This window comes from uncultured Kocuria sp. (genome assembly GCF_947500125.1).
In the GTDB taxonomy this organism is placed as follows: Bacteria; Actinomycetota; Actinomycetes; order Actinomycetales; family Micrococcaceae; genus Kocuria.
Map to the genome: position 1 here is coordinate 1 of NZ_CANMRA010000020.1, position 56,232 is coordinate 56,232.

52 protein-coding genes (1 of these 52 only partly in view) are annotated in these 56,232 nt (G+C 73.2%); 9 read left to right on the plus strand and 43 right to left on the minus strand.

Annotated features, from left to right (window positions below):
• Nucleotides 1–373: 373 nt before the first annotated feature.
• The 6 genes from tyrS to Q0817_RS13240 form a co-directional block, all read right to left on the minus strand.
• Nucleotides 374–1,684, minus strand: coding sequence for a tyrosine--tRNA ligase (tyrS, locus tag Q0817_RS13215; protein ID WP_298588867.1), 1,311 nt, complete (start codon nt 1,682–1,684; stop codon nt 374–376).
• A gap of 67 nt (nt 1,685–1,751) precedes the next feature.
• On the minus strand, nt 1,752–4,010 hold the full coding sequence (locus Q0817_RS13220) for a UvrD-helicase domain-containing protein (protein ID WP_298588870.1): 2,259 nt from the start codon (nt 4,008–4,010) through the stop codon (nt 1,752–1,754).
• Nucleotides 4,011–4,128: 118 nt separating this feature from the next.
• Entirely contained in the window at nt 4,129–4,665 is a 537-nt protein-coding gene (locus tag Q0817_RS13225) for an adenine phosphoribosyltransferase (RefSeq protein ID WP_298588873.1), read from the minus strand.
• 24 nt (nt 4,666–4,689) lie between these two features.
• Complete coding sequence (locus Q0817_RS13230) at nt 4,690–5,373, minus strand: DNA-3-methyladenine glycosylase (protein ID WP_298588876.1); 684 nt, start codon at nt 5,371–5,373, stop codon at nt 4,690–4,692.
• Complete coding sequence (gene argH / locus Q0817_RS13235; protein ID WP_298589060.1) at nt 5,370–6,818, minus strand: argininosuccinate lyase; 1,449 nt, start codon at nt 6,816–6,818, stop codon at nt 5,370–5,372. Before argH ends, Q0817_RS13230 begins: the two co-directional genes overlap by 4 nt.
• 141 nt (nt 6,819–6,959) lie before the next feature.
• A complete protein-coding gene (locus Q0817_RS13240; RefSeq protein ID WP_298588879.1) occupies nt 6,960–8,171 on the minus strand; it encodes an argininosuccinate synthase in 1,212 nt (403 codons plus the stop codon).
• Nucleotides 8,172–8,544: 373 nt separating this feature from the next.
• On the opposite strand from Q0817_RS13240, the gene Q0817_RS13245 reads away from it, so the two are divergent.
• Nucleotides 8,545–10,221 (plus strand): catalase, encoded by a 1,677-nt coding sequence (locus tag Q0817_RS13245; RefSeq protein WP_298588882.1) that lies wholly within the window; start codon nt 8,545–8,547, stop codon nt 10,219–10,221.
• Nucleotides 10,222–10,330: 109 nt separating this feature from the next.
• Here Q0817_RS13245 and Q0817_RS13250 read toward each other — a convergent pair whose 3' ends face one another.
• Nucleotides 10,331–11,851 (minus strand): long-chain fatty acid--CoA ligase, encoded by a 1,521-nt coding sequence (locus Q0817_RS13250; RefSeq protein WP_298588885.1) that lies wholly within the window; start codon nt 11,849–11,851, stop codon nt 10,331–10,333.
• A 247-nt stretch (nt 11,852–12,098) separates the two neighbouring features.
• Between Q0817_RS13250 and Q0817_RS13255 the strand changes: the two genes are divergently transcribed.
• Nucleotides 12,099–12,533 (plus strand): ankyrin repeat domain-containing protein, encoded by a 435-nt coding sequence (locus Q0817_RS13255; protein WP_298588888.1) that lies wholly within the window; start codon nt 12,099–12,101, stop codon nt 12,531–12,533.
• 33 nt (nt 12,534–12,566) lie between these two features.
• On the opposite strand, the gene Q0817_RS13260 is transcribed toward Q0817_RS13255, so the two are convergent.
• Genes Q0817_RS13260 through argC form a run of 6 tightly spaced genes read right to left on the minus strand, consistent with a single transcriptional unit; the run spans nt 12,567 to nt 18,596 of the window.
• On the minus strand, nt 12,567–13,061 hold the full coding sequence (locus Q0817_RS13260) for an arginine repressor (RefSeq protein ID WP_298588891.1): 495 nt from the start codon (nt 13,059–13,061) through the stop codon (nt 12,567–12,569).
• The gene (argF, locus tag Q0817_RS13265) at nt 13,058–14,038 is read right to left on the minus strand and encodes an ornithine carbamoyltransferase (RefSeq protein WP_298588894.1); all 981 of its coding nucleotides are present in this window, start codon (nt 14,036–14,038) and stop codon (nt 13,058–13,060) included. The genes Q0817_RS13260 and argF overlap by 4 nt, the downstream gene beginning before the upstream one ends.
• Entirely contained in the window at nt 14,035–15,363 is a 1,329-nt protein-coding gene (locus Q0817_RS13270; protein ID WP_298588897.1) for an acetylornithine transaminase, read from the minus strand. The genes argF and Q0817_RS13270 overlap by 4 nt, the downstream gene beginning before the upstream one ends.
• Nucleotides 15,360–16,289 carry an acetylglutamate kinase gene (gene argB, locus Q0817_RS13275; RefSeq protein ID WP_298588900.1) on the minus strand — a complete coding sequence of 310 codons (930 nt, stop codon included), beginning with the start codon at nt 16,287–16,289 and terminating at the stop codon, nt 15,360–15,362. Before argB ends, Q0817_RS13270 begins: the two co-directional genes overlap by 4 nt.
• Before the next feature lie 46 nt (nt 16,290–16,335).
• Entirely contained in the window at nt 16,336–17,550 is a 1,215-nt protein-coding gene (argJ, locus tag Q0817_RS13280; protein ID WP_298588902.1) for a bifunctional glutamate N-acetyltransferase/amino-acid acetyltransferase ArgJ, read from the minus strand.
• The gene (argC, locus tag Q0817_RS13285) at nt 17,547–18,596 is read right to left on the minus strand and encodes an N-acetyl-gamma-glutamyl-phosphate reductase (protein WP_298588905.1); all 1,050 of its coding nucleotides are present in this window, start codon (nt 18,594–18,596) and stop codon (nt 17,547–17,549) included. The genes argJ and argC overlap by 4 nt, the downstream gene beginning before the upstream one ends.
• 333 nt (nt 18,597–18,929) lie before the next feature.
• On the opposite strand from argC, the gene Q0817_RS13290 reads away from it, so the two are divergent.
• Together Q0817_RS13290 and Q0817_RS13295 are read left to right on the plus strand one after the other, a co-directional pair.
• Nucleotides 18,930–19,898: a quinone oxidoreductase gene (locus tag Q0817_RS13290; protein WP_298588908.1), complete on the plus strand. Its 969-nt coding sequence runs from the start codon at nt 18,930–18,932 to the stop codon at nt 19,896–19,898.
• A complete protein-coding gene (locus tag Q0817_RS13295; RefSeq protein WP_298588911.1) occupies nt 19,895–21,262 on the plus strand; it encodes a M1 family metallopeptidase in 1,368 nt (455 codons plus the stop codon). Before Q0817_RS13290 ends, Q0817_RS13295 begins: the two co-directional genes overlap by 4 nt.
• Nucleotides 21,263–21,400: 138 nt before the next feature.
• Here the strand turns inward: Q0817_RS13295 and Q0817_RS13300 are convergent, their stop codons facing one another.
• From Q0817_RS13300 to pheS, 3 genes are all read right to left on the minus strand, one after another.
• Nucleotides 21,401–22,027, minus strand: coding sequence for a hypothetical protein (locus Q0817_RS13300; RefSeq protein WP_298588914.1), 627 nt, complete (start codon nt 22,025–22,027; stop codon nt 21,401–21,403).
• A gap of 216 nt (nt 22,028–22,243) precedes the next feature.
• Nucleotides 22,244–24,796, minus strand: a complete 2,553-nt coding sequence (pheT, locus tag Q0817_RS13305; RefSeq protein WP_298588917.1) for a phenylalanine--tRNA ligase subunit beta — start codon at nt 24,794–24,796, stop codon at nt 22,244–22,246.
• A 3-nt stretch (nt 24,797–24,799) separates the two neighbouring features.
• Nucleotides 24,800–25,870, minus strand: coding sequence for a phenylalanine--tRNA ligase subunit alpha (gene pheS, locus Q0817_RS13310; RefSeq protein ID WP_298588920.1), 1,071 nt, complete (start codon nt 25,868–25,870; stop codon nt 24,800–24,802).
• 355 nt (nt 25,871–26,225) lie between these two features.
• Here pheS and Q0817_RS13315 point away from each other — a divergent pair, with 355 nt between their 5' ends.
• Nucleotides 26,226–26,648, plus strand: coding sequence for a DUF4157 domain-containing protein (locus Q0817_RS13315; protein ID WP_298588923.1), 423 nt, complete (start codon nt 26,226–26,228; stop codon nt 26,646–26,648).
• 260 nt (nt 26,649–26,908) lie between these two features.
• Complete coding sequence (locus tag Q0817_RS13320) at nt 26,909–27,823, plus strand: type IV toxin-antitoxin system AbiEi family antitoxin domain-containing protein (RefSeq protein ID WP_298588926.1); 915 nt, start codon at nt 26,909–26,911, stop codon at nt 27,821–27,823.
• 115 nt (nt 27,824–27,938) lie between these two features.
• Here Q0817_RS13320 and Q0817_RS13325 read toward each other — a convergent pair whose 3' ends face one another.
• The 6 genes from Q0817_RS13325 to Q0817_RS13350 all read right to left on the minus strand — a co-directional run bounded on the left by Q0817_RS13325 (nt 27,939) and on the right by Q0817_RS13350 (nt 31,756).
• Complete coding sequence (locus Q0817_RS13325) at nt 27,939–28,400, minus strand: (deoxy)nucleoside triphosphate pyrophosphohydrolase (protein WP_298588929.1); 462 nt, start codon at nt 28,398–28,400, stop codon at nt 27,939–27,941.
• A gap of 4 nt (nt 28,401–28,404) precedes the next feature.
• Nucleotides 28,405–29,319, minus strand: a complete 915-nt coding sequence (locus Q0817_RS13330; protein WP_298588932.1) for an RNA methyltransferase — start codon at nt 29,317–29,319, stop codon at nt 28,405–28,407.
• 14 nt (nt 29,320–29,333) lie between these two features.
• The gene (rplT, locus tag Q0817_RS13335) at nt 29,334–29,723 is read right to left on the minus strand and encodes a 50S ribosomal protein L20 (protein WP_298588935.1); all 390 of its coding nucleotides are present in this window, start codon (nt 29,721–29,723) and stop codon (nt 29,334–29,336) included.
• A 94-nt stretch (nt 29,724–29,817) separates the two neighbouring features.
• Nucleotides 29,818–30,012, minus strand: coding sequence for a 50S ribosomal protein L35 (gene rpmI, locus Q0817_RS13340; protein ID WP_017832891.1), 195 nt, complete (start codon nt 30,010–30,012; stop codon nt 29,818–29,820).
• 156 nt (nt 30,013–30,168) lie between these two features.
• Nucleotides 30,169–31,122 (minus strand): translation initiation factor IF-3, encoded by a 954-nt coding sequence (gene infC, locus Q0817_RS13345; protein WP_298589063.1) that lies wholly within the window; start codon nt 31,120–31,122, stop codon nt 30,169–30,171.
• Nucleotides 31,123–31,459: 337 nt separating this feature from the next.
• On the minus strand, nt 31,460–31,756 hold the full coding sequence (locus tag Q0817_RS13350) for a DUF503 domain-containing protein (protein WP_298588943.1): 297 nt from the start codon (nt 31,754–31,756) through the stop codon (nt 31,460–31,462).
• Between the two features lie 105 nt (nt 31,757–31,861).
• Here Q0817_RS13350 and Q0817_RS13355 point away from each other — a divergent pair, with 105 nt between their 5' ends.
• The gene (locus tag Q0817_RS13355) at nt 31,862–32,272 is read left to right on the plus strand and encodes a DUF1844 domain-containing protein (protein ID WP_298588945.1); all 411 of its coding nucleotides are present in this window, start codon (nt 31,862–31,864) and stop codon (nt 32,270–32,272) included.
• Nucleotides 32,273–32,317: 45 nt separating this feature from the next.
• On the opposite strand, the gene Q0817_RS13360 is transcribed toward Q0817_RS13355, so the two are convergent.
• The 7 genes from Q0817_RS13360 to Q0817_RS13390 all read right to left on the minus strand — a co-directional run bounded on the left by Q0817_RS13360 (nt 32,318) and on the right by Q0817_RS13390 (nt 37,318).
• Entirely contained in the window at nt 32,318–33,172 is an 855-nt protein-coding gene (locus tag Q0817_RS13360; protein WP_298588947.1) for an SseB family protein, read from the minus strand.
• Nucleotides 33,169–33,921, minus strand: coding sequence for a bifunctional 1-(5-phosphoribosyl)-5-((5-phosphoribosylamino)methylideneamino)imidazole-4-carboxamide isomerase/phosphoribosylanthranilate isomerase PriA (priA, locus tag Q0817_RS13365; RefSeq protein WP_298588950.1), 753 nt, complete (start codon nt 33,919–33,921; stop codon nt 33,169–33,171). The genes Q0817_RS13360 and priA overlap by 4 nt, the downstream gene beginning before the upstream one ends.
• Nucleotides 33,922–33,976: 55 nt before the next feature.
• Nucleotides 33,977–34,138 carry a hypothetical protein gene (locus tag Q0817_RS13370; protein WP_298588953.1) on the minus strand — a complete coding sequence of 54 codons (162 nt, stop codon included), beginning with the start codon at nt 34,136–34,138 and terminating at the stop codon, nt 33,977–33,979.
• On the minus strand, nt 34,135–34,902 hold the full coding sequence (gene hisH / locus Q0817_RS13375; protein WP_298588956.1) for an imidazole glycerol phosphate synthase subunit HisH: 768 nt from the start codon (nt 34,900–34,902) through the stop codon (nt 34,135–34,137). The genes Q0817_RS13370 and hisH overlap by 4 nt, the downstream gene beginning before the upstream one ends.
• Nucleotides 34,899–35,528, minus strand: a complete 630-nt coding sequence (gene hisB, locus Q0817_RS13380) for an imidazoleglycerol-phosphate dehydratase HisB (RefSeq protein ID WP_298588959.1) — start codon at nt 35,526–35,528, stop codon at nt 34,899–34,901. The genes hisH and hisB overlap by 4 nt, the downstream gene beginning before the upstream one ends.
• A gap of 141 nt (nt 35,529–35,669) precedes the next feature.
• Nucleotides 35,670–36,773: a histidinol-phosphate transaminase gene (locus Q0817_RS13385; protein ID WP_298588962.1), complete on the minus strand. Its 1,104-nt coding sequence runs from the start codon at nt 36,771–36,773 to the stop codon at nt 35,670–35,672.
• Between the two features lie 122 nt (nt 36,774–36,895).
• A complete protein-coding gene (locus tag Q0817_RS13390) occupies nt 36,896–37,318 on the minus strand; it encodes a LysM peptidoglycan-binding domain-containing protein (RefSeq protein ID WP_298588965.1) in 423 nt (140 codons plus the stop codon).
• Between the two features lie 346 nt (nt 37,319–37,664).
• Here Q0817_RS13390 and lexA point away from each other — a divergent pair, with 346 nt between their 5' ends.
• Nucleotides 37,665–38,444: a transcriptional repressor LexA gene (gene lexA / locus Q0817_RS13395; RefSeq protein WP_298588968.1), complete on the plus strand. Its 780-nt coding sequence runs from the start codon at nt 37,665–37,667 to the stop codon at nt 38,442–38,444.
• Between the two features lie 106 nt (nt 38,445–38,550).
• On the opposite strand, the gene Q0817_RS13400 is transcribed toward lexA, so the two are convergent.
• Both Q0817_RS13400 and hflX read right to left on the minus strand, forming a co-directional pair.
• Nucleotides 38,551–40,629 (minus strand): ATP-dependent DNA helicase, encoded by a 2,079-nt coding sequence (locus Q0817_RS13400; protein WP_298588971.1) that lies wholly within the window; start codon nt 40,627–40,629, stop codon nt 38,551–38,553.
• 4 nt (nt 40,630–40,633) lie between these two features.
• Entirely contained in the window at nt 40,634–42,262 is a 1,629-nt protein-coding gene (gene hflX / locus Q0817_RS13405; RefSeq protein ID WP_298588974.1) for a GTPase HflX, read from the minus strand.
• Between the two features lie 142 nt (nt 42,263–42,404).
• On the opposite strand from hflX, the gene Q0817_RS13410 reads away from it, so the two are divergent.
• A complete protein-coding gene (locus tag Q0817_RS13410; RefSeq protein WP_298588977.1) occupies nt 42,405–43,067 on the plus strand; it encodes a class I SAM-dependent methyltransferase in 663 nt (220 codons plus the stop codon).
• A gap of 100 nt (nt 43,068–43,167) precedes the next feature.
• On the opposite strand, the gene dapF is transcribed toward Q0817_RS13410, so the two are convergent.
• The 12 genes from dapF to dapA all read right to left on the minus strand — a co-directional run.
• On the minus strand, nt 43,168–44,157 hold the full coding sequence (dapF, locus tag Q0817_RS13415) for a diaminopimelate epimerase (protein ID WP_298588982.1): 990 nt from the start codon (nt 44,155–44,157) through the stop codon (nt 43,168–43,170).
• Between the two features lie 50 nt (nt 44,158–44,207).
• Nucleotides 44,208–45,128: a tRNA (adenosine(37)-N6)-dimethylallyltransferase MiaA gene (miaA, locus tag Q0817_RS13420; RefSeq protein WP_298588985.1), complete on the minus strand. Its 921-nt coding sequence runs from the start codon at nt 45,126–45,128 to the stop codon at nt 44,208–44,210.
• Nucleotides 45,125–46,654: a tRNA (N6-isopentenyl adenosine(37)-C2)-methylthiotransferase MiaB gene (gene miaB / locus Q0817_RS13425; RefSeq protein ID WP_298589066.1), complete on the minus strand. Its 1,530-nt coding sequence runs from the start codon at nt 46,652–46,654 to the stop codon at nt 45,125–45,127. The genes miaA and miaB overlap by 4 nt, the downstream gene beginning before the upstream one ends.
• A 29-nt stretch (nt 46,655–46,683) precedes the next feature.
• A complete protein-coding gene (locus tag Q0817_RS13430) occupies nt 46,684–47,316 on the minus strand; it encodes a regulatory protein RecX (protein ID WP_298588988.1) in 633 nt (210 codons plus the stop codon).
• Nucleotides 47,317–47,324: 8 nt separating this feature from the next.
• The gene (gene recA, locus Q0817_RS13435) at nt 47,325–48,437 is read right to left on the minus strand and encodes a recombinase RecA (protein ID WP_298588991.1); all 1,113 of its coding nucleotides are present in this window, start codon (nt 48,435–48,437) and stop codon (nt 47,325–47,327) included.
• A gap of 235 nt (nt 48,438–48,672) precedes the next feature.
• The gene (locus Q0817_RS13440) at nt 48,673–48,894 is read right to left on the minus strand and encodes a DUF3046 domain-containing protein (RefSeq protein ID WP_298588994.1); all 222 of its coding nucleotides are present in this window, start codon (nt 48,892–48,894) and stop codon (nt 48,673–48,675) included.
• Between the two features lie 169 nt (nt 48,895–49,063).
• Nucleotides 49,064–49,495: a helix-turn-helix domain-containing protein gene (locus tag Q0817_RS13445; protein WP_017832912.1), complete on the minus strand. Its 432-nt coding sequence runs from the start codon at nt 49,493–49,495 to the stop codon at nt 49,064–49,066.
• Nucleotides 49,496–49,658: 163 nt separating this feature from the next.
• Nucleotides 49,659–50,153, minus strand: coding sequence for a CinA family protein (locus tag Q0817_RS13450; RefSeq protein ID WP_298588999.1), 495 nt, complete (start codon nt 50,151–50,153; stop codon nt 49,659–49,661).
• On the minus strand, nt 50,150–50,755 hold the full coding sequence (pgsA, locus tag Q0817_RS13455; protein ID WP_298589003.1) for a CDP-diacylglycerol--glycerol-3-phosphate 3-phosphatidyltransferase: 606 nt from the start codon (nt 50,753–50,755) through the stop codon (nt 50,150–50,152). The genes Q0817_RS13450 and pgsA overlap by 4 nt, the downstream gene beginning before the upstream one ends.
• Before the next feature lie 38 nt (nt 50,756–50,793).
• A complete protein-coding gene (locus Q0817_RS13460; RefSeq protein WP_298589005.1) occupies nt 50,794–53,784 on the minus strand; it encodes a DNA translocase FtsK in 2,991 nt (996 codons plus the stop codon).
• Nucleotides 53,785–53,850: 66 nt separating this feature from the next.
• Nucleotides 53,851–55,542 (minus strand): ribonuclease J, encoded by a 1,692-nt coding sequence (locus Q0817_RS13465; protein ID WP_298589008.1) that lies wholly within the window; start codon nt 55,540–55,542, stop codon nt 53,851–53,853.
• 13 nt (nt 55,543–55,555) lie between these two features.
• Nucleotides 55,556–56,232 carry the 3' portion of a 4-hydroxy-tetrahydrodipicolinate synthase gene (gene dapA, locus Q0817_RS13470; RefSeq protein ID WP_298589069.1) on the minus strand. Its footprint extends 223 nt past the window's final position, so the window shows 677 of its 900 coding nt (coding positions 224–900); its start codon lies beyond the right edge, outside the window; the stop codon is at nt 55,556–55,558.

Consider the following 56,232-nt stretch of genomic DNA (forward strand, 5'->3'; position numbering starts at 1 on the left):
ACAAACATGGCACACTATTGAGTTCTCAAACAACAGACCAGCAACCAGGCCGAACACCCGGAAACCGTGTTGGAATTTTCGGTGCCCTCCGCGTCGGAACTTCGTTCCCCGCCTCAAGCAGCTCGACCATCCTACGCAGTCCGTTCTCGGCGTGTCAACTTGCGTTGTTCCGGGTTCGGACCGACCTGAACGGTCGCTCCCGCATGAACTAGGCAGTACCCGTTGGTCCTGCTGCTCTTTGCGGTGTTGCCGTCCGCCGGCCTCTCGGCCCTGCCTGACGACTCGATGAACACTACACCCCCGCCCAGGGGCCTGCAAGCTCGGCTCCCGGACGGGGGTGGCGGGTGGATCGGCGCGCGGACCAACCCTCAGATCAGGCCTCCACGGTGACGGCCGCGAGGTGTTTCTTGCCGCGGCGCAGCAGCGCCCACCGGCCGTGCAGGAGCTGGTCGGGGCCGAGCTCGGCGTCCTCGCCGACGACCTTCTCGTTGTTGACGTAGGCGCCGCCCTCCTTGAGGGTCCGGCGGGCGGCGGACTTCGACTCGGACAGCCCGGTGGCCACGAGGAGGTCGGCGACCTGGAGCGGGCCCGCGGCCACGCTGGCGCCGGGCAGCTCGCGGGCCACCGAGCCCAGGGTCTCGGCGTCGAGCTCCGCGAGCTCGCCCCGCCCGAAGACCGCGGCCGAGGCCGCGATCGCCTTCTCGGTCGCCTCCACCCCGTGCACCAGCGAGTTGACCTCCCAGGCCAGGACCTTCTGGGCCTGCCTCTTGTAGGGCTCCTCCTCGACGGCGCGGGCCAGCTCCTCGATCTCGGCACGGGTGAGGAAGGTGAAGACCTTGAGCCGGTCGACCACGTCCGCGTCGGCCGTGTTGAGCCAGAACTGGTAGAAGGCGTACGGCGAGGTCAGCTCCGGGTCCAGCCACACGGCGTTGCCCTCGGACTTGCCGAACTTCGTGCCGTCCGAGTTGGTGATCAGCGGGGTGCCCACGGCGTGCACGGCCGCGCCCTCGACCTTGCGGATCAGATCGGTCCCGGAGGTGAGGTTCCCCCACTGGTCGGAGCCACCGGTCTGCAGGGTGCAGCCGTGGTCGCGGTAGAGGTTCAGGTAGTCCAGTCCCTGCAGGATCTGGTAGCTGAACTCGGTGTAGGAGATGCCCTCCTCCGAGTGCAGCCGCTTGGCCACGATGTCCTTCTTGATCATCGTGCCGACGCGGAAGTGCTTGCCGATGTCGCGCAGGAAGTCGATGGCGGAGAGCTGCGAGGTCCAGTCCAGGTTGTTGACCATCACGGCCCGGTTCTCGCCCTCGAAGGAGAGGAACCGCTCGACCTGGGCCCGGAGCAGCTCCACCCACTGCGCGACGGTCTCCCGGGAGTTCAGGATGCGCTCGGAGCTCTGGCGGGGGTCCCCGATGAGACCGGTGGACCCGCCCACGAGCCCGATCGGGTGGTGGCCGGCGAGCTGGAGCCGTCGCATGAGCAGCAGCTGCACCAGGTGCCCGAGGTGCAGGGACGCCGCGGTGGGGTCGAACCCGCAGTAATAGGTGACCTTCTCCTCGGCGAGCGACCTCTCGAGCGCCGCCTCGTCGGTCGAGACGTGCACGAGCCCGCGCCACTGCAGCTCCTGCCACACGTTGGCGAAGGACGGATCGTTGTGCTGGAGGTCCAGGTCTATTGCGTTCGACACGGCTTCCAAGGTACCAGGACGCGGAGGGGGATCCCCTCCGCGTCCCGGTGGCTCCGGTGGCCGGGGCTCAGAACCGGTCGAGACCGGCCGGCAGCGGGCGGGCCGCGACGACGCGCAGCCGCTGGGTGGGGCGGGTCATGGCCACGTAGAGGTTGCCCACTCCGCCGCCCACCTCCTCGACGAGGGCCTGCGGTTCGACGACCACCACCGAGTCGAACTCGAGTCCCTTGGCGTCCCACGCGGAGAGCACCACGATCTGCCGGTCCAGCCGGCGCACCCCGGCGCCCACGAGACCGGGCAGGGCTCCGGCGAGCGCGGTGCCGATCTCCTGCACGCGGTCCTCGGGCACGATCACGGCCACGAGACCGCCGTTGACGAGCTCGAGCTCGGTGCGCACCTGGTCGAGCACGCCCTCGGCGACGTCCGCGGCCTCGACCCGCTGCACGATCGGTGCCTCGCCCTCGCGGACGGCCCGCGGGGCCGAGATGTCCAGGCCGGCGGCCCGGGCGACGTCCACCGCGGCCTCGGCGATCTCGGCGGGGGTGCGGTAGTTGACCGTGAGCTCGTCGAGGACGAACCGCTCCCCCACGAAGGGCTCGAGGGCGTCCTGCCAGCTGCGGGCCGCGGTGGCCGAGCCCGCCTGGGCGATGTCGCCGACCACGGTGAACGACTTCATGGGGCACCGGCGCATGAGCACGCGCCACTGCATGGGCGAGAGCTCCTGGGCCTCGTCGACGACCACGTGGCCGTAGGCCCACGTGCGGTCCGCGGTCGCGGCCTCGGCCGCGGTCATCCGGTGCTGGGTCACCGCGTTGAAGTCCGTGAGCTGGGCCGCGGTCACGATGCCGTCCGCGCCGACGTCCTCGAGGCTCTGGTGCATGTTCGCCAGCGCGTGCTCGGCGTTGTCCGTGGCCTTGCGGTGCTCCCGCTCCGTCTCGGCCCGCCGGCGCACCCCGGCCTCGTCGAGGTCGCCCAGCAGCTCGGCGGCCTCGTCCAGCAGCGGCACGTCCGCCACGGTGAAGGGGGCATCGGCCGGGCGCAGCAGGGCGTCGATCTGCGCGGCGTCCAGGTGCGGGGCGGCGGACTCGAGGTAGTGCCGCTTGCTGAACAGCTGGCCCACGAGGGTCTGGGGGGACATCGGCATCCACGCGAGGTTGAGCGCGATCCGCACGTCCCGGGACTGCCGGATGTCCTCCGCGAGGTAGGAGCGGTCCATGACGTTGCCGCTGGTGGTGTTGAGGTGCTCGCCGAGCTGCTCGGTGAGCTCGCGCAGGGCGATCTTCACGAAGGTGTTGCGCGCCTCGTTGTGCGGCTTGCCGGTGGCGCGGGCCTTGTCCCGGGCACGCTTGACCGTGCGCGGGGTGAGCGTCACGCGGTGGGAGTCGACGCGCAGGACCTGGTCCTGGGCCGGGACCTTCTGCCGGTCCCGCACGGCGCGTGCGATGACGTCGGCCATGTCGAGGCCCGCCTTGAGCCGGGCGGTGCCCGGATCGCGCTCGGGGACGGCGGCCACGCCCGGGAACAGCTCGGACAGGGACGACATCACGACGCCGGTCTCCCCGAGCGCCGGCAGCACCCGTTCGATGTACCACATGAACGACGACGACGGGCCGACGATCAGCACCCCGGCCTTGCGCAGCCGCTCCCGGTGCTCGTAGAGCAGGTACGCCGCCCGGTGCAGCGCCACGGCGGTCTTGCCGGTGCCGGGCCCGCCCTGCACCACGCGGACGCCGGGCAGCGGGGCGCGGATGATCTTGTCCTGCTCGGCCTGGATCGTCGCGACGATGTCCGACATCCGCCCGGTGCGCTTCTGGTTCAGCGCCGCGAGCAGGGCGCCCTCCCCGTGGAGCACGCCCTCGTCCTCGAGCATGTCCGGGTCGAGGACGTCGTCCTCGAGCGCGGCGACGTCGCGGCCCTCGAGGATCAGGTGGCGGCGCCGCCGGATGCCCATGGGGTTCTGCGCGGTCGCCTGGTAGAAGGCGGCCGCCTCGCGGGCGCGCCAGTCCACCATGAGCCGCTGGTGGTCCGCGGTGGCCAGACCGATGCGCCCGACGTACCGGCGGTCGCCGTCCTGGCCGTCCAGGCGGCCGAAGACCAGCCGGTGGTCCACGGCCTCGAGCTGAGCGAGACGGTCCTCGTAGTGGGACGCGAACGCGTCCCGCTCGGCGCGGTTCTGGTGGTTGCCGAACGACTCGCTGCGCCGCACGGCCGCGAGCTCGGCGGTCTTCTCGGCCCGCAGCTCGTCGAGCCGGTCGTAGAGCATCGCGACGTACGCGCGTTCGACAGCAAGTTGCTCGGCCGCCATCGTGGCGACGGTCTCTGCCATGGGTGGACACCTCGTTCCGGATCGAACAGACCATCGATTCTACCGGTCCGCGGGCGTTCGCACGGCGACCAGGCCGTGCGGTGCGTAACAGGCGTTCCTCCCGTGGCGGCGTCCCTGGTCAGACCCGGTACAGTGCCCGGACACGGTGTCCGCCGAGCTGGCTGCGCCCCCGCAGGTCGGTGAGCTCCATGATCAGCCCGAACCCGGCGACGTGCAGCCCGGCCCGGTGCAGCAGCTGGGCCGTGGCCCCGAGGGTGCCGCCGGTCGCGAGGATGTCGTCGAGCACGAGCACGCGGGCGCCGCGCGGGACGTCGTCGGTGTGGATCTCCAGCACCGCCGAGCCGTACTCCAGGACGTACTCCTCGCGGAAGGTCTCCCGGGGCAGCTTCCCGGCCTTGCGCACCGGGATGAGGCCCACGCCCGTCGCATAGGCCACGGCCCCGGCCATGAGGAAGCCGCGGGCCTCGATGCCGGCCACGTAGTCGAACTGGCCCCTGAAGGCGTCGGCCAGGGCGTCGACGGTCCGCCGGAAGCCGGGACCGTCCGCGAACAGGGGCGTCAGGTCGCGGAAGAGGATCCCCGGCTCCGGGTAGTCGGGGATCTTCACGCACAGGCGCTCGATCATCTGCTCAACGGATTCAGTCACGTGGCTCATGCTATCCGCCCGGGCCCCGCGGACTCAGCGGCGTCGGCGCGGGACCGCCGGACGGTACGGCGAGACGGAGGACTCTCCGAGGAGCCACCACCGCCAGGGGAACTCGGGGGTCCCACCGGCTCCGGACACCCCGGTGCGCGGCCCGCTGCCCACGGGGGCGCCGCTCTCCGGGCGGGCCGGCCGCAGGAAGAAGCCCGGTGCCGCGGTGTCCTCCGCCGCGGCGAGGGGCGCGCCGTCGTGGCTCAGGTCGATCCCCAGGGCCTTGGCGAGGTTGCCCGGTCCCCGGGCCAGTGCGGCGTCGGGCACGGGACGCGCCCGGCCCGCCGCGCGGCGGGCGCGGGCCAGGGCCGCGCCCTCGACGACCTCACCGGCCCGGATCAGGCACCCGCCGGCGGTGCCCTCGGGCCGGCACACCAGGTTCACCGCGTGGTGCATCCCGTACGTGAAGTACACGTAGACGTGGCCCGGCGGACCGAACATCGAGGCGTTGCGAGCGGTCCGCCCGCGCCACGTGTGCGCCCCGGGGTCCGGCAGGTCGGAGCCGTCCGGACCGCCGTAGGCCTCGACCTCCGTGATCCGCAGGACCACGGCGCCCTCGCCGTTCCGGTGGCCGAACAGACCGCCGAGCAGCCGCGGCGCCACCTCGGGGGCCGGCCGGGACAGCAGCTCGAGCAGCGCCGCCCCGGTGAGCGGGCCGTCCTGGCTCATCCGGCGACGATCGGGGCCCGCCGCGAGAAGGCCGCCGCCTCGGCGACCTGGCGCTCGAGCTCGCCGATCTGCGCGGCCACGGCCGAGGGCGCCGTCCCGCCCTGGGCGCTGCGGGAGGCCAGCGAGCCCTCGACGGTGAGCACCTCGCGCACCCCCGGGGTGAGCCGGGCGGAGACGGCGGCGAAGTCCTCGTCGGTGAGGTCCCACAGCTCGATGCCGCGCTGCTCGCAGACCCGCACCGCGTCCCCGGCGATCTCGTGGGCGTCCCGGAAGGGCACGCCCTGGCGCACGAGCCACTCGGCGACGTCCGTGGCGAGCGCGAAGCCCTGCGGGGCGAGCTCGGCCATGCGCTCCGTGTTGAAGTCGAGGGTGGCGATCATCCCGGCCACGGCGGGCAGCAGGACCTCGAGCTGGTCGATCGCGTCGAAGACGGGCTCCTTGTCCTCCTGGAGGTCCCGGTTGTACGCCAGGGGCAGGCCCTTGAGCGTGGCCAGCAGCCCGGTGAGATCACCGATGAGCCGGCCCGCCTTGCCGCGGGCGAGCTCGGCGATGTCCGGGTTCTTCTTCTGCGGCATGATCGAGGAGCCGGTGGAGAAGGCGTCGTCGAGGGTGACGAAGGAGAACTCCTTGGTGGCCCACGTGGTGATCTCCTCGGAGATCCGGGACATGTCCACGGCGATCATCGCGGTCACCCAGGAGAACTCGGCGTAGACGTCCCGGGCGGCGGTGCCGTCGATGGAGTTGTGCACGGCGGAGTCGAAGCCCAGCTCGGTGGCCACGGCGCGCGGGTCCAGACCGAGGGAGGACCCGGCGAGCGCGCCGGAGCCGTAGGGCGAGACCGCGGCGCGGGCGTCCCAGTCGACGAGGCGCTGGACGTCGCGCAGCATCGCCCACGCGTGGGCGAGCAGGTGGTGGGACAGCAGCACGGGCTGGGCGTGCTGGAGGTGGGTGCGCCCGGGCATCGGGGCCTCCGGGTGGGCCTTCGCCTGGTCCAGGAGGGCCTGCACGACGTCGAGCACGTTGCGGGCGATGATCGCGGCGTGGTCGCGCAGGTACATCCGTCCCAGGGTGGCGATCTGGTCGTTGCGGGAGCGGCCGGCGCGCAGCTTGCCGCCGAGCTCGGGCCCCGCCCGCTCGATGAGGCCCTTCTCGAGGGAGCCGTGGACGTCCTCGTCCGAGGGGGCGGGCGCGTAGGCCCCGGAGCGGACGTCGGCCTCGAGCCGGTCGAGGGCCTCGAGCATGCCCTCGAGCTCGTCACCGGTCAGCAGCCCCGCGGTGTGCAGGACGCGGGCGTGGGCGCGGGAGCCCGCGATGTCGTAGGGGGCCAGCCGCCAGTCGAAGTCCGTCGACTTGCTGAGCGCCGCGAGGGCGTCGGCCGGCCCTCCGGCGAAGCGCCCGCCCCAGAGCGCGCCCTCGTTGGTCCCGTGCTTGTCCTGCTCCGCCATCTTGTCCTGCTCCGCCATGTCTCTCCTCGTTCCGTCCTGGCCGGGCCCGGTGCTCCGGCGTGCGCGGAGGGCCCCACCGCCACGATGGGGCCCTCCGCCGTCGTGCCCGTTCCTGCTGGGACGAGCCTACGTGGTCCCGCTCTACCTGCCCTCGGCCGCGAGGCGCTGCTCGCGCGACGCCGCGACCTTCGAGGACATGCCGAACAGCTCGATGAAGCCGCGCGCCTGGGACTGGTCGAACGCGTCGCCCTCGTCGTAGGTGGCGAGGTTGAAGTCGTACAGGGAGGTGTTCGAGCGGCGGCCGGTGACCGTGGCCTGCCCGGCGTGCAGGGTCATCCGGATGTCGCCGTCCACGTACTTCTGGGTGTCCTGGATGAACGCGTCGAGGGACTGCTTGAGCGGGGAGAACCACTGGCCGTCGTAGACGAGCTCGGTCCAGCGCTGGGTGGCCATCCGCTTGAAGCGGGCCTGCTCGCGCTCGACCGTCACGTTCTCCAGCTCCCGGTGCGCGGCGATCAGGGCCATGGCGCCGGGGGCCTCGTAGACCTCGCGGGACTTGATGCCCACGAGCCGGTCCTCGACGATGTCGATCCGGCCCACGCCCTGGGCGCCGGCGCGGCGGTTCATCTCCTGGATCGCCTGCAGCGGGGTGACCGGCTGGCCGTCGAGGGCCACGGGGATGCCGCCCTTGAAGCTGATCACGACCTCGTCGGCCGGCGGGGGGAACGTGGGGTCGTCCGTGTAGTCGTAGACGTCCTTGGTGGGGGCGTTCCAGATGTCCTCGAGGAACCCGGTCTCCACGGCGCGGCCCCACACGTTCTGGTCGATCGAGAAGGGGTTCTTCTTGGTCGTGGCGATGGGCAGGTGGTGCTTCTCGGCGTAGTTGATGGCCTTGTCGCGGGTCAGGGCGAGGTCGCGGACCGGGGCGATGCACTTGAGCTCCGGGCCGAGGGTCTGGATGCCGACCTCGAAGCGGACCTGGTCGTTGCCCTTGCCGGTGCAGCCGTGGGCCACGGTGGAGGCGCCGAAGCGCTTGGCGGCGGCCACGAGGTGCTTGACGATCACCGGGCGGGACAGCGCGGAGACCACGGGGTACGCGTCCATGTACAGGGCGTTCGCCTGCAGGGCCGGCATGCAGTACTCGGCCGCGAACTCGTCGCGGGCATCGGCCACGTAGGCCTCGACGGCGCCGCAGTCGAGGGCACGCCGGCGGATGGTCTCCAGGTCCTCCCCGCCCTGCCCGACGTCGACGGCCACGGCGATGACCTCGGCCCCTGTCGCCTCGCCGATCCAGCCGATGGCCACGGAGGTGTCGAGGCCTCCGGAGTAGGCCAGCACAACGCGCTCGGTCACGGTGTTCTCCTTCGTCGGTGGTCCGGGCGCCACGACGTGGCCCCGCCTTCTGTGCATGACTATACACGCCAACTTGTATTTATGCATCATGCCCCGACCGCCCGCCGCGAGCCCTCCGGCGTCCCCCGGACGCGACCTTGACGGCCCCGGGGCCCGGTGGTCGACCGGGACCGCCCGCCGGGGTGGTCGACCCCGCCCCCGCCTGGACCGGCGCGGCGCGCCACTCCGCAATTATGAGTCGCTAGCAATAGCCTGGTGCATCCGACATACTGGACGAGAGGTGTCGTCCTCACCGATGAGCACACCCGGGCAGGCAGGAGCGCTCGCGCCCCGGCCCTCCCGGACACCCGGTCCCTACCCCGAGAGGAACCCCATGACGAACGTTCCCGACCAGACCCTGACCACGCGCCAGGGCCACCCCGTCCGTGACAACCAGAACACCCGCACCGTCGGCTCGCGCGGGCCCGCGACCCTCGAGAACTACGCGTTCCTCGAGAAGATGAGCCACTTCGACCGCGAGCGCATCCCCGAGCGCGTGGTCCACGCCCGCGGCACCACGGCCTTCGGCTACTTCGAGTCCTACGGCACGTACGGCGACGAGCCCATCGCGAAGTTCACCCGCGCGAAGGTGTTCGCCGAGGCCGGCAAGCGCACCGACGTGGCCGTGCGGTTCTCCACCGTGGCCGGCGGCCGGGACTCCTCCGAGGTGGCCCGCGACCCGCGCGGCTTCGCCGTGAAGATGTACACGGAGGAGGGCAACTGGGACCTCGTCGGCAACAACCTCGGCGTGTTCTTCATCCGCGACGCCATCAAGTTCCCCGACTTCATCCACTCCCAGAAGCCGGACCCCGTGAACTTCGAGGCCTCGGTGGCCAACCGCGCCTTCGACTTCTTCAGCCAGTCGCCCGAGGCGATGCACATGATCACGATCCTGTTCTCCCCGCGCGGGATCCCGGCGGACTACCGCCACCAGCAGGGCTTCGGCGTGAACACCTACAAGTGGGTCAACGCCGCCGGGGAGTCCCTCCTGGTGAAGTACCACTGGATCCCGAAGCAGGGCGTGAAGTCCCTGACCTCGGCCGACGCCGCGAACATCCAGGCGCAGACCCTCGGCTCCCACACCAAGGACCTCTACGACGCGATCGAGGCCGGCGACCACCCCGAGTGGGAGCTGCAGGTCCAGGTGATGGAGGACCACGACCACCCGGAGCTGGACTTCGACCCGCTGGACGACACCAAGGTCTGGCCGGAGGAGATCTTCCCGCCCAAGCCGGTCGGCCGGATGGTCCTCAACCGCAACGCGGAGAACTTCTTCGCCGAGAACGAGCAGATCGCCTTCGGCACCGGCGTGCTCGTGGACGGCCTGGACTTCTCCGACGACAAGATGCTCGTGGGGCGCACCTTCTCCTACTCGGACACCCAGCGCTACCGGGTGGGCCCGAACTACCTGCAGCTTCCCGTCAACGCTCCGAAGGCCCCCGTGGCCACCAACCAGCGCGACGGCCAGATGGCCTACGGCGTGGACCACGCCCCGGGGCAGAACCCGCACGTCAACTACGAGCCGACCATCACCGGCGGTGTCCAGGAGACCCCGAAGGGCGAGGACTACCACGCCGAGGTCGGCCCGGAGATCAACGGCCGCGTGACCCGCGCCCGGATCGAGCGGACCAACGACTACCAGCAGGCCGGCGAGCGCTTCCAGCTCCAGGAGGAGTGGGAGAAGGAGGAGCTCATCGCCAACCTGGTCGACGCGCTGTCCCAGTGCGACCGCCCGATCCAGGAGCGCATGGTCTGGCACTTCTACATGGTCGAGGACGAGATGGGCCGCCGCGTGGGCGACGGCATCGGCGTCTCCCTCGAGGACGTCAAGGACCTGGGCCCGCTGCCCACCCAGCGACTGTCCGAGGAGGAGCAGCGGCGCGTGGCGAACCTCGGCGACAACGGCCCGCGCGACGTGGCGGGTCTGACCATGACCCACTGCGTGCCGAACGAGCGCGTCGTCGTCGAGCGGGAGCCCCAGGAGCAGAGCCCCGCGATGATGTCCAGCTGACCCGGTGCACGGAGGCGCCCCGCCCGGGGCGCCTCGCCGGGGTCCTGGTGGACCCGTGACGTGAAGGGCTCGGCCGCTGTCCAGCGGCCGGGCCCTTCCGCGTGCGTGCTCAGCCGCGGCGCCCGGCGCCCTCGAGGTCGAGGGAGCGCTTGAGGATCTTGCCGGTCGGGCCCTTCGGCAGCTCGTCGACCACCTTGTAGTAGCGCGGGTGCTTGTACTTGGCCACGCGCTCGCGGACGAAGGCGTCCAGCTCGTCGACCTTCGCGTCCAGCTCCTCCTCGGGCACGTCGCGGAAGGCGACGACGGCGGCGACCTCCTCCCCCATCGCCTCGTCGGGGACCCCGATCACCGCGGCCTCGGCGATGCCGGGGAACTGGTAGATCACTTCCTCGACCTCGCGCGGGTAGACGTTGTAGCCGCCGCGCAGGACCATGTCCTTCTTGCGGTCCACGATGTAGTAGAAGCCGTCCTCGTCCACCCGGGCGAGATCCCCCGTGGAGAACCAGCCGTCGCGGATCGCGGCCTCGGTGGCCTCGGGGTTGCGCCAGTAGCCGGCCATCACGTACTCCCCGGCCACCACGAGCTCACCGATCTCCCCGACGGGGACCTCCTCGCCGAGGTCGTCCACGACCTTCAGCTGCGCCCCTCGCACCACGGTCCCGATCGACCCCGGCTTGCGCCCGTGCTCCCGCTGGTTGAAGCACACCACCGGGGAGGTCTCGGACAGTCCGTACCCCTCGTAGATGGGCGCCCCGAACACCTTCTCGAAGCGCTCCAGGACCTCGACCGGCAGCGGGGACCCGCCGGAGACCCCGGCCCGCAGGTGCGGCACCTCGACCGGCCCCTCGCCCGCCGCGTGGAGCAGCGCCACGTACATGCTCGGCACCCCGGCGAAGACCGTGACCTCGTCCCGCACCAGGATCTCCAGCGCCTTCGCCGGATCGAAGCGCGGCAGCAGCGTGACGGCGGCGCCGGCCCGGACGACGCCGTTGAGCGCCACGGTCTGGCCGAACACGTGGAAGAACGGCAGGGCCCCGAACATGACGTCCCCGGGCTGCAGGTCGAAGAGGCTCGCGGACAGCTCCGCGTTGGTCCGCAGGTTGTGGTGCGTCAGGACGGCGCCCTTGGGCCGGCCCGTGGTCCCGGAGGTGTAGAGCAGGACGGCGGGCTGGTCGTCCTCGCGGTCGGCGACCCCGGGCCGCGGGGGCACGTCCCCGAGCGCCTGCAGCGTCCCGGCGGCCGAGACCTCGACCACCGGGACGTCCCGGTCCAGGTCGCCGACCGCGGCCCGGGTGGCCTCGGCCATGGCCTCCCAGACCAACACGAGGGACACCTCGGCGTCCTCGAAGTGGTACGCCAGCTCCCGGGGGCTGAGGAGGGGGTTGAGGGGCACGACCACGCCGCCCGTGCGCAGGATCCCGTAGTAGGCGATCGGCATGTGCGGGACGTTGGGCAGGATCATGGCCACCCGGTCCCCCGGCCCGATGCCCCTGGCGGCCAGCATCGACGCGACCCGCGCGGACAGGTCGTCGAGGGCCCCGTAGGTCAGGACCCGGTCGTCGAGGAGCACGGCCCGGGAGTCCGGGGAGGCCGCGGCCGTATCGGTCAGCAGGGTGGCGAGATTCGTCATGGAGGAACTCCGGATCCCCGGTGCGCGGGCACCGGCGCGAGGAACGGGCGGGAGGTGAGCTGTGTCACACGAGCGTGCCAGTCGGTTACTGCAACGTCAAGACCCGGGTATCTCCGGGCAGGCGCGTGTCGCGGGCCCCGCCTTCGATAAACTGGCCGGCAGGAACCCCGCTCGACCGACAGCTTCCACCGACCGCTTCCACCGACCGCTTCCACCGACCGCTTCCACCGACCGCGAAGGACCACCCGTGACCCAGACCCCCCAGCAGCCCCAGGACCAGGCAGCGCCCCAGCTGACCGAGGAGGAGATGGCCTACGTGCTCTCCCTGTTCGAGATGGCCAGGACGGGCGACACCGAGAACCTCCTGCCGGCCGTGCGCGCGGGCGTCCCGGTCAACCTCACCAACAGCAAGGGCGACACCCTGCTGATCCTCGCGGCCTACCACCAGCGCGAGGAGACCGTCACGGCGCTGCTCCAGGCCGGGGCGGACCCCGACCGGGTCAACGACAACGGCCAGACGGCGTTGATGAGCGCCGTCTTCCGCGGCAACGAGCCGATCGTCCGCGCGCTGCTCGAGGCCGGGGCCTCCCAGACGGCGGGCGCCCACTCCGCCCTGGACTTCGCCCGGGTCTTCGAGCGCACGGACCTCGTCCCCGTCCTGGAGGAGCACGCGGCCCGCTGAGCGCGCGGCCGGCACGAGGCGGCGGCGGGACCTCTACTCGGCGAGCTCCAGGAAGCGACGGGCCACGGCGGGCCCGCCGTCGGCCTCCCGGCACACGACCATGATCGTGTCGTCGCCGGCGATCGTGCCGAGCACGGCCGGGAGCACGGAGGTGTCGATGGCGGACGCGAAGTACTGGGCGGCCCCCGGCGGGGTGCGCAGCACCACGAGGTTCGCGCTCGCCTCGGCGGTGACCAGCAGCTCGCGGCACAGGCTGGCCAGGCGCGCGTCGAGCACCTCCTGGGTGATCCCCGAGGCGGGTGAGCGGTCGGCCCCGGCCTGCGGGACGGCGTAGACGAGGGTGCCGGAGCCGTCGCGGACCCGGACGGCCCCGAGCTCCACGAGGTCGCGGGAGAGCGTGGCCTGGGTGACCTGCACGCCGTCCTCGGCCAGCCGGGCGGCCAGCTCGGCCTGCGAGTGGATCGCCCCGCCGGTCACCAGGGCCACGATCCGGGCCTGCCGCGCGGTCTTGGTGGCGGGGATGCTCATGCCGGGACGGCAGGGGCGTCGGCGGCGTCCAGGTCGTACCGTCCGGAGCGGGCCATGAGCCACACCAGGAGCGCCTTCTGGGCGTGCAGCCGGTTCTCCGCCTCGTCCCACACGACGGACTGCGGGCCGTCGATGACCTCGGCCGCGACCTCGGAGCCGCGGAACGCGGGCAGGCAGTGCAGGAACAGCGCCCCGGGCGCCGCCCGGCCCATCGCCGCGGCGTCCACGGAGTACTTCCGGAAGACCTGCGCCCGGGCCTCGGTCTCCGCCTCCTGCCCCATGGACACCCAGGTGTCGGTGCAGACCACGTCCGCCCCGGCGAGCGCCTCGGCCGGGTCCGTGGTCACGCCCACGGACCCTCCGGTCTGGCCGGCGCGCTCCTCCGCGGCCCGCACGACCGCCGGGTCCGGGTGGTGGGTCTGCGGGCCGGCGACGCGCACGTGCATGCCGGCGGTGGCCCCGCCCAGCAGGTAGGAGTGGGCCATGTTGTTGGCGGCGTCCCCGAGATAGGCGAAGGTCAGCCCGGCGAGGCGCCCCCGGTGCTCCCGGATCGTGAGCAGGTCCGCGAGGATCTGGCACGGGTGGTAGGCGTCGGAGAGCCCGTTGACGACGGGCACGGCCGAGGCCGCGGCCATCTCCTCCAGGCCGGACTGGGCGTAGGTGCGCCACACGATCGTGGAGACCATGCGGGAGAAGACGCGGGCGGTGTCCGCCACGCTCTCCTTGCCCAGCTGGGACTCCCCCGGGTTGATCATCAGGGGATTGCCGCCGAGGTCGGCGATCCCGGCGGAGAAGGAGACCCGGGTGCGGGTCGAGGTCTTGTCGAAGATCACGGCCACGGTCTGCGGTCCGGCGTAGGGCCGGTGGGCCCAGCGGTCGGTCTTGAGGCGGGCGGCGAGCTCGAGCACCTCCTCCTGCTCCTGCTGGGAGAGGTCGGTGTCGACGAGGAAGTGGCGGGGGGTCATGGACGGGTTCATGCTTCTTTCGGCGGGGTGTCGGGCGCGGTCGCGGCGGGGGCCGTGACGGCGGCGGTGGCGGTGTGCAGGATCTCGGGGAGCGCGTCGAGGAACGTGTGCGCCTGCTCCTGGGTCAGGATCAGGGGCGGTGCCAGGCGCAGGGTGCCGGGGCCGGTCGCGTTGACGATGAACCCGGCGTCCCGGGCGGCCTCGACCACGGCGGGACCGAACGGGGCGGTGGCCCCTGCGGGGACCTCGAGGTCGGCGCCGATCAGCAGGCCGTGCTGGCGCACGTCCCCGATCCCGGGGACCGCCCGCAGGCCCTCGCCGAGCACGGCGCCCACGGTGCGGGCGTGCTCGAGCAGGCCGTCCTCCTCGATCACCGTCACGGTCGCGAGGCCCGCGGCGGTGGCCGGCGGGTTGCCGCCGAACGTGGTGCCGTGCTGGCCGGCGCCGAGCAGCGCGGAGACCTCGGCGCCGACGGTCAGCATCGCGCCGATCGGGAAGCCGCCGCCGAGCCCCTTGGCCAGGGTGATCGCGTCCGGCAGGTCGCTGCCGGTGAGCTCGGCGGAGGAGGCGAACCAGCGGCCGGTGCGGCCCATCCCGGTCTGCACCTCGTCCACGACGAGCAGCGCGCCGTGCCGGCGGGTGAGCTCCCGCGCCCGCCGGAGGTAGCCCTCGGGCAGCTCGCGCACGCCGGCCTCGCCCTGGACGGGCTCCACGATCAGCGCGGCGACGGTCCCGTCGAGGTGCTCCTCGAGGGCCTCGACGGTCGCGGGGATGTGCCGCACCCCGCCGGGCAGGGGCTCGAAGGGCGCCCGGTAAGCCTCCTTCGCGGTCAGGGCGAGCGCGCCCATGGTGCGGCCGTGGAAGGCGGACTCGAGGGCGAGGACGGTGCCGCGGGGCCGGCCGTCCGGGCCGGGGTGCTCGTGGCCGTGGCGGCGGGCGAGCTTGAACGCGGCCTCGTTGGCCTCCGCCCCGGAGTTCGCGAAGAAGACGTGGGAGCCCGCGGGCGCGCCGGCCAGGGATAGCAGCTTCCCGGCGAGGGCGATCTGCTGCGGGGAGGTGAAGAAGTTGGAGACGTGGCCGAGGGTGGCGAGCTGGCGGGAGACGATCTCCACCCAGCGCGGGTGGGCGTGGCCGAGGGCGTTGACGGCGATGCCGGCGAGCAGGTCGAGGTAGTCCCGGCCGTCGGCGTCGGTGACCACGGCGCCCTTGCCGTGGGTGAGCACGAGCGACGGGCTGCCGAAGACGCCGAGCAGCGAGTCGGCGTACTCGCCGAGCAGGGCGGTCTGGGCGGAGTACCGGGAAGCGGTGTGCTGGGCGGTGGCGTGCTGGGCGGTCATGACGATGCTCCGTGGTCGGGGACGAGCTGGGTTCCGATGCCCGTGTCGGTGAAGATCTCGAGCAGGCAGGTGTGCGGGCTGCGCCCGTCGACGATGGACGCCCGGCGGGCCCCGCCCTCCACGGCCCGCAGGGCCGCCTCCATCTTGGGGATCATCCCGGCCTGCAGGCTCGGGAGCATCGCGCGCAGCTCGGAGGCGGAGAGGGACGCGATGAGCGAGTCCTTGTCGGGCCAGTCCGCGTAGAGGCCCTCGACGTCGGTGAGGGCCACGAACTTCTCGGCGCGCAGGGCCACGGCCACCGCGGCGGCGGCGGTGTCGGCGTTGACGTTGAGGATCTCCCCCGTGGGGCGGCCCTGCGCGTCGACCTCCGGCGCCACGGAGGAGATGACGGGGATCCGTCCGGCGTCGAGGAGCTGGGTGACGGGCTCGGGGTTGACGCCGACGACCTCGCCCACGTGGCCGAGGTCCACCTCCTCGCCGTCCACGACGGTGCCCCGGCGCACGGCGCGGAACAGTTCGGCGTCCTCCCCCGAGAGCCCGACGGCGTACGGGCCGGTGTCGTTGAGCAAGGAGACGAGCTCCCGCTGGACCTGCCCGGTCAGCACCATGCGGATGGCGTCCACGGCCTCCCGCGACGTGACCCGCAGCCCGCCGCGGAACTCGGACTCGATGCCGAGCCGCTCCAGCATCCGGTTGATCTGGGGTCCGCCGCCGTGCACCACGACCGGCTTGATCCCGACGTGGCGCAGGAACACCATGTCCTCCGCGAAGGCCTGCCGCAGCGGCTCGGACACCATGGCGTTGCCGCCGTACTTGAAGACCATCACGGACCCGGCGTAGCGCTGGATCCAGGGCAGGGCCTCCATCAGGACGGCTGCCTTCAGCTGGGCGGTCTCGTAGCGGGTCGGGTCACTGGGGTCGGTCATGGTTCTCCTGCGCCGTCGGTCGGTGCTGTCCTGGTGGGCGGGCTGGTCAGCTGGAGTAGGCGCTGTTCTCCTCGACGTAGTCGTGGGTGAGGTCGTTGGTCCAGACGGTGGCGTCGGCGTCCCCGGCCTTGAGGTCGACCAGGACGGTCACCCTGCGCTCGGCCGCCAGGTCCACGTCCTCGCGCGCGTCCCCGATCATGCCGTTGCGGCAGACCATGACGCCGTTGATGGCGACGTCGAGCTGGTCGGGGTCGAACGCGGCGTCGGTGGTGCCGACGGCGGACAGGACGCGGCCCCAGTTGGGGTCGTTGCCGAAGATCGCGGCCTTGAAGAGGTTGGAGCGGGCCACCGAGCGGCTCACGTCCTCCGCCTGCTTCTCGGTCGCGGCGTTGACCGTGGTGATCTCGATGTCGTGGGACGCGCCCTCGGCGTCCGTGATCAGCTGCTGGGCCAGCGAGTGGCACACCGCCGTCACGGCCTGGCTGAACTCGAACTCGTCCGGGGTGATCCCGGAGGCGCCCGAGCCGAGCAGGACCACGGTGTCGTTGGTCGACATGCAGCCGTCGGAGTCGGTGCGGTTGAACGTAACCTTCACCGCGTCCTCGAGGGCCCACTGCAGGGCGTCCGAGGAGAGCTCGGCGTCGGTCGTGAGCACCACGAGCATCGTGGCCAGACCGGGGGCGAGCATGCCCGCGCCCTTGGCCATGCCGCCGACCGTCCACCCGTCGCGGACGTAGGCGGCCTGCTTCGAGACGGAGTCGGTGGTCATGATGGCCCGGGCCGCGGCGGCCCCGGCGGCGTCGTCGTCCCCGAGCGCCTCCACGACCCCGGGGAGGCCGCGCTCCATGACGTCCATGGGCAGCTGGATGCCGATGAGCCCGGTGGAGCACACCACGACGTCGCCCGCGCCGATGCCGAGCGCCTCGCCGACGAGCTCCGCGGTCCGGTGGGAGGCCTGGAACCCCTGCGGTCCGGTGCAGGCGTTGGCCCCGCCGGAGTTGAGGACCACGGCGGCGGCCTTGCCGTCCGCGGTCGCGGCCTTGGACCACTGGATGGGCGCGGCGGCGATCCGGTTGGTCGTGTACACGGCTCCCACGTGGTGCTGGGGCCCGTCGTTGACGACGAGGGCGAGGTCCGGTCCGCCGGAGTCCTTGAAGCCCGCCTCGGTGCCGGCCGCACGGAAGCCCTGGGCGGCGGCCACGCCGCGGGTGGTGTCGACCGGCAGGGTGCCGGCGGGCTGCTGGGAGGGGTACGTTCTCACGGTGCGACTCCTTGGAGATTCAGGCCGGTGTCCTCCGGCAGGCCGAGGGCGAGGTTCATGGACTGGACGGCACCGCCCGCGGTGCCCTTGACGAGGTTGTCGATGACGCAGGTGACGATGACGCGGCCCGCCCGGGCGTCGTGGGCGAGCTGGAGCTGGGCGTGGTTGGAGCCGGCCACCGACTTCGTCGCGGGCCACCGGCCCTCGGGCAGGACGGTGACGAACGGCTCGGCCGCGTACGCGGACTCCCAGGCCTCCCGCAGCTGCGCGGCGTCCACGCCCTCCGCGACCCGCGCGGTGGCGGTCGTGAGGATGCCCCGCGGCATGGGGGCCAGCGTCGGGGTGAAGGAGATCCGCACCTGGCGCCCCGCGGCCTTGGAGAGGCCCTGCTCGATCTCGGGGGTGTGCCGGTGGGCGCCGCCCACCCCGTACGGGCTCATCGAGCCCATGACCTCCGAGCCCAGCAGGTGGGCCTTGACGGCCTTGCCGGCGCCGGACGTGCCCGACGCCGCGACGATGACGACGTCCTCGGGCTCCAGGAGACCGGCCGCGAATCCGGGGCCCAGGGCGAGCAGCGCGCTCGTCGGGTAGCACCCCGGCACCGCGATGCGCGTGACGCCGCGGAGGTGCTCGCGCTGACGGGTGCCCTCGGTGTCCACGACGAGCTCGGGCAGCCCGTACGGCCACGTCCCGGCGTGCGGGGAGCCGTAGAACTGGTCCCACTCCTCGGCGGAGTCGAGCCGGTGGTCGGCGCCGGCGTCGATCACCACGGTCTCCGGCGGCAGCTGCGCGGCGAGCGCGGCCGAGGCGCCGTGCGGCAGGGCGAGGAAGACGACGTCGTGGCCGGCCAGGTTCTCCACCGTGGTGTCGACGAGCACCCGGTCGGCGAGGGAATGCAGGTGCGGCTGCAGCTCCCCCAGCCGCTGGCCCGCGTTGGAATGGGCCCCCACGGCCCCGATCTCGATCTGCGGGTGACCGGCGAGGATCCTCAGGACCTCGCCACCGGCGTAGCCGGAAGCCCCCGAAACTGCTGCGCTGAACGTCATAAGGCCCACTCTAGCTCAAAGTTATGCATGGTCTTCAATAATTATGCACGCTACGGGACGAGGGCGGACGAGGCGGAGGAGCGGGTGCGCCCTCGTCGGGGCGCGTCGGGACCCCCTCGTCGCGCCGGCCACGGCCGTTGTCACATCCCCCCGGAACGGCTCTGCCCCTGAATCTACGCTTCCCGTGTGCAAATCTCGATGATTACGGGGGCATCCCCGTGCCCCCACTTGTGCTCACGCTACCCCTCGGAGACCCCCGCAGGGAGAGCGCGGCCGGGCTCGCCGCCTACCATGGCAGGAGTTCCCGTCCGCGATCCCCAGGAGGTACCCGTCATGATCCGTTCCGTCATGGTCGAGCGAGCCGGAGGCCCCGAGGTCCTGACCCTCGGCGAGCGCCCGGACCTCGAACCGGGCCCGCGCCAGCTGCTCGTCGAGACCCGTGCGGCAGGGGTGAACTTCATCGAGGTCTACCAGCGCGAAGGCGTCTACCCCGTGGAGCACCCCTTCACGCCGGGCTCGGAGGGCATGGGCGTGGTCACGGGCGTGGGCTCCGAGGTGCAGCACTTCGCCCCGGGCGACCGGATCACCACGTCGCAGGCCTCGCGCACCTACGCCGACGCCTTCGTGGTGGACGCCGACAAGGCCCTGCGCGTGCCGGACGGCGTCTCCGACGAGGTCGCCGCGGCCGTCCCCCTGCAGGGCCTCACCGCGCACTACCTGGTCCGCTCGACGTATCCGGTCCAGGAGGGCGACGTCGCCGTGGTCACCGCGGGCGCGGGCGGGGTCGGAGGCCTCGCCGTGCAGCTGCTGAAGTCGCTCGGGGCCACGGTCATCGCGCTGGTGGGCTCCCAGGCCAAGGCGGAGACCGCGCGCTCGCTGGGCGCCGACTTCGCGCTGGTGGGCTACGAGGGCTTCGCCGAGCACGTCCGCGAGGTCACCGGCGGCCGCGGCGCCGACGTCGTCTACGACTCCGTGGGCAAGGACACCTTCGACGAGTCCCTCCGGGCGCTGCGCACGCGCGGGATGCTGGTGCTCTTCGGCGGCTCCTCCGGCCAGGTCCCCCCGTTCGACCCGCAGCGGCTCGCCCAGCACGGGTCCCTGTACATCACCCGGCCCACGCTCAACGACTACCTGCTCGATCCGCAGGAGCGGGCCTGGCGCGCGGGCGAACTGTTCGACGCGGTGCTCGACGGGTCGCTGACCATCCGGGTCGCCGAGACGTTCCCGCTCGACCGGGCACGGCAGGCGCACGAGCTGCTCCAGTCCCGCGCCGCCCAGGGCAAGCTGCTGCTGGTCCCGTGAGCACCGCACAGAGGCACCGCTTCCTCGGCGCGGACGGCGCGCGGGACCCGTACACCCCGTTCGTCGGGTGCTGCGCGGCCACCGTGGAGCACTACGACCTGGACCTCGACTACGACGTCGAGGACAACGGCCTCGAGGCGAAGGCGACCCTGACCTGCCGGGCCCTGCAGGACACGGACCGGATCGAGCTGGACCTCACCGAGCTCGCCGTGACCGACGTCCGCTTCGGCACCGGCGGGCTCGGCGGGCTGCTCGGCGGCCGCAGGGTCCGCGCGGACCACCGCGGCAGCCGCCTCGCGCTGACCCTGCCGCGCACGGTCCCCGCCGGGGAGTCCTTCACGCTCACCGTGGCCTACGAGGGCTACCCCGAGTCCCTGGACGGGCCGTGGGGTGAGATCGGCTGGGCCGAGCTCGACGACGGCGTGCTCGTCGCAGGTCAGCCCACCGGGTCCTCCACCTGGTTCCCGTGCGTCGACCACCCCTCCCACAAGGCCACCTACCGGGTCGCCGTGCACGCCGACGCCGACTACGAGGTGGTGGTCCACGGCGAGCTGGAGTCCGTGGTGGAGCGCGACGGCGAACGCCACTGGGTGTACACCTCCCGGGTGCCGCTGCCGCCCTACCTGGCGACCGTGCAGATCGGTCCGTACGAGCGGCACGAGCTCACGGGCTCCCGCGTCCCCCAGTACCTGGTGTGCTCCAGGAAGCGGCGCAAGAAGGCGGAGAAGACCTTCGCGGAGCAGGGGCGGATGATCGAGGTGTTCAGCGACTGGTTCGGTCCCTACCCCTTCCCGAGCTACACCGTGGTGGTCGTCGACGAGTCGCTCGAGGACCCGTTCGAGTGCTACGCGTGCTCGGTGTTCGGCAAGAACCAGCTCGGCACGGACTGGGAGGAGCAGCGGCTCGTGGCGCACGAGCTCGCCCACCAGTGGTTCGGCAACAGCCTGGTCCTGTCCACGTGGCAGGACATCTGGCTCAACGAGGGGTTCGCGTCCTACTCGGAGTGGATCTGGTCCGAGGCCTCAGGCGGCAGGCCGGCCCGCTGGCACGCGGAGAAGGCGCACCGGACGCTGTCCAAGATGCGCCAGGACCTCGTCATCGGGGACCCGGGGCAGGTCCGGCTCTTCGACGACGTGGTGTACGTCCGCGGCGCCCTCACCGTCCACGCGATCCGGGAGACCGTGGGCGAGGAGGCCTTCCGCGCCCTGCTGCGCGGCTGGGCCACCGCCAACCGGGACGGGTGGGTGAGCACGGAGGGCTTCCGGGAGCACCTGCGCGGCTTCGTGCCCCAGCACCGGTGGGCGGAGGTCGACGCCCTGCTCGACACGTGGCTGCTCAGGCGGGAGCTGCCCGTCCTGCCCTGAGCCGCGCCGGGACTCCGTAACCCGGGATCCGGGATCCGGGGTCCCGGGCCCCGCTCCGGCGGCCCCCGACGCGAATGGGCCCCCGCCCGGCGCTGTGCGTCCGGCGGGGGCCCGTTGCGCGGTGCGGTCCGCGCGGCGTCAGCGCTGCCGGCGGTAGAGCCGGCGGGCGAACCAGACGCCGCCCGCGGCCGCACCGAGCCCGGCGAGCAGCAGCAGGGCGGCCTGCGCCCGCTGCCACGCGATGGTCCCCGCGGTGATGCCGTCCCCGAACTCGCCGGCCTCGGCCGTCTCGACCACCTGCAGCGTGCCGTCCTGCACGGCGAGCAGGGCGTCGGCCTCCTGGTGGAAGTCGTCCTCGGTGGAGCCCGTCTGCGTGCCGCGGAAGACGATCTCCTCACCCGCCTCCGGGACGCGCGGGTCGGCGAGGCCGGAGTCGAAGGGCTGCTCGGTGACCGCCTCGTCCGCGGGCAGCACTCCGCGGTAGATGGGGTTCCAGGTCTTGGTCCGCAGGTCGTTGGTGAGGTCCTGGTACTGCCCGGAGATCACCCACGAGCGGTCCGCGTAGCCGGCCAGCTTCCGGGAGTCGTCCCAGGCGAGCGCCGCGCTCACCGCCAGGACCAGTCCCAGCAGGAGCCCGAGCAGCCCCACGGCCGTCGGCTTCCAGGCGATCGACCGGCGGGGACGCCCGTCCTGTTCGTCCTGGTCGTCCTGGTCCTCGTCGAAGGCGAAGAACGTGTCCTGGCGGTCGGTGGTCTCCTCGGTCATGGTGAGCTCCTGGAACGGGGTCGGGGAAGGGGGCCAGATCGCGGTGCCGGGGTCGCGGCCGGGGACCCGGTGCCACAGTACCGAAGTTCACGCCGTCCGCCCTGGCGTTCGCAAGTGTTACCGAGAGGGCCGGGGCGAGAGCGCCGGGACGACGGACAGCCCGCTCCCGGCGTGGGGGCGGGCCGTCCGGGGCGGGGTCGTCCAGGGCGCGGTCGTTCAGCCGCGGAGCACGGCGCCGTGGCGCTCGGCGGCCACGGCGACGGCCGCCTCGCGGGCGGCGGAGGCCTCCTCCGCGGTCAGGGTGCGGTCCGGGGCCCGGAAGCGCAGCGCGAAGGCGACGGACTTCCGGCCCTCCTCGATGCCGGGGCCCCGGTAGACGTCGAAGACGCGGACGTCCTCGAGCAGCTCCCCGGCGCCATCCTCGAGCGCGGCGCGCAGCTCGGCGGCCGGGACGGAGGCGTCGACCACGAGCGCCACGTCCTGGGTGGCGGCCGGATACCCGGAGATCGGGCGTGCCTGCACGACCTCGACCTCCGCGTCGACGAGCGAGCTGAGGTTCAGCTCCATCGCCACGGTCCGCTCGGGCAGGTCCTGCGCGGCCACCAGCTGGGGGTGCAGCTCGCCGGCGTAGCCCAGCGGGGTGCCGTCGTCGGTGGCGAGCACGGCGGTGCGGCCCGGGTGGAACGCCTGGTGGGTGCCCTGGCGGACGGTCAGCTCGATCCCCAGCACCTCGGCGGCCAGCCGGGCGGCGTCGAGGGCGTCCTGCCAGTCGAACGCCCGCGGGGCGGTCCACGGGCCCTCGGCCGCGTCCCGGCCGGCCAGGACCGCGGCGAGGTGGCGAGGCTGGGCGGGAATGCCGGCCTCGATCTCGTCGAGCACCGCCCGGCCCGGGTGCGCTCCCAGCGGGGGGATGCCCGCGCTGCCGAGCTGCTCGCCGGGGCGGAAGACCCGACCGACCTCGTAGAGCGCCAGGTCCCGGAAGCCCCGGGAGGTGTTGCGCCGCAGCACCTCCAGCAGGCCCGGCAGCAGGGACACGCGCAGCATCCCCTGGGCCTCGCTGATGGGGTTGGCCAGCTTGACCGACGGCACGGGCACCCCGGGCTCCGGGGCGCCCCACAGCTCGTTGTCCGCCTGCGAGACGAACGGGTAGGCGAGCACCTCGGTCAGCCCGGCGGCCGCGAGCGCGTCGGCGACCCGCTTGCGGGCCTGCTGCTCGGCGGTCAGGCCGCGGCCGGGGGGCGCTACCGGCAGCCGCGAGGGGATGGTGTCGTAGCCGACGAGGCGGGCGATCTCCTCGACCAGGTCCTCCTTGGCGACCAGGTCCGGGCGCCACGACGGGGGCACGACGCGCCACCCGTCGTCGGTGGCCTCGACCTGCGCACCGAGCTCGGTGAGGGTCGAGACGACCTGCTCCGCCGTGTACTCCACGCCCGTGCGGCGCCCCGGGTGGTCCCAGGGCAGCTCGATGGGCGCGGGGACGGTGGTGTCGTCCACGTCGGTGACCTCGGGGCCGGCCGTGCCGCCGGCCAGCTCCACGAGCAGCTCGACGGCGCGCTGGGCCGCCACCGGGGCGACCTGCGGGTCCACGCCGCGCTCGAAGCGCTTGGACGCCTCCGAGGGCAGCCGGTGCCGGCGGGTGGTGCGGGCGATCGAGACCTCGTCGAAGCGGGCCGCCTCCACGAGCACGTCGACGGTGCCGTCCGAGACCTCGGTGGCGGCGCCGCCCATGACCCCGGCCAGGCCGATCGGCCCGGAGCCGTCCGTGATCAGCAGGTCCTCGGGGTCCAGGGCGCGCTGCTTGCCGTCGAGGGTGGTCAGCGTCTCGCCCGGCGCCGCCCGGCGGACCCCGATGCCCCCGGTCAGCCTGCCGAGGTCGTAGAAGTGCAGCGGCTGGCCCAGTTCCAGCATCACGTAGTTGGAGATGTCCACCGGCAGGGAGATCGAGCGGATCCCGGCCAGGCGCAGCCGCGCCGACATCCACGGGGGCGTGGGGGCGGTCGCGTCGATGCCGGTCACCGTGCGCGCGACGAAGCGGGTGCACCCGGGGTTGCCGTGGATCGGGGCGTCGTCGTCGACGGCCACGGGGAAGCCGTCTCCGGTGGCCGCGGGCACCCGGGCGGCCACGGTCCCGGCCGGGTCCGTGAAGGGCTCGTGCACGGCGTGGCAGTACTCGCGGGCCACGCCGCGGATCGAGAACGCGTAGCCGCGGTCCGGGGTCACGTTGATCTCGGCGGCCTCGTCGTGGAGTCCGAGCAGCTCCAGGGCGTCCGCGCCGAGCTCCGGGTCCAGGCCGAGGGTCGAGAGCACCAGGATCCCGTCGTGGTCCTCGCCGATGCCGAGCTCGCGCACGGAGGCGATCATCCCGGCGGACGTGTGGCCGTAGGTCCTGCGCGCCGAGATCCTGAAGTCCCCGGGCAGGACGGCGCCGGGCAGGGTCACCACGACCTTGTCCCCGACCTCGAAGTTGTGGGCCCCGCAGATCACGCCCTGCACGCCGGAGGGGTCGATGCCCTTGCCGGTCAGGATCTGCTCCTGGCCCTCGGGGACCACGCGGACGGTGCACCAGTTGACGGTCTTGCCGTTGGAGTGGGTCTCCGGCTCCTTGGACAGCACCTGGCCCACCACGACCGGGCCCTTCAGGTGGTCCGTGGGGCGGTGGACGTCCTCCTCCTCCAGGCCCACCGTCACCAGGGTGGCCAGGACGTCCTCGGCGGTGGCGTCCGCCGGGACGGGGGCGTGCTCGCGCAGCCATGACAAAGGAACTCGCATGTTCTAGATCTCCATCCCGAAGTGCTCGCTGAAGCGGACGTCGCCCTCGACCATGTCGCGCATGTCGGGGACGTTGTTGCGGAACATCAGGGTCCGCTCGATGCCCATGCCGAACGCGAAGCCCGAGTACACCTCGGGGTCGATGCCGGCCGCGCGCAGCACGTTCGGGTGGACCATGCCGCAGCCGCCCCACTCGATCCACTGCGGCCCGCCCTTGGCGTTCGGGTGCCACACGTCCAGCTCGGCGGACGGCTCGGTGAAGGGGAAGTAGTTGGGCCGCAGCCGGATCTTCGCCTCGGGGCCGAACATCTGCCGGGCGAAGTGCTCGAGCGTGCCCTTGAGGTCGGCCATCGACAGCCCCTGGTCCACGGCCAGGCCCTCGACCTGGTGGAAGACCGGGGTGTGCGTGGCGTCGAGCTCGTCGGTGCGGTAGGTGCGCCCCGGGACGACGACGTAGACCGGCAGCTCGCGGTTCAGCAGCGTGCGCATCTGCACCGGCGAGGTGTGCGTGCGCAGCACGAGGTGCGCCTCGGGCGGGTCCACGAAGAACGTGTCCTGCAGCTCCCGGGCGGGGTGGTCCGGCTTGAAGTTGAGGGAGTCGAAGTTGTACCACTCGGACTCGACCTCGGGGCCGTCGGCGACCTCCCAGCCCATCGCCACGAACGTCTCGCCGACGCGCTCCATGAGGTTGGTCAGCGGGTGCCGGCCGCCCAGGCGCCGGCGCCGGCCGGCGGCGGTGACGTCCACGGCCTCCTCTACGAGGATCCGGGCCTCTCGCTCCTCCTCGAGCACCCTGGTGCGGGCGGCGATCGCCTGGTTGACACGGCCGCGGGCCTGGCCGACCAGCTTGCCGGCGGCGGCCTTCTGCGACTTGTCCAGGGAGCCGATCTGCCGGTTGGCCAGCGCCAGGGGCGAGCGCTCCCCCGCGTGGGCGAGCCGCACCTCCTTGAGCTCGTCCAGATCGTGGGCGTTCTCGACGGCGCTCAGGGCCGCCTCGACAGCCGCGGCGACCGCGGCCTCGTCGGTCGGGTCGACCGCGCCGCTCGGGGCGGTCTCGGGTGGCAGTTCAGACATCAGCTGGCGACTTCTTCGGCTCGGGGACGGATGCGCCCGGGCACGCTGTCACGTGTTTCGTGTGACAGCGACCACGGGAAAGCCCGGATCGGCACGGATCGCGGGCGGATCCCAGTCTATGGCACGCGCCTCAGGGGCCACCCACCGATCCCCCGCCACGGCACGGCACCCACGACCTGTCCGCACCTGGTCGGACCGGAGCACCGCGCCGCGCTCCTCACCGTGGACCTCACCGTGGACCTCACCGCGGACCTCACCGCGGACCTCACCGTGACCCAGGTGGGTCTCCCTGGTGATCGCCGGCGTGCTGCTCCTCCGCCTGGGCGGGCGCACGCAGCGGACCTACGCTGGTGCCATGACGCCCGAACTGAGCCGCGCGGCACGCCTGCGGCAGGTGTGGAACATGACGAACCTGTCGACGCCGCTGGGGCTGCTGGTCGCCGCGGCCACGCGCACCCGGGTGGTCCGCGGACCCGAGGGGCTGCTCCTGGGCTTCGGCTACCGGCCCCGGCTGCCGAAGGCCGGGGCGTTCACCGTGGGCAACGTGGTCCTGTTCCGCGCCGGGATCGAGGACGTCGCGGCCCGCCCCCGTCTCCTCGCCCACGAGTCGCGCCACGCGAGCCAGTGGGCGAAGTGCCTGGGCCTGCCGTTCCTGCCGGCCTATCTGGTCGCCGCGGGGTGGTCGATGCTGCGCTGCGGGCACCCGGCGCTGCACAACCCGTTCGAGGTGCGGGCAGGTCTCGCCGACGGCGGCTACCACCCGCCCGGCCACCGCTGACACCCACCCCCTCTTCGCCGAACTCACCACTTCTGCCCGAGACGGGGAGACTTCTGCAGGCTGCTCGGGGCGAACCGGTAAGTTCGGCGGCGGGAGCGGCGGCGGGAGCGGCGGCGGGAGCGGCGGCGGGAGCGGCGGCGGGAGCGGCGGCGGGAGCGAGGAGATCATCCGCACTGCAGAGGAGAGGGCTCCGCGGCCGCCGCTCCACAGGGCAGGCCCTGGCCGTGCCCGGGCGCGACGACTCGGCGCAGGATTCCTGGATGACCGAATTCCCGCCCCGGCTGCTGACCCTGGCCGATCTGGAGACCATGGGTGTCTCCTCCACCGGCGCCCAGCGCCTCGTCCGGTCGGGCACGCTGCACCGGGTGGCCCACGGCGTCTACGCCGGCTCCCCCTGGTGGCACGCCCTCGGCGACCGGGAGCGGACCGTGCAGAGGCACCTCGCCGTGACCCGCACCGCGGCGGCTCCGCCGGTGTTCTGCCAGGACTCCGCGGCACTGCTCCACGGCTGGCGTCTGCTGCGGGACCCCCCGACCCCGCAGGTGCTCCACGCCCCCGGGTCCGGCACCCGCAGCACCGACCGGGCGGCCCACCCCCACAGCGGCCGGCTGCCCGACGAGGACATCGCCGAGCGGAACGGGGTGCTGCTCACCACTCCGGAGAGAACCGCGCTGGACTGCGCCCGGTTCCTCCCACTGGGTTCCGCCGTGGTCGTGCTGGACCAGGCCCTGGCCGCGGGCGTGGAACCGGCAGCACTCGCGGCGCGGTTGGCCCGGCTGCCCGGGCACCGGGGCGTGCGGCGAGCCCGGACAGCACTGGACCTCGCGGATCCGCTCTCGGAGTCCCCAGGGGAGTCGCTCACCCGGATCGTGCTGCTGCAGTCCGCGCTGCCACCGTTCGTCTCGCAGCTGACCGTCCGGACCGGCAGGGGCGGATACCGGGCGGACTTCGCCTGGCCCGAGGCCCGGGTGCTCCTCGAGTTCGACGGCCGAGTCAAGTACTTCCTGGACACGCCGACCGGTGAGGTGCTCTACGCGGAGCGGCAGCGGGAGCTCGCCCTGGTCGAGGCCGGCTGGACGGTGCTGCGCACCGACTGGGAGACGGTCACACGGAGGCCCGAACAGCTCGTCGCCCGGCTCCACCGCGTCCTCCGCGGCCGCGCTCCCCGACGCTGAACGTGCTGACGCCGAACATCACCGACTCCGAACTCACCGGATCAACCCCGGAAGCCAGCGGAAATGCGGCGGTCTCGGGTCGGAGCGGTGAGTTCAGCGTAAAAGGGCCGCGGGGTCAGGGGGCGAGGTGGTCGAGGTGGTCCAACAGGGCGTGCACGATCGGCAGGTCGGCGGGGATCCAGGGGAGCTCGAGCGCGGCGGCCGGGTCGGCGAGCGGGAGCCACCGCACGGCCAGGTGGTCCTCCCCCACCACGGGCCGCGGATCGGCGCCGGCGGCCACGGCCGTCCAGACCCGCATCGCGGCGGTGTCCTTGAGCGGCCAGCCCTGCGCGTGCGGTCCGCGCACCTCCGCGAGAAGCCGGACCTGCACGCCGAGCTCCTCGGCGCACTCCCGCACCAGGGCCTGCTCGCAGCTCTCGTCCGGCTCCTGCTTGCCGCCCGGGAACTCCCACAGGCCCCGGAGCGCCGCGGGGTAGGCCCGCTGCGCGGCGAGGAAGGCCGTGGGGCGCTCGGCGTCGTCGAGGAGGGCGGCACCGACCACCTGGGTGCGGTACGCGGCGGGCAGCGGCGCGGGCATCGGCTCAGCGCCCGTCGCCGGCACCGGGGCGCCGCTGGGCGCGGGCCGAGGCGTAGAGGCACACGGTGGCGGCGGTGCCCACGTTGAGGGACTCCGCCCGGCCGTGCACCGGCACGGCGACGCGGTGGTCGGCCAGCGCCTTCTCCTCCTCCGAGAGGCCCCGGGCCTCGTTGCCGAACAGCCACACGGTGGGCCGGGCCAGGTCGTAGCCGGCGTCGACGCCGGCGGCACCGGCGGCGCGGGCGGCGGAGGCGTCCTGGAGCCGGTCGAGGTCGACGTCTCCGTGGCCGTCGGCGGCCAGCACGCCGCAGCCGGCGGCGCGGGCGGCACCGAGCAGCGCGGGCAGGTCGGCGCCGACGACCACGGGCAGGTGGAAGAGGGACCCGGCGGTCGATCGCACGGTCTTGGGGTTGTAGACGTCCACGCTGCCGGCGGTGAGCACCACTGCGTCCGCCCCCGCGGCGTCCGCGGCGCGGAGCACGGTGCCGGCGTTGCCGGGGTCCTGCACCCGGGCCAGCACGGCCACGAGCCGGGGCCGGGCGGCGAGCACGGTCCCGAGGTCCGCGTCGAGGGGACGGCACACGACGACGACGCCCTGCGGGGTCACCGCGTCGCTCATGGCCGCGAGGACCTCACGCGTCACGAGGCGGACGAACACGGAGCGGTCCTCGGCCACGCGCTCGAGCAGGGCCGTGATGTCCGGGTGGCGGCCCAGGGCGTCCTCAGTGACGTAGACGGCGTCCACGCACGGGGACTCACGGTGCCGGACGAGGGCCTCGCGGGCGTTCTGCGGGCCCTCGGCGAGGAACAGCCCCCGCTTGGAACGCGCGGAGCGCCCGGCCAGTCCCGCGACGTCCTTGACCCGATCGGCTCGGGGGTTGGACATCGGCTGGGCGGCCAGGCGCTCCGTGAGGTTCACTGCTCCGACTGGGCTCAGGCGGCGGCTTCGCGCGGCGCGGAGGTGTCCTCCGGCAGTGCGTTCTTGGCGATCTCGACCAGACCGGCGAACGCCTTCTCGTCGTTGACGGCCAGCTCGGCGAGCATCCGGCGGTCGACCTCCACCTCGGCGGCCTTGAGGCCCTGGATGAAGCGGTTGTAGGTCAGGCCGTTGGCGCGGGCCGCGGCGTTGATGCGCTGGATCCACAGCCGACGGAAGTCGCCCTTGCGCTTCCGGCGGTCGTTGTAGCTGTAGACGAACGAGTGGGTGACCTGCTCCTTCGCCTTGCGGTACAGGCGCGAGCGCTGGCCGCGGTAACCGGAGGCCTGCTCGAGGATGACCCGGCGCTTCTTGTGGGCGTTGACCGCCCGCTTCACACGTGCCACGTGTGTACTCCTTCACTTCGGTCCCGGCCGCTCGGCCGGGAGGTCAAATCTGTGCGGGGCGGGGAGGCGTGCTCCCCAACGGATGCGGTGGAGGCTACTTGCCCAGCATCTTCTTGATGACCTTGGCGTCGCCGGGGGCCACGATCTGGTCGGAGGCCAGGCGACGGGTCAGCCGGGAGGACTTGTGCTCCAGGTAGTGGCGGCGGTTGGCCTGCTGGCGCTTCACCTTGCCGGTACCGGTGAGCTTGAAGCGCTTCTTCGCCCCGCTGTGGGTCTTCATCTTCGGCATGTGGGCCGCTCTCCTTGCGTTTCTTCCGGTGGTGGCCACCGGAGGGCGCGGCGACGTCCGCCGCACCTCCACGGTGCCCCTGGGCGCAGCCGGTCCCGGCTGCGCCCACGGGGCGCTGTCAGTTCTGCTCCGCTCGCGCGGAAGTTCGTGCTCCGCTCAGGCCTGCGGCCCGGGCTTGGCGCCCGGCTTGGGTCCGGGCCGGGGTGCCTTCGGCGCCGGCGGCTTCGGAGCGGCCTTCGGTGCCGGGGTCTCGGCGGCCTTCGGTGCCGGGGCCTCAGCGACCTCAGGCTCCGGGGCCTCGACGACCTCGGGCTCCGGGGCCGGGGCCTCGGCGACCTCGACGACCTCGGGGGCGGCGGGCTGCGCCGTCTCCGGGGCCTCGGGGGCCGGCGCCGACTCCTGAACCTCGGGCTCCGGCTGCTGCACCGGCTCCTCGGCCTGTCCGGCCCGCTCGCGCAGCTCGGCCGGGAACGCGTCCCCGATCGACTGGGTCACGGGCTCCGCGGAGGACGTGTCGACCTTGTCCTTCGCCTTGCGCTCGTTCTCGGCCTTCGCCTCGTCGCGCTGCTTCTGGCGGCGCGCCTCGGCCTTGGCCTCGGCCTTGTTCTTCAGCGGGCCCACGACCATCACCATGTTGCGGCCGTCGACCCGGGGGCTCGACTCGACCGCGCCGACCTCCGCGACGTCGTTCGCGAAGCGCTCGAGCAGGCGAACGCCCATCTCGGGGCGCTGCTGCTCGCGGCCGCGGAACTGGATCATGGCCTTGACCTTGTCGCCGGCCCCGAGGAACCGCTTGGCGTGGCCGACCTTGGTCTCGTAGTCGTGGGTGTCGATCTTGAGCCGGAACCGGACCTCCTTGAGGACCGTGTTCGTCTGGTTCTTGCGCGACTCCCGGGCCTTGACCGCGGCTTCGTACTTGTACTTGCCGAAGTCCATGAGCTTGGCCACCGGCGGCTTGGCGTTGGGCGCCACCTCGACCAGATCGAGATCCGATTCGCGGGCCAGCCTCAGTGCGTCCTCGACGCGGACGATGCCGACCTGCTCGCCTGCGGGTCCGACGAGACGGACTTCGGGGACTCGGATTCTGTCATTGATACGTGGATCGCTAATGCCGTGCTCCTGATGTTCTGCGTGATCACCCGGAGGTTTCCGGGGACCTCATGGTTCGGTCCGGTCCGCAACGACAAAAGCCCCCGCTGCGGTCGGCAAGCGGAGGCTCATCGGTGCGGCACCCGTGGGGTGACGCGCTGCGTGACGGAGCGGACGCGGGATGTCCCGGCCGTGCCGTCGTGCGGACGATGTCGTCGCGGACCCGGCGGCCGTGGGCAGGTCGTCCGAAGGCTCGGGGACCGTGGCCGGCGCGGGTGGGAGTCTCCTCCACTTGCACACTGCCGACCAGTCTAGCCCATAGGCCGCGGGTTCGGGAAACAGCGGCCGCGCCGGCGCCTCACTCGTCCTCGGTGCTGTGCAGGGCCCGCCGGGCCGAGAGCAGCTCCGTCTCCGGCCGGGCGGCGACGAAGCGCTCGACCTCGTCGAGGACCTCGACGAGACGGGCGGCGTCCGCCGCGACCACGGCGGTGCCCACGAGGGCCCGGCGGTGGAGCTCGAGGTGGCCGACCTCGGCGGCGGTCACCGGGAAGCGGCGGCGCAGCTCCGCGACGAGGGGCCGCACCACGGAGCGCTTGCCCTTGAGGGAGTGGACGTCCCCCAGGAGAAGGTCGAACTCGATCCACCCGATCCACACGGCGCCCCGCCCCCTTCCGGCCGGCTCCCGGCCTCCCCTGCAGGATAGTGCGGGGAGGCCGCAGGGCGGTCCGGCCGGCGACCGGTGGTGTGGCAGAGTTGGGCCATGACTTCCGAGAACACCTTCCGCTTCGACGACGACGCCGCCAACTCCGGCCAGGAGATCCCGCAGGAGACGGTCAGCGCCGTCGACGAGCAGATGCGCGACATCGCGGAGGTCCCCGCCATCGAGGTCATCACGACCGCGGCCGTGCACCTCATGAGCGCGGCCGCCGTGAAGTGCGGGCTCGCCGCCGGCGAGGACGCCGAGGAGCTCAAGGACCTCGACGAGGCGCGCAAGCTCATCACGGCGCTGGCCGGCTTCGTCACCGCCGCGGCCCCGGAGATCGGCTCGCAGCACGCCGCTCCGCTGCGCGACGGGCTGCGCACCCTCCAGCTCGCGTTCCGCGAGGCCTCGCGCTACCCGGACGCCCCCGGCCAGGGACCCGGCGAGCGGTTCACGGGCCCCGTCACCTGAGCGCGGTCCGTGCCGTCCGTCGCGGGCTGATCCGGGTTCCCCGGGTCAGCCCGCGGTCGTGAGGCGCAGCTGCATCGAGTCCACGTCTTCCGCGAGGGCCGGCTCGACGCTCAGCCGGGCCTGGAAGCGGGCGACGACGTCGTCCAGCCCGCCCCGGTCGAGCCCGGCCCGCAGGGTGAGCACGACGGCGAGCTCGGGGCCGGCGCCGCCGCCCTGGACGAGCGCCCCGTCCGCGGCGCGCACGGCCACCCCGTCACCGGGGGCCGTGCCCACCCCGAGCACTCCCGGCAGGTCGACGGCGCAGCGCCGGACGGCCTCCTCGACGGCCGGGCTGCGGTAGGAGGGCGTCCAGGCCCGGCCCTGCGCCAGCGCCCAGAGGGCCGGGCGGCGCACCACGAACGGGAGGGCCGTGCCGGGGTCGAGCACGAGCAGCTGGGTGCCGTCCTTGACCGCGGCCACGGCGGCCCGGCGGACGTCCGTGGCCACGGGCCGCGCCTGGGCGTGCCAGTCCGCGAGCGCCGCCGTGGAGGTGAAGACCGGCAGCACCTGCCGGCCGTCCGCGGCGCGCAGGGAGACGAGCGCCATGTCGGCCTCCTTGTCCGCCACGAGACCGGCCTCCGTCACCGTCGAGGCCGAGACCTCGGCCACGACGGGCACGAACACCCGGGTCCCGGCGAGCGCGGCGACCACGGAGGACTCGTCCCCCGTCCCCGCACGCAGGGCCTGGAGGGCCTGCAGCACGGCCGGGGCGGCGGCGCCGTCGTCCTCCGGGAACCGGTGGGTGTGGCTGGTGCCCTCCCCCAGGTTGCGCCCGGCCCAGGCCTGGCCGCCGGTGTCCTCCGTGCCGCCCGCGCCGGCGAGCTGGGCGGCGATGTGCCCCGGCAGGGGCCGCTCCGTCACCGCGCTCCCGGTCGGCCCGCCACGTCGAGGGCCTCCTCGAGGGTGAACCGGCCCGCGTAGAGGGCCTTGCCCACGATCGCGCCCTCGACGCCCGAGGGCACGAGGGTGCGCAGGGCCGCGAGGTCCTCGAGCGAGGAGATGCCGCCGGAGGCGACCACCGGCTTGTCGGTGCGGGTCGCGACCTCCTGCAGCAGCTCGAGGTTGGGGCCCTTGAGGGTGCCGTCCTTGGTGACGTCGGTGACCACGTAGCGGGCGCAGCCGTGGTCCTCGAGGCGGTCCAGGACCTCCCAGAGGTCCCCGCCCTCCTCGGTCCAGCCGCGGGCGGCGAGGACGGTGCCGCGCACGTCGAGGCCCACCGCGATGACGTCGCCGTGCTCGGCGATGACCTTCTGCGTCCACTCGGGGTTCTCGAGGGCCGCGGTGCCCAGGTTGATCCGGGCGGGGTCCAGGGACAGGGCCCGCTCCAGCGAGGCGTCGTCGCGGATGCCGCCGGACATCTCGACCTTCAGCTCGAGCTCGGCGGCGACGCGGCGGAGCACGTCGATGTTGTCGCCGCGGCCGAAGGCGGCGTCGAGGTCCACGAGGTGGATCCACTCGGCGCCGGCCTCCTGCCACGCGAGGGCGGCCTCGAGCGGGTCGCCGTAGCCGGTCTCGGAGCCGGCCTCGCCCTGGACCAGGCGCACGGCCTGGCCGTCCGCGACGTCGACGGCGGGCAGCAGCTGGAGTCGGGGTGTCTCGCTCAGGGGCATGGGATCTCTCTTCTCGGGGGTCGGGGTGTGGGACGGACTGACGGGAGGGGCGTGCTCAGCGGCCCTGGAACCAGGCGAACCAGCCGTAGCCGATCAGGCCCGCCGCCGTCAGGGCCAGGAGCACGACCGTCCAGAGCGGCTTGCGCTGCTGGTGGAAGGAGATGGCGCCGCCGGCGACGAAGGCCCCGGCCACCATCACGAGGACCGCGGCGCTCACGCCGCGCCGTCCTCGGTCTCCAGGGTCGGCCGGCCGGCCAGGGTGTCCCCGCCCAGGGGGTCGCCGGCCTTGAGGTGGTCCAGGCGCCCGGTGCGCGGCAGCGTGCCGAGCCAGTTGCGCAGCAGCTGGATGCCGGCCTCGGAGGACTTCTCCGGGTGGAACTGGGTGGCGCACAGGGCCCCGTTCTCCACCGCGGCGACGAAGCGCCCCCCGTGGTCGGACCAGGTGACCTGCGGCGGCCGCATCTTCTCGATGCTCTGCGGGAAGTCCCACTCCTGCACCCCGTAGGAGTGCACGAAGTAGAACCGCTCGTCCTCGATCCCCCGGAACAGCACCGAGTCCTCGGGCGGCTCGACCGTGTTCCAGCCCATGTGCGGGACCACGTCGGCCTTGAGCCGTTCGACGACGCCGGGCCACTCGCCCATGCCCTCGGTCTGCCGGCCGTGCTCCACGCCGGACTCGAAGAGGACCTGCAGCCCCACGCAGATGCCCAGCACGGGGCGGCCGCCGGCCAGGCGGCGGCCGATGAGGCGCAGCCCGTCCACGGAGCGCAGTCCGTCCATGACGGCGGCGAACGCCCCGACGCCGGGGACCACGAGGCCGTCGGCGTCGAGCACCGCCTCGGGGTCGGCGCTGAGCACCACGTCCGCGCCGGCCGCCTCGAGGGCGCGCACGGCCGAGCGCACGTTGCCCGCGCCGTAGTCGAGGACCGTGACGGTGGGCCGGGTGCTGGCGGAGGTCGTGGTGGTGTCCTCGGTGCTCACAGGGCGCCCTTCGTGGACGGGATGCCGTGCACCCGGGGATCGGGCTCCACGGCCTGGCGGAGGGCGCGGGCCACGGCCTTGAACTGCGCCTCGGCGATGTGGTGCGGGTCCCGGCCGGCCAGCAGCGTGACGTGCAGGCAGATCCCGGCGTGGTGGGCCAGGGACTCGAAGACGTGCTGGACCATGGAGCCGGTGAAGTGCCCGCCGATGAGGTGGTACTGCTGGCCCTCCGGCTCCCCCGTGTGCACCACGTAGGGCCGGCCGGAGATGTCGACCACGGCGTTGGCCAGGGCCTCGTCCAGCGGGACGGTCGCCTCGCCGAAGCGGCGGATCCCGGCCTTCTCGCCCAGCGCCTGGCGCAGGGCGTCGCCGAGGACGATCGCGGTGTCCTCCACGGTGTGGTGGACGTCGATGTGGGTGTCGCCGGTGGCCCGGATCCGCATGTCGATCAGCGAGTGCTTCGACAGCGCGGTCAGCATGTGGTCGTAGAAGGGCACGGACGTGTCGATGTCGTTCTCGCCGGTGCCGTCGAGGTCGATCTCGACGGACACCGAGGACTCGCTCGTGCGCCGCTCCAGGGCGGCGCGGCGGGGCGCACGGGTGCCGGTGGGGGTCTGGTCGCTCATACGGTGGGAACTCCTCGCGGGCGCGGCGCGGCCGTCGGCGGGCCGCGGATGGCCCGGGCCGGGCCGCGGGGCGGCGGCTCGGGCCCGGGGGTGGTCTGCTTCCATGCTATCCGGGCCGGGGCGGCCCCGGACCCGGGCCGCTCAGGCGCCGGAGACGATCCGCTCCATGCTGGCCAGGAACGCGGTGGTCTCCTCCTCCGTGCCGGCGGTGACCCGCAGGTGGCCGGGGATCCCGACGTCCCGCACGAGCACCCCGTCCTCGAGCAGCGCCTCCCACATCGCCCGGGAGTCCTCCATGCCGCCGAAGAACACGAAGTTCGAGTCCGACTCGGCGGGTTCGAGCCCGAGCCGCTCCAGCTCCTCGACGATCCGGTCGCGCTGGACCTTGATGTCCTCCACGTTGGCCAGCAGCGACCCCGAGTGGCGCAGCGCCGCCAGGGCCGTGGCCTGGGTGACGGCCGAGAGGTGGTACGGGAGCCGGACCAGGCGCACCGCGTCGGCGACCTCGGGCGCCGCCGCGAAGTAGCCCAGGCGGGCGCCGGCGAGCGCGAACGCCTTGCTCATGGTGCGGGAGACGATCAGGCGGGGCCGGCCCTCGAGCAGCGTGAGCGCGGTGGGGGTCCCGCCGTGGGAGAACTCGGCGTAGGCCTCGTCGACCACCACGACCGTGCGGAACTCCTCCCCCGCCTCGTACACGGCGGTGACGACGTCCTCGCCCAGCGCCGTGCCCGTCGGGTTGTTGGGCGAGCACAGGAAGACGACGTCCGGGCGGTGCCGGCGCACCTGCTCGGCCGCGGACTCGGCGGAGAGCCCGAAGTCCGCCGCACGCTCCCCCGCGACGAAGCCCGTGTGCGTCCCGGAGGCCAGCAGCGGGTACATCGAGTAGGTGGGGACGAAGGTGAGCAGGGTGCGGCCGGGGCCGCCGAAGGCCTGCAGGATCTGCTGCAGGATCTCGTTCGAGCCGTTGGCCGCCCACAGGTTCTCGGGCCCGAGTCCGTGGCCGAGGTACGCGGCGAGCTCCTGGCGCAGGGCGGTGAACTCACGGTCCGGGTACCGGTTGAGGGACCAGGCCGCCTCGGTCACCTCCTGGACGATCGCCGCGTGCACGTCCGCCGGGACCGGGTGGGTGTTCTCGTTGGTGTTGAGCGCCACGGCGACGTCGAGCTGCGGGGCGCCGTACGGCGTCTTGCCGCGCAGGTCGTCGCGGAGCGGGAGGGCGTTGAGTCGGTCCAGGTTCTGCGTCACCCGAACAGTTTAGTGCTCCGCCCCGGTGCTCCGGCCCAGGGCTCCCGCTCCGGCTCCTGCCCCTGCTCGGGAGCCCTGCTCACGGGGCCTCGCGCCGGTCGCACCGCTCCTCGGGGCGCGGTTCAGGCGGCCGGGACCTCGAGGAGCCGGCCGGCCACGAGCACGGAGCTGTCCAGGTCGTTGAGCTCCACGATCTCGTCCATGACCTCCCGCGGGTCCCGGTCCGGGTCGGCGGTGACGGCGATCTCCCACAGGCTCTGCCCGGGGAAGACGGTCGTCTGCTCCGTCCCGGGGCCCGGGACGGGCTCGCTCGTGGCCGTGGCCGTCGAGGGGACGAGGAAGATCACGGCCAGCACGACCAGGGCGGCGGAACCGGCGAGGACGGGCAGCCCCAGGAACACCAGGCGGCCGCGGCGGGTCAGGGTCAACGGGGTGCGGGAGCCCGCGGGGCGGGCACGCCGGGCCGCACGGCCGAGGCCGCCCGCCGCTCCTGCGGAACCGCGGCGGCGCGCGACGACGGCGCTGAGGGTGGCACTGGCACTCATGACATGAACTCCTTGACGTTCCCGCACGGGGCGGGCGATCTCGAACACCGGTCCGGTCGACGACCCCCTCGGGGTCTTCATTCGATCGAACATACTTTCGAATACCGATGACCCATGTCTAGCACGTGTCTGCGAAGGCTGTCGAGACGGGGTCGTACATATGTTTGAACACCCACGGCGTGTCGCCTAGGCTGAAGGCGTGTTCCGGCCTCGGGTCGGCGCGCGCCGCGGACCCCCTGGCGCCTGCCGACCGGGACCCATCGAACCACCCGGGTCCGACATCGGAACCGGGTCCGCGCACACCGGCTGCGGCACCAGCAGCCGGACGGGAAAGGACGACGCTCCCATGGCCCAGCCCCCCACCCCCGAGGAGCCCCGCGCCCGGGGCGCGCGCTCCGGGGCGCGCTCGCGCAGCCGCGGGCTCAGCGTGCGCCAGCGCACGATCCTCGAGGCCATCCAGCGCTCCATCGCCGAGCACGGCTATCCGCCGTCCATGCGCGAGATCGGGGACCTCGTGGGGCTGGCCTCGCTCTCGAGCGTCACCCACCAGCTCTCCCAGCTCGAGAAGCTGGGCTACCTGCGCCGCGACCCCAAGCGCCCCCGGGCCATGGAGGTGCTCACTCCGCTGCAGCTGCGCGGGACCGACGCCGCGGAGCCCGCCGCGGCTGCGCACGAGGTCGCGGCGGAGCCCACCGGCCGCACCGCGCGGCCCGCCGCCCACGACGCCGTGGCCGAGCTGTCCACCTCGGCGGACGTGACGATGGTTCCCCTGGTCGGGCACATCGCCGCCGGCGGGCCGATCACGGCCGAGCAGTCCGTCGAGGACGTCCTCGCGCTGCCCCGCCAGCTGGTCGGGCACGGGGAGCTGTTCATGCTCCGCGTCAAGGGCGACTCGATGATCGACGCCGCGATCTGCGACGGCGACTGGGTGGTGGTGCGCCGGCAGAGCGCCGCCGACAACGGGGACATCGTGGCGGCCCTGCTCGACGACGAGGCCACGGTCAAGACCTTCCGCCAGCGGGACGGCCACACCTGGTTGCTGCCGCAGAACACGCGGTACGAGCCGATCCTCGGCGACCACGCCACCGTGATGGGCAAGGTCGTCTCGGTGCTGCGCAGCCTCTGAGGCCGCCGCGCGCCCCGGTGCCCGGGCCCCCGCCGCCGGCGGGGGCCCGGTGCCGTCCGGGGCGCGCGTGCTCAGGACGTGCTCCGGGCGGTGCCGGAGGGGCTGCTCAGCCCGCGGAGAGCCGCTGCAGCGCCCCGAGCACCACCGACCGGTCCGTGGTGGTCCACAGCGGCGGCAGGGAACCGCGCAGGAACCCGCCGTAGCGGGCGGTCGCGATCCGGGAGTCCAGGATCGCCACGACGCCCCGGTCCCCGCCGGCGCGGATGAGCCGCCCGGTCCCCTGGGCGAGCCGCACGGCCGCGTGGGTCGCGGAGACGGACATGAACCCGTTGCCGCCGGCCCGCTCCGCGGCGCGGCTGCGGGCGCTCGCCAGCGGGTCGTCCGGGCGCGGGAAGGGGATCCGGTCGATCATCACGAGCCGGCACGAGGCCCCCGGGACGTCGACGCCCTGCCACAGGCTCATCGTGCCGAACAGGCTCGTGGACGGGTCGTCGGTGAACTCCTGGACGAGTCCCGCGAGCGAGGACTCCCCCTGGCACAGGATCGGCAGGTCGGTGCGCTCGCGCAGGGCCTCGGCCGCCTCCTCCGCCGCCCGGCGGGAGGAGAAGAGTCCCAGGGCTCCGCCACGGGAGGCCTCCAGCAGGGCCAGCATCTCGTCCAGCTGGGCCTCGGTGAGTCGGCGGCCGGGCTTCTCCAGGTGCTTGGCGAGGTAGAGGATGCCCTGCTTCGGGTAGTCGAACGGGCTGCCGACGTCCACGCCCTCCCAGCGCGGGGCGCCCTCGCCGCGCAGCCCGAGGGCACCGGCGGCGGAGTCGAAGGACGATCCGACGGACAGGGTCGCCGAGGTGAGGACCACGGTGCGCCCGTCGAAGAGTCCCTCCCGCAGGGTGCCCGCCACGCTCAGCGGCGCCACGTGCAGGGTCGCCGGATCGGAGTCCTCGGCGGGCACGTAGCCGCGGCCGGGCTCCCAGCCGCCCTGCCGGGAGATCCACAGCACCTCGCGGTGCTCCTCGGCGGCGAGGATCCGCTCGGCCAGCTCCAGGACGTCGCTCACCCGGGAGCGGGCCATCTGCCGGCCGGCGTCCCCGTCCTTCTCCCCGGCGCCGGCCTTGGACTCGGTCATGACGGTGCGGGCCGCGTCCCGGATCTGGGCCACGGCCGCCGCCTGGGCGTCCCCGAGGCCGCGGTGCAGCAGCTCGGCCGGCGCGCCCATCAGGGCGGCCTCGAGGTGGGCGGCCCCGGCCGTGAGGGAGTCGGGGCTCGCCGAGGTGTGCTTGCGCGCGGATGCGGCGGCCGAGCGCACCATGGCCGCGGAGAGCTGCCCGGTCACGGCGCCCGTGACCCGGTCCTGGAGCTCGTGGGCCTCGTCGATGACCACGACGTCGTGCTCGGGCAGCACGGTGATGCCCTCGAACGCGTTGATCGCGAGCAGGGCGTGGTTGGTGATGACGATGTCGGCCTCACCGGCCCGCTGCTTGGCGAGCTCGGCGAAGCAGTCCTCGACCAGGGGGCAGCTGCGGCCCAGGCACTCCTTGGCCGTGACCGACACCTGGCGCCAGGCGCGGTCGCTGACCCCCGGGAGCACCTCGTCCCGGTCGCCGGTCCCGGTCTCGCGGGCCCACTCGCGCAGGCGCTGGACCTCCTGGCCCAGCCGCCCGGGGTTCTCGGCGGCCTCGGGCTGCGGCGCACCGGGGTGCGGGGCGGCGTCGGGCAGCGCGAAGAGCGCGCCGGGCTCGTCGTCGGACGGGTAGCCGCCCTCGATCTTGTGCAGGCAGGCGTAGTTGCTGCGGCCCTTGAGCAGGGCGACGTCCACGTCCCGTTCGAGCTCGCCCTCGAGCGCGGCCAGCAGGCGGGGCACGTCCCGGCCGACGATCTGCGACTGCAGCGCGAGCGTCGCGGTGGCCACGACCACCGGCTTGTCCGCGTGCTGGGCGTGCTCGACGAGCGGCGCCAGGTACGCGAGGGACTTGCCGGTGCCGGTCCCCGCCTGGACCAGCAGGTGCCGGCCGCGGTCCAGGGCCTCGGCGACCTTGGCCGTCATCAGCCGCTGGCCGTCCCGGACCTGCCCGCCCATCGCGGTCACGGCGGTGTCCAGCAGGGCCAGGGCGTCCTGGGCCCCGGGCAGGGTCTCCGGGCGCACGTCCGGGACGTCGTGCCCGGACTCGTCCACGAAGGCGGCGGCCACGCGCTCAGGCGCTCTCGGCGTCGAAGCCGGGGGCGTGCTCGGGGGCGAACTCCGCGAGCTCGGCCGCGAGGTCCTCGCGGACCTTCACGAGCAGGTGGGTGCCCTCGGGCAGGTGCTCGGTGCGCAGGATCTCGGCGTCCCAGTCGTGCAGCCGGCTGACCACGTCACCGCGCTGGTACGGGACCAGCAGCTCCAGCACCGTCTCGGGGCGCGGGATGGACTCGCTGATCCGCTGCCGGAGCTCCTCGATGCCCTCCCCCGTGCGGGCGGAGACCACCACCACGTTGCGCTCGCGCTGCTTGATCCGCTCGACCACGAACGGGTCGGCGGCGTCCACCTTGTTCAGGGCGATGATCTCGGGGATGTTCTGGGCGTCGATGTCCGTGAAGACCTGGCGCACCGCGCGGATCTGCCCCTCCGGGTCCGGGTGGGAGGCGTCCACCACGTGCAGGATGAGGTCGGAGTCGGCGACCTCCTCCAGGGTGGAGCGGAACGCCTCGACGAGCTGGGTGGGCAGCGAGCGGACGAAGCCGACCGTGTCCGAGAGCGTGTAGCCGATGCCGTCCGGCGTCTGCGCGCGGCGGACCGTGGGGTCCAGGGTGGCGAACAGGGCGTTCTCCACGAGCACCCCCGCGTCCGTGAGCCGGTTCAGCAGCGAGGACTTGCCCGCGTTGGTGTAGCCGGCGATCGCCACGGACGGCACGGAGTGGCGGCGGCGGTTGAGCCGCTTGGTCTCCCGCGCCGGCTTCATGGCGGCGATCTCGCGCCGCAGCTTGGCCATGCGGGTGCGGATGCGGCGGCGGTCCAGCTCGATCTTGGTCTCACCGGGGCCGCGGGAGCCGATGCCCTCACCGGCGGCGGCGCGGCCGCCGGCCTGGCGGGACAGGGACTCGCCCCAGCCGCGCAGGCGCGGGAGCAGGTACTCGAGCTGGGCGAGCTCGACCTGGGCCTTGCCCTCCTTCGACTTGGCGTGCTGGGCGAAGATGTCGAGGATCAGACCCGTGCGGTCGATGACCTTGACCTTCACGACGTCCTCCAGTCCGCGCCGCTGGGAGGGGGCGAGCTCGGAGTCGACGACGACGGTGTCCGCCCCGGTCGCGGCGACGATGTCCCGCAGCTCCTTGGCCTTGCCCGAGCCCAGGTACGTGGCCGGGTCCGGCTTGGGCCGGCGCTGGACGATGCCGTCGAGCACCTCGGAGCCCGCGGTCTCGGCGAGCGCGGCCAGTTCCCGCAGGGAGTTCTCGGCCTCGGCGAGCGTGCCCTCCGTCCACAGCCCGGCCAGCACCACGCGCTCCAGGCGCAGCTGGCGGTACTCGAGCTCGGTGACGTCCTCGAGCTCGGTGGACAGGTTGGCGACGCGGCGCAGGGCGCGGCGCTCCTCGAGGTCCTGCTGGTCGCCGTCGTGGACGGTGTGCCCGTCCTCGGCGTCGGCGAGCTCGCGGGCCCGGCCGGAGAGCCAGCCCGGCGCGGTGGAGTCGTCCTCGGGGGCGGCGTCCTGCCCGGCGGCCTGCTCCCGGGCGCGGGCCCGGGACAGCACGCGCTCGACGACGTCCTCCAGGTCCTGCCGGCTCAGGCCGTTCTCGGGCTCCGCGGCGGCGCGGGGCTCGGCAGGGGTTTCACGGGGGTGGGTCATGGTTCCTTTCGACACGAACTGCTGATCGGTTCATTCTAGTGGCGGAGCCGGACATCCCGGCGGCGGAGGCGGAGACCCCCGGGGGTGGCCGATCCGGCGTCGGCTGCGGGCCCGGCGGGCGCTGTCGGTAGCATGGGGCGCTATGGCACCGCGTCCCGACTCCCCCGATCCCGTGGCCGGCCCGGCGACCCCGAACCCGGGGACCGAGCACTACTTCTCCGAGGACCCTTCGGCGCCCGAGGTGCGGCGCTCCGTGGCCGTGACCCTGCGGGGGCGGGAGGTCGTGCTGCAGACCTCCAACGGGGTGTTCAGCCCGCGAGGCCTCGACAAGGGAACGTCCGTGCTGCTGGAAAATGTTCCCGATCCCACCGGTCCGGAGCTCCTGGACATCGGCTGCGGCTGGGGCCCGATCGCGCTGAGCCTGGCCGGGTCCGCCCCGGGGTCCCGCGTCACGGCCGTGGACGTCAACGAGCGCTCGCTGGGGCTCACCCGGGACAACGCCGCGGCCCTGGGCCTGGCCAACGTGGAGGCCCTGCTCCCGGAGCAGGTGCCCGGGGACCGGCGTTTCGACACCATCTGGTCCAATCCGCCCATCCGGATCGGCAAGCAGCAGCTGCACGAGCTGCTGCTCCAGTGGCTGCCGCGGCTGGCCGCCGGCGGAACGGCGTGGCTGGTGGTGCAGAAGAACCTCGGCGCCGACTCGCTGCAGAAGTGGCTCGGCTCCGCGCTGGGCGGCGGTTTCCGGGTCTCCCGGCACGCGACCGACAAGGGGTTCCGGGTCCTGCTGGTCGAGCGCCGGGACTGAAGGGCCGCACTGAAGGACCGCACTGAAGGACCGCACAGCAGGACCGGGCTGCAGGAGGGGTCTGGACGACCGTCCCGGGCGCCGGGCCCCGCCCCGGGGCTCAGACGAACGTGCCGTCCGCCACCAGCACGGCCGGTCCAGCCAGCACCACGTGCTCGGCGCCGTCGGGCGCCGGGACGAACGTCACGGAGACGACGCCCCCGGGCACCTGCACGAGCCACTGGTCGGGGGCCGTGGCGCCGCCCCAGAAGCGGGTCGCGGCCGCGGCGGCGCACGCCCCGGTCCCACAGGACTGCGTCTCGCCCACGCCGCGCTCGTGCACGCGCATCCGCACCCGGCCCACACCGTCGTCGTCGCCGTCGGCGGGGACCACGAACTCCACGTTGGTCCCGTCCGCGGGCTCCGGGCGCACGACCGGAGCGGTGTGCAGCCCGAGCTGGTCGAGCTTCTCCCCCTCCGCGAGCGCCACGACGGTGTGCGGGTTGCCCATGCCGATCGACAGCGCGGGGCGGGGCACCTTCAGCCCCTCGGCCGTCACCACGGCGTCCGAGCCGCGGGAGCGGGCCGCCGCCCCGTCGAGGAAGGTCCACGGGCCCATGTCCACGGCGTAGCCGGAGTCGGTGCGGGCCACGGTCTTCACGCCGGCGCGGGTGCCGATGCGCAGCACGTCCCCCTCGGGGACCTCGGCGAGGCCGCGCTGGAGCAGGTAGTGCACGAACACCCGGACGCCGTTGCCGCACATCTCGGCGACGGAGCCGTCGTTGTTGCGGTAGTCCATGAACCACTCGGCCTCGGGCGCCGTCTCCAGGAGGGCCCTCCCCTCGGGGATCGCCTCGGAGCGCACGGCGCGGATCAGCCCGTCCCCCCCGATGCCGCGGTGGCGGTCGCACACCAGGGTCACCAGCTCGGCGTCCAGGGCGAGCGCCGCGTGCGGGTCGGTCAGCAGCACGAAGTCGTTGCCCGTGCCGTGGCCCTTGGTGAAGTCGCGGCCCCGGAGCTCCCCCCACGGGCCGGCGTCGGCGCCCGGGCCGGTGTCCGGGGCGTGGCGGGTGTCCTGGGGCGGGGCGGCGCGGGTCTGGGCGGAAGTCACCCGGCCATGATACGCGGACGAGGAGGACGGACCGCGGGCCGGTCCCCGTCTCAGCCCCCGGCCGGGGCTCCGCGGACGAGACGCGCGGCGCGCTCCACGAGGCCGGGCTCGGCCGGGTCCAGCCAGTGCACCCGCGGGTCCGCGCGGAACCAGGTCCGCTGGCGGCGGGCGAACCGGCGGGTGGCCACCACGGTGGCCTCGACCGCCTGTTCCACGGTGGCGCGGCCGTCCACCACGTCGAGGAACTGCCCGTACCCCAGGGCCCGGGACGCCGTGCGCCCCTCGCGCAGCCCGCGCGCCGCCAGGACGCGCACCTCGGCCTCCAGGCCGGCCTCGACCATGGCCCCGACCCGCCGGGCGAGGCGGTCGTGCAGCTCGGCGCGGTCGACGTCCACACCGAGCTGCACCGTGGGCTGCACGTGCTCCCGGCGGGGCATGAACGCGGTGAACGGGCGGCCGGTCAGCTCCCACACCTCCAGGGCGCGCACCACCCGCCGCTCGTCCTGCAGCCGGGCGGCGGACTCGGGATCCACCTGCCGCAGCCGCTCCCGCAGGGCACCCGGGCCGCGCTCGGCGAGCTCGTCCTCGATCCGGGCCCGCACCGCGGGGTCGGTGCCGGGCAGCTCGAGCACGTCCAGGGCCGCGCGCACGTAGAGCCCCGAGCCGCCCACCAGGACGGGGACACGCCCGCGAGAGCGGATCCGGGCGAAGCACGATCGCGCGTCGCGCTGGAAGTCCGCGACCGAGGCCTCCTCGGTGACGTCGAGAACGTCCAGGAGGTGGTGGGGCACACCGCGCCGCTCCTCCACGGTGGCCTTGGCGGTGCCGATGTCCATGCCGCGGTAGAACTGCATGGAGTCGGCGTTGACCACCTCCCCGTCCAGCCGCAGCGCGAGCTCGACGCCCAGCGCGGTCTTGCCGGTGCCCGTGGGCCCGACGACGGCGACGACCGGCAGGTCCGCGCCGGTCACCGGACCGGCAGGCCCGGCATGCCCAGGCTCACGGGCCCGGGGGCGGCGGCGCCCGGCGCAGCGGGGACGCCGCAGGACGCGGCCTGGCGGCGGTCCCAGGCGTCCCCGGCCCGGGAGCGCCGCAGCGCGTAGTCCTGCGGGGAGCGGGGGTCGGCGACGAGGTGGTAGGCGGCGGCGCCGGTGACGACGACCGTCACGAAGTCGCCGGGCCGCGGGACCTCGGCGCCCTCCGGGACGGAGAAGTGCACGAGCCGCTGGTCCCGCGCGCGGCCCGAGAGCCGGTGGGTCTGCTCGGACTTCTTGCCGGCCTCCGCGGTGACGAGCAGCTCGACCTGCCGGCCGACGACCGCCCGGTTCTCCTCCGCGGCGATCCGATCCTGCAGGGCCACGAGCCGCTCGAAGCGCTCCTGCACCACGGCCTTGGGCACCTGGTCCGCCATCTCGCCGGCGGGGGTGCCGGGCCGCACGGAGTACTGGAACGTGTACGCGGAGGAGAAGCGGGAGGCGGCCACGACGTCGAGGGTGGCCTGGAAGTCCTCCTCGGTCTCCCCCGGGAAGCCCACGATGATGTCGGTGGTGATCGCGGCCTCCGGGATGCGCTCGCGGACGGTGTCCAGGATGCCGAGGAACCGCTTCGAGCGGTAGGAGCGCCGCATCTCCTTCAGGATCCGGTCGGAACCGGACTGCAGGGGCATGTGCAGCTGCGGCATGACGTTCGGGGTCTCCGCCATGGCGTCGATGACGTCGTCGGTGAACGCGGCCGGGTGCGGGCTCGTGAAGCGCACGCGCTCCAGGCCCTCGATCTGCCCGCACGCGCGCAGCAGCTTCGCGAACGCGCCGCGGTCCCCGAACTCGACGCCGTAGGAGTTCACGTTCTGCCCCAGCAGCGTGACCTCGACCGCGCCGTCGTCGACGAGCGCCTGCACCTCGGCGAGCACCTCCCCGGGGCGGCGGTCCTTCTCCTTGCCGCGCAGGGACGGGACGATGCAGAAGGTGCAGGTGTTGTTGCAGCCCACGGAGATCGACACCCACCCGGAGTAGGCGCTGTCCCGCTTGGTGGGCAGGGTCGAGGGGAAGACCTCGAGAGCGTCGAGGATCTCCAGCTGGGCCTCGGCGTTGTGCCGTGAGCGCTCCAGCAGGGTGGGCAGGGAGCCGATGTTGTGGGTGCCGAAGACGACGTCGACCCACGGGGCCCGCTCGAGGATCGTGTCCTGGTCCTTCTGCGCGAGGCAGCCGCCGACGGCGATCTGCAGGTCCTTGTTGCGCTTCTTGGCGGGCACGAGCTGGCCGAGGTTGCCGTAGAGCTTGTTGTCGGCGTTCTCGCGCACGGCGCAGGTGTTGAACACCACGAGGTCCGGTTCGCCGCCGGCGGCGGGGACGTAGCCGGCGGCCTCGAGCAGACCCGTGATCCGCTCGGAGTCGTGGACGTTCATCTGGCACCCGAACGTACGCACCTCGTAGGAGCGCGGGGCGGGGGCGGCGGAGGACGCGGTCGGGTCCGGGGACAGGGCTGCGGGGGTCGACATCACCGGTCAATTGTACGGGCCGGACCCGGTCACGGGATGTCCGGGTGTTCCTCGCCGATCTCGTCGTCCTGGACCGGGGTGCCGGAGCGCGCCTCGAGCTCCTCCTTCACCACGGCGAAGGCCAGTCCGGGCGGGTAGCCCTTCCGGCCGAGCATCCCGACCAGCCGCCGCACGGCCTTGTCCCGGGCGGCGCGGTCGGCCGGGTCCAGCCCCGCGGGGAGCTTGCGGCGCACCAGCTCGGCGGCGTCCTCCCGCTCGTCCTCGTCGGTGCGCTGCTCGAGGGCCGACTCGGCGATCTCCCCGGTCACCCCGCGGGTGGCGAGCTCCCGGCGGATCGCGGAGCGGGAGAGCTTACGGGAGCTCGCCCGGGAGCGGACGTAGAGCTCCGCGAACTGGGCGTCGTCGACGAGGTCGACCTCCTCGAAGCGGTCCAGCACCTCCCGGGCGACGTCCTCGGGAACGTTGCGGTCCGCGAGCTTGTCCTCGAGCTGCTTGCGGCTTTTCGCCGAGGCGGTGAGCTGGCGCAGGACGATCGCCCGGGCCACCTCGCGGGGGTCCGGCTCGGGGTCCTGGGCCGGGGACGACGCCGCCGCCGGGCCCTCCGGCCCGCGGTGACGGGCGGAGGACCGGCGGCGCCGGCGTGCGTACGGGCTCTCGGTCACGGACCCGCTCAGAAGGCCGGGCCGGCGACCTCGGTGGGCAGCCCGACCACCGGCGGCTCCTCCGCGGTCTCCTCGGCCGCCTCCGGCTCCTGGACGACCCCGAGCTTGACCAGGATCCGGCGCTCGATCTCCTCGGCCAGCTCCGGATTGTCCTTGAGGAACCGGCGCGAGTTCTCCTTGCCCTGTCCCAGCTGGTCGCCCTCGTAGGTGAACCACGCCCCGGACTTCTTCACGATGCCGTGCTCCACGCCCATGTCGATGAGCCCGCCCTCGGTGGAGATGCCCTCCCCGTAGAGGATGTCGAACTCGGCCTGCTTGAAGGGCGGGGCCATCTTGTTCTTGACGATCTTGGCCCGGGTCCGGTTGCCCACCGGGTTGGCCCCGTCCTTGAGGGTCTCGATGCGGCGCACGTCCACGCGGACCGAGGCGTAGAACTTCAGCGCCTTGCCGCCGGTGGTGGTCTCGGGGCTGCCGAAGAACACGCCGATCTTCTCGCGCAGCTGGTTGATGAAGATCGCGGTGGTGTTCGAGTGCGAGAGCCGGCCGGTGATCTTGCGCAGGGCCTGGCTCATCAGGCGCGCCTGCAGGCCCACGTGGCTGTCGCCCATCTCGCCCTCGATCTCGGCCTTGGGCACCAGGGCCGCCACCGAGTCGATGACGATGATGTCGATGGACCCGGAGCCCACGAGCATGTCCATGATCTCCAGGGCCTGCTCACCGGTGTCCGGCTGGGAGACCAGCAGGCTGTCCGTGTCCACACCGAGCTTCTCGGCGTAGGCGGGGTCGAGCGCGTGCTCGGCGTCGATGAAGGCGGCGATCCCGCCGGCCTTCTGGACGTTGGCCACCGCGTGCAGAGCCACGGTCGTCTTGCCGGAGGACTCCGGGCCGTAGATCTCCACGACACGACCGCGCGGGAAACCGCCGATGCCCAGCGCGACGTCCATCGCGATGGAGCCGGTGGGGATGGTCTCGATCTTGGTCGCCGGGCGGTCGCCCAGGCGCATCACCGAGCCCTTGCCGTAGTTCTTGTCGATCTGCGCGAGGACGGTCTCGAGCGCCTTCTCGCGGTCGCTGCCGAACTGCTGGTCGGCGCTCTGCTTGTTGTTGCCCTTGGCTGCCATGGTCCACCTCGTGTTCGGGGGGTTCCGCCGGTGCGGCCGGAACCGTTGCTGCTGATCTTTTCGTGTTCCACGGTATCGCCGGGGTCGGACACCGTAAGGCTCTCGCGCGGGGCCTGGGGAGGACCGGGAACCACCGTCCCGGGACGGACCGGGCTGTGCAGTCCGCGCCCCGCTGCATCGAATATACCTTCGAAGCGGTCGTGGGTCCACGGGCACGCCGGGAACCCGATGGGGGTCAGTCCCGGGGCGGGCGATCCACGCCCCACCACCGGGTCTCCGGGACGTCCTGGGCGCGGCAGAGAGCGAACCACACGGTCCGCGGGTCTACGCCGGCCTCGAGGGCCTCGGTGGCCGTGCGGTGGTCGAGCTCCCCGAGCACCAGGTCCCGGGCCAGGACCTTGCTGTAGCCCGCGCCGAACTCGTCGGCCATGAGCTGCCAGAAGCTGCTCAGCCTCATCCGCGTCCTCCTTCGTCGTGCTGCCGGCCGGGGGGGGGCGTGCCCGGCGCCGTGCCGGTCCATCCTGCCATCCGCGCGTCCCGTCCGCCGCAGGCCGGAGGGCCCGTCGGTCCTGGGACCGACGAGCCCTCCGGGACGTCGTGGACGGGCGGCGGGCCGCCCGGGCGGATCAGCGGGCGCCGGCCGCGGCGGCCTCGCCGCCGTTGACCCTGCCGAACTCCCGCGAGTACTGCTCGGTGAGATCGCTGGGCACCGTGTCCGGGACCAGGAGGCCCTCGGCGTAGGCCAGGCGGTCCGCGACCTCGCGCAGCATCTGGGACATCGGGATGTCGAGCGCCGCGCAGATCGACGCGAGCAGCTCGGAGGAGGCCTCCTTCTGGCCGCGCTCCACCTCGCTGAGGTAGCCGAGGGACACCCGGGCGCTGTGCGAGACCTCTCGGAGGGTGCGCCCCTGGCGCTGACGGACGCTGCGGAGAACCTCGCCGATCTCCTGGCGGAGTACACCCATCTTCATGTCCTTCGTCTCGGTGCTGTCGTCCTCGTCCAGGCCCACGTCCTTCCAACGGACGACGCCATTGACGGACACGGGTTGCTTGGTCATGTGAATCGCTTGTCTCCTCGTGTGTACGGCAGCTTCACCGCCTGTTGCGGGCGGTGCCCCGGCGCCGGCCGGTCGACATCTTGACTTCGATCGGCTCAACTCGAGCCTGCGATCATTGCTAACCCCGCTGACGGTTCCATTCTTCCCCGCGAGGGTCGATTTTTCACTGGGAGTTGGCTGGGAGCACCACCGCCGCGGTGAGCCGCTCCAGGGCGGCGCGCACGGCGGCCGCCCGGATCGCGGTCCGGTCCCCCGCCGCGGCCAGCTCGTGGACGGCGGAACCGGCCGGTCCCGCGATGCCCAGGTAGACCGTGCCCACCGGCTTGCCGTCGTGCGGCTCGGGGCCCGCGACCCCCGTCGTGGAGACGGCCCAGTCCGTGCCGAGGCGGCGGCGGGCGCCCTCCGCCATGGCGACCGCGACGTCCGGGTCGACGGAGCCCCGCTCGGCGAGCAGCCGACCGGGAACGCCGAGGACCTCGGTCTTCACCCGGTTCGAGTAGGACACGACCCCGCCCTCGAAACAGGCCGAGGCACCCGGCACGTCGACGACGGCGGCGGCGAGCGCGCCCCCGGTGAGGGACTCCGCGGTCGCCACCGTGAGCGCCCGCCGGACGGCCTCCTCGACGAGCGCCCGGGCGGCCGGCTGCGGCTCCGTCACGCCGCGTCCCGCTCGGCCAGCGCCCGGCGGCGCAGCTGCACCGCCTTGACGACGTAGTCCACGCCGGTCACGACCGTGACCACGAGGGCCGCGCCCATCGCGGTCCAGCCCAGCCACGGCCACCACTCGCCCACCAGCGGCACCAGCGGGAGCAGCAGGAGCAGGAGCGCCACGGTCTGCAGGACCGTCTTGAGCTTGCCGCCCTTCGAGGCCGCCATGACCCCGTAGCGGATGACGACGAACCGCAGGAGCGTGATCCCCCACTCCCGGACGAGGATCACCACGGTCACCCACCACCACAGCTCGCCGAGCATGGAGAGGACCACGAACGCGGCGCCGGTCAGCAGCTTGTCCGCGATCGGGTCCGCGATCTTGCCGAAGCTCGTGATCAGCCCGCGCGCCCGGGCGATGTCGCCGTCGAGCTTGTCCGTGTACATCGCGACCGCGAAGACCGCCAGGGCGGCCCACCGCATGCCCAGGGAGTCCTCCCCCTGGGTGCCGCCCGCCCACAGGAACCAGACGAAGAAGGGCACCAGCACGATGCGCAGGGCGGTCAGTGCGTTCGGCAGGTTGAGGTTGGACGCCGGGTCCGCGGGGCTCATCGTGTGCTCACTTCCTGGTGGGTGGGGGCAGGGCCGGCTCAGCGGCCGGTCAGCTGCCAGGCGTCCTCGGAGCCCTCGGGGTCCTCGGCGCCGTCGCCGTGGTCGGTCGCGGTCCGGGCCAGCGACGCCTCGACCGGGTCCTCGCCGTAGTCCACGGACCCGCCCTGCGGCGCGGGCGGGTCCTCGCCCCGGATCACGGCGAGGGTCGCGGCGAGGTCGTCGGGCTTGACGAGCACGTCGCGGGCCTTGGACCCCTCCGAGGGTCCGACGACGCCGCGGGACTCCAGCAGGTCCATGAGCCGGCCGGCCTTGGCGAAGCCGACGCGCAGCTTGCGCTGCAGCATGGAGGTGGACCCGAACTGGGTGGTCACCACGAGCTCGGTGGCCTGCAGCAGGACGTCGAGGTCGTCCCCGATGTCCTCGTCGATGGTCTTCTTGGGGGCCTCCTGCACCACGTCCTGGCGGTAGTGCGCCTTCATCTGGCCCTTGACGTGGTCGACGACCTCGTGGATCTCCGACTCGGAGACCCACGCGCCCTGCACGCGCATCGGCTTGGACGCGCCCATGGGCAGGAACAGGGCGTCGCCCTGGCCGATGAGCTTCTCGGCGCCCGGCTGGTCCAGGACCACGCGGGAGTCGGTGACCGAGGACGTCGCGAACGCCATCCGGGAGGGCACGTTGGCCTTGATCAGGCCGGTGACCACGTCTACCGAGGGCCGCTGGGTGGCGAGCACCAGGTGGATGCCGGCGGCGCGGGCGAGCTGGGTGATCCGCACGATCGCGTCCTCGACGTCGCGCGGGGCGACCATCATGAGGTCCGCGAGCTCGTCGACGATCACGAGCAGGTACGGGTACGGCCGGATCACGCGCTTCGAGCCGGGCTCGGGCTGGACCTTGCCGTTGCGCACGGCCTTGTTGAAGTCGTCGACGTGCTTGTACCCGTAGTGCGAGAGGTCGTCGTAGCGGGCGTCCATCTCCCGCACGACCCACTGCAGCGCCTCGGCGGCCTTCTTGGGGTTGGTGATGATGGGCGTGATCAGGTGGGGCACGCCCTCGTAGGCGGTGAGCTCGACCCGCTTGGGGTCGACCATCACCATCCGCACCTCGTCCGGGGTGGCGCGCATCAGGAGCGAGACGATCATCGAGTTCACGAAGCTCGACTTGCCCGCGCCGGTGGCGCCGGCGACGAGCAGGTGCGGCATCTTCGCGAGGTTGGCCACCACGTAGCCGCCCTCCACGTCCTTGCCCACTCCCATGACCATGGGGTGCTCGGTCTTGCGGGCGTTGTGCGAGCGCAGGACGTCGCCCAGGGACACGGTCTCGCGGTCGGTGTTCGGGATCTCGATGCCGATCGCGGACCGGCCGGGGATCGGCGAGAGGATGCGCACGTCCGCGGAGGCCACGGCGTAGGCGATGTTCTTGGACAGCGCCGTGACGCGCTCGACCTTGGTGCCGGAGCCCAGCTCGATCTCGTACCGGGTGACGGTGGGCCCGCGGGAAAAGCCGGTGACCACGGCGTCCACGTTGAACTGGTCCAGCACGCTGGTCAGGGCGGCGACCACGGCGTCGTTGGCCTCGGAGCGCTCCTTCGGCGGCGGCCCCTGCACGAGCGCGCCGGGCGCGGGCAGGGAGTAGGCGATGTCGCCCTCGAGCTTGAGCTGCTCGGCGCGGGCGGGGATGGGCGACTCGGGGGTGTGGGTGCGGGCGGTGACGGACGTGGAGCCGGTGGGCTCGGCGGCCACGTCCTCGAGCGCCGGCGAGCCGGAGCCCGCGGCGGTGTCCGCGGCCGGCTCGAGGCCCTGCTCCCGGCGGAGCCGGCGGGCCGCGAGCTGCTCCTGGGTGAGCCGCTTCTGGCCCGGCCGCGGGGCGTCGCCGACGTCCTCCCCGGCGTCCTCACCGGGGTCCGTCCCGGCGGCGGGCTCGGCGGACGTGCCTGCCGCGGTCTTCGCCGCGGCGGCCCGCTGCCGGGCGGCGCGCGCAGAGTCGACGTCGAAGACGCGGGTGGGCGCCTGGCCGTCGGCGGCCTCCTCGTCGACGACGGCCCGCTCGAAGGCCTCGTCCCCGCGGTAGCCGTCGAGGGCGCGCCGCTCCGCCTCGGCCTCCTTGCGCTCGCGGCGCTTCTCGCGGCGGGTCTTGGCCGCCTCGGCGCGCGCGTGGTGCTCCTCGAGGTAGGAGCGGTCGTGCCGGGCGGCGGACACGTCGGTCGCGGAGACCGGGCCCTCCTGGCCCATGAGCCGCCAGTAGCCCTGCCGCAGACGCGGCAGGATGAGGTTGACCGGCGTCGCGGTGACCACGAGCACCGACAGGAACAGGGCCGCGACGAAGATGGCGCCGGCGCCGACCGGGGTGATGAGGGCGCTCAGCGGGTCCGCGGCGAGGAAGCCCACGTAGCCGCCGGCGCTCCGGAGCGCCTCCTGGCCCTGGCTCGGGGACGGCCGGCCCAGGAGCACGTGCGCCAGGCCCGAGCCCGCGACGACGGCGGCGCCCAGCCCGATCGCGATGCGGTTGTTCGCGGACGTGTCCTCGGGGTGGCGGAAGCGGCGCAGCGCGAAGCCCACGAGCGGCAGCGGCAGCACCAGGGCCGTCCAGCCGAAGGTCCCGGCGAGGACCTCGTGCACCGCGACCGCGGGGAGCGACAGCCACGGCGCCGGCGCACCGGGCAGGTTCCACCACTCGACGGCCGCCGCGAGCAGGCCGAGCAGCAGCAGGAACAGGGCGCCCCCGTCCCGCAGAGACTCCGCGGGCACGTCGGTGCGCAGGGTGCCCATGCGGCGCACGGCGCCGCCGACCACGTGGGCGACGGCCGTCCAGACGCCTCCGACGACGCGGGCGCACCACGCCAGGGCGGCGCCCAGGCCGGTCAGCACGCGCGGGGGGCTCCCGGCGGGCGCCGAGGAGCCCCGTCCGGCGGTCGACGGACGGCGGGAGGAGGTGGACCGGCTGGATCCCGACGACCGCGCAGAAGACGTGCTGTTCTTGCCACGCGACGTCGAGGCGCCCTTGCGGGCAGGGGAAGTACGAGTCGCCATGCTCCCAGGGTAGACCACGGCCTCCCCCTGTCCGCGGTGCCGCACGGACCGGAGGAGACCGCTCGCTCAGGCCTCGATGACCACCGGCACGATCATGGGCTTGCGGCGCAGCCTCCGGCTGACCCACGAGCCGATCGTGCGGCGCACCACCTGCTGGAGCTGCTGGGTGGTGTGGTTCTTGCCCGAGTGGTTGATGGCGTCCTCGAGCGCGGCGGTGATCTTCGGCTTGATCTCGTCGAACACGCTGTCGTCCTCGGCGACGCCGCGGGCGTGCACGTCCGGCCCGGTGACGACCTTGCCGGTGTCCCGGTTCACCACGGTGATGACGGAGATGAACCCCTCCTCGGCCAGCACGAGCCGGTCCTTGAGGTCGGCGTCGGTGATGGTGCCCACGGAGGAGCCGTCCACGTAGACGTAGCCGCACTCGATCTGGCCGGTGATCCGCGCCTCGCCGGCGGCCATGTCCACCACGGTGCCGCCCTCGGCCATGAGCACGTGGTCGGTGGGCACGCCGGTCTCCTCGGCGAGCTTGCCGTTGGCGATGAGGTGGCGGACCTCGCCGTGCACCGGCATGACGTACTCCGGCTCCACGATGTTGTAGCAGTACAGCAGCTCGCCCGCGGCCGCGTGCCCGGAGACGTGGACCTTGGCGGTGCCCTTGTGGACCACGGTGGCGCCGAGCCGCATGAGCCCGTTGATGATCCGGAACACCGAGTTCTCGTTGCCGGGGATGAGCGACGACGCGAGGATCACGGTGTCGCCCTCGGTGAGCTGGACCTTGTGGTCGCCGTTGGCCATCCGGGACAGCGCGGCCATCGGCTCCCCCTGGGACCCGGTGCACATGATGACCAGCTGCGAGTCGGCGTGGTCGTCGATCCGCTTCTGGTCGATCAGCGTGTTCGGCGGGACGTCGAGGTAGCCGAGCTTCTCGGCGATGGTCATGTTCCGCACCATGGACCGGCCCATGAACGCGACCTTGCGCCCGTGCTCGGCGGCGGCGTCGAGCACCTGCTGCACGCGGTGGACGTGCGAGGAGAAGGACGCCACGACCACGCGCTTCGGCGCGCGCCCGATCACGTCCGCGAGGACGGGCCCGATGTGCTTCTCCGTGGGGGTGAACCCAGGGACCTCGGCGTTGGTGGAGTCGGTGAGGAAGAGGTCCACGCCCTCCTCCCCCAGCCGCGCGAAGTGGCGCAGGTCGGTGATCCGGCCGTCCAGCGGCAGCTGGTCCATCTTGAAGTCGCCGGTGTGCAGGACGGTGCCGGCCTTCGTTCGCAGGAACACCGCGAGCGCGTCGGGGATGGAGTGGTTGACGGCCACGAACTCGCACTCGAACTCGCCGAGCCGCTCGACCTGCCCCTCGCGCACCGCCATGGTGTAGGGCTTGATCCGGTGCTCCTGGAGCTTCGCCTCGATGAGCGCGAGCGTCAGCCGGGACCCGATCACGGGGATGTCGGGGCGGCGCTTGAGCAGGTACGGGACGGCGCCGATGTGGTCCTCGTGGCCGTGGGTCAGCACCACGGCCACGACGTCGTCGAGCCGGTCGACGATGTGGTTGATGTCCGGGAGGATGAGGTCCACGCCCGGCTGGGTCTCCTCGGGGAAGAGCACGCCGCAGTCGACCACGAGCAGCTGCCCGTTGATCTCGAACACCGTCATGTTCCGTCCGACCTCGCCCAGCCCGCCCAGCGGGACGACGCGCAGGACGTCCGTGCCGAGGGCGGGGGGAGCCGACAGGTCAGTGTGCCACTGGGTCATGAGACCCCTTTCGTCAGTCGATGGTCTCGAGGAGGGTGTCCGAGATGACCGAGTCCGCCAGGTCCGCGCGGATCAGGGCGGCCTCGGCCTCCGTGGGCGGGACGTGCGGGAGCCGCACGGTGTTGTCCTTGAGCCTGCCCTGCCACATGAGGATCGTCTTCGCCGCGACGGCCCCGGGGGCGCGGGTCATGGTGGCGCGGACCACGGGCTCGAGCTCGCGGTTGATCCGCTGGGCCGTGCCGAGGTCCTGGGCGAGGATCGCGTCGACGAGGCGCCGGTACCGGGCGGTGGCCACGTGGGTGGTGACGCCGATGAGCCCGGCGGCGCCGATGGCCATCCAGGGCAGGGTCAGCCCGTCGTCGCCCGAGTAGTAGAGCAGGTCGGTCTCGGCCAGCACCCGGGTCGCGGCGACCAGGTCCGCCTTCGCGTCCTTGACGGCCACGATGTTGGGATGCCCGGCCAGGGAGATCAGGGTCTCGGTGGCGATCGGGATGCCGGCGCGGCCGGGGATGTCGTAGAGCATGATCGGCAGGTCCACGGAGTCGGCGAGGCTGCGGAAGTGGGCCTCGACGCCGGCCTGGGAGGGCTTGTTGTAGTACGGGGTGACGATGAGCAGCCCGTCCATGCCGATCTTCTCGGCGGCCCGGGAGAGGTAGCGGGAGTGCTCGGTGTCGTTGGAGCCGGTGCCCG

What these genes read in the sequence shown, in the direction of transcription:
- Q0817_RS13245 (WP_298588882.1), top strand. Translation starts at nt 8,545, where the DNA reads ATGACGAACGTTCCCGACCAGACCCTGACCACGCGCCAGGGCCACCCC.
- pheT (WP_298588917.1), bottom strand. Translation starts at nt 24,796, where the DNA reads ATGCGAGTTCCTTTGTCATGGCTGCGCGAGCACGCCCCCGTCCCGGCG.
- recA (WP_298588991.1), bottom strand. Translation starts at nt 48,437, where the DNA reads ATGGCAGCCAAGGGCAACAACAAGCAGAGCGCCGACCAGCAGTTCGGC.
- lexA (WP_298588968.1), top strand. Translation starts at nt 37,665, where the DNA reads ATGGCCCAGCCCCCCACCCCCGAGGAGCCCCGCGCCCGGGGCGCGCGC.
- Q0817_RS13250 (WP_298588885.1), bottom strand. Translation starts at nt 11,851, where the DNA reads ATGACGAATCTCGCCACCCTGCTGACCGATACGGCCGCGGCCTCCCCG.
- Q0817_RS13460 (WP_298589005.1), bottom strand. Translation starts at nt 53,784, where the DNA reads ATGGCGACTCGTACTTCCCCTGCCCGCAAGGGCGCCTCGACGTCGCGT.
- Q0817_RS13290 (WP_298588908.1), top strand. Translation starts at nt 18,930, where the DNA reads ATGATCCGTTCCGTCATGGTCGAGCGAGCCGGAGGCCCCGAGGTCCTG.
- Q0817_RS13300 (WP_298588914.1), bottom strand. Translation starts at nt 22,027, where the DNA reads ATGACCGAGGAGACCACCGACCGCCAGGACACGTTCTTCGCCTTCGAC.
- hflX (WP_298588974.1), bottom strand. Translation starts at nt 42,262, where the DNA reads ATGACCCACCCCCGTGAAACCCCTGCCGAGCCCCGCGCCGCCGCGGAG.
- Q0817_RS13410 (WP_298588977.1), top strand. Translation starts at nt 42,405, where the DNA reads ATGGCACCGCGTCCCGACTCCCCCGATCCCGTGGCCGGCCCGGCGACC.
- hisB (WP_298588959.1), bottom strand. Translation starts at nt 35,528, where the DNA reads ATGAGCGACCAGACCCCCACCGGCACCCGTGCGCCCCGCCGCGCCGCC.
- pgsA (WP_298589003.1), bottom strand. Translation starts at nt 50,755, where the DNA reads ATGAGCCCCGCGGACCCGGCGTCCAACCTCAACCTGCCGAACGCACTG.
- argF (WP_298588894.1), bottom strand. Translation starts at nt 14,038, where the DNA reads ATGAACCCGTCCATGACCCCCCGCCACTTCCTCGTCGACACCGACCTC.
- pheS (WP_298588920.1), bottom strand. Translation starts at nt 25,870, where the DNA reads ATGTCTGAACTGCCACCCGAGACCGCCCCGAGCGGCGCGGTCGACCCG.
- Q0817_RS13390 (WP_298588965.1), bottom strand. Translation starts at nt 37,318, where the DNA reads ATGAGTGCCAGTGCCACCCTCAGCGCCGTCGTCGCGCGCCGCCGCGGT.
- priA (WP_298588950.1), bottom strand. Translation starts at nt 33,921, where the DNA reads ATGCCCCTGAGCGAGACACCCCGACTCCAGCTGCTGCCCGCCGTCGAC.
- Q0817_RS13270 (WP_298588897.1), bottom strand. Translation starts at nt 15,363, where the DNA reads ATGACCGCCCAGCACGCCACCGCCCAGCACACCGCTTCCCGGTACTCC.
- Q0817_RS13325 (WP_298588929.1), bottom strand. Translation starts at nt 28,400, where the DNA reads ATGCCCGCGCCGCTGCCCGCCGCGTACCGCACCCAGGTGGTCGGTGCC.
- argH (WP_298589060.1), bottom strand. Translation starts at nt 6,818, where the DNA reads ATGGCGGAGCAGGACAAGCACGGGACCAACGAGGGCGCGCTCTGGGGC.
- Q0817_RS13445 (WP_017832912.1), bottom strand. Translation starts at nt 49,495, where the DNA reads ATGACCAAGCAACCCGTGTCCGTCAATGGCGTCGTCCGTTGGAAGGAC.
- argC (WP_298588905.1), bottom strand. Translation starts at nt 18,596, where the DNA reads ATGACGTTCAGCGCAGCAGTTTCGGGGGCTTCCGGCTACGCCGGTGGC.
- Q0817_RS13355 (WP_298588945.1), top strand. Translation starts at nt 31,862, where the DNA reads ATGACTTCCGAGAACACCTTCCGCTTCGACGACGACGCCGCCAACTCC.
- Q0817_RS13320 (WP_298588926.1), top strand. Translation starts at nt 26,909, where the DNA reads ATGACCGAATTCCCGCCCCGGCTGCTGACCCTGGCCGATCTGGAGACC.
- miaB (WP_298589066.1), bottom strand. Translation starts at nt 46,654, where the DNA reads ATGTCGACCCCCGCAGCCCTGTCCCCGGACCCGACCGCGTCCTCCGCC.
- Q0817_RS13220 (WP_298588870.1), bottom strand. Translation starts at nt 4,010, where the DNA reads ATGGCAGAGACCGTCGCCACGATGGCGGCCGAGCAACTTGCTGTCGAA.
- argB (WP_298588900.1), bottom strand. Translation starts at nt 16,289, where the DNA reads ATGACCGACCCCAGTGACCCGACCCGCTACGAGACCGCCCAGCTGAAG.
- Q0817_RS13225 (WP_298588873.1), bottom strand. Translation starts at nt 4,665, where the DNA reads ATGAGCCACGTGACTGAATCCGTTGAGCAGATGATCGAGCGCCTGTGC.
- Q0817_RS13440 (WP_298588994.1), bottom strand. Translation starts at nt 48,894, where the DNA reads ATGAGGCTGAGCAGCTTCTGGCAGCTCATGGCCGACGAGTTCGGCGCG.
- Q0817_RS13465 (WP_298589008.1), bottom strand. Translation starts at nt 55,542, where the DNA reads ATGACCCAGTGGCACACTGACCTGTCGGCTCCCCCCGCCCTCGGCACG.
- Q0817_RS13315 (WP_298588923.1), top strand. Translation starts at nt 26,226, where the DNA reads ATGACGCCCGAACTGAGCCGCGCGGCACGCCTGCGGCAGGTGTGGAAC.
- rpmI (WP_017832891.1), bottom strand. Translation starts at nt 30,012, where the DNA reads ATGCCGAAGATGAAGACCCACAGCGGGGCGAAGAAGCGCTTCAAGCTC.
- Q0817_RS13230 (WP_298588876.1), bottom strand. Translation starts at nt 5,373, where the DNA reads ATGAGCCAGGACGGCCCGCTCACCGGGGCGGCGCTGCTCGAGCTGCTG.
- Q0817_RS13260 (WP_298588891.1), bottom strand. Translation starts at nt 13,061, where the DNA reads ATGAGCATCCCCGCCACCAAGACCGCGCGGCAGGCCCGGATCGTGGCC.